The 56,906-nt window shown below is 64.8% G+C and carries 55 protein-coding genes and 1 tRNA gene (2 of these 56 only partly in view); 32 read left to right on the top strand and 24 right to left on the bottom strand.

What is annotated here, in order from left to right; genetic code table 11:
• The 4 genes from AC0QDI_RS07920 to AC0QDI_RS07935 all read right to left on the bottom strand — a co-directional run.
• Window positions 1-145: the 5' portion of a helix-turn-helix transcriptional regulator gene (locus AC0QDI_RS07920; protein ID WP_474666914.1), read on the bottom strand. 251 nt of this gene lie to the left of the window's left edge; the window shows 145 of its 396 coding nt (coding positions 1-145); the start codon lies at window positions 143-145; the stop codon falls past the left edge of the window.
• 471 nt (window positions 146-616) lie between these two features.
• Entirely contained in the window at window positions 617-1,405 is a 789-nt protein-coding gene (surE, locus tag AC0QDI_RS07925; protein WP_474666916.1) for a 5'/3'-nucleotidase SurE, read from the bottom strand.
• A 172-nt stretch (window positions 1,406-1,577) separates the two neighbouring features.
• Window positions 1,578-3,167, bottom strand: a complete 1,590-nt coding sequence (locus AC0QDI_RS07930) for a small ribosomal subunit Rsm22 family protein (RefSeq protein WP_474666918.1) — start codon at window positions 3,165-3,167, stop codon at window positions 1,578-1,580.
• Entirely contained in the window at window positions 3,164-3,967 is an 804-nt protein-coding gene (locus AC0QDI_RS07935) for a prephenate dehydrogenase/arogenate dehydrogenase family protein (protein WP_474666920.1), read from the bottom strand. The genes AC0QDI_RS07930 and AC0QDI_RS07935 overlap by 4 nt, the downstream gene beginning before the upstream one ends.
• A 203-nt stretch (window positions 3,968-4,170) precedes the next feature.
• Here AC0QDI_RS07935 and AC0QDI_RS07940 point away from each other — a divergent pair, with 203 nt between their 5' ends.
• Window positions 4,171-5,226, top strand: a complete 1,056-nt coding sequence (locus AC0QDI_RS07940; RefSeq protein ID WP_474666922.1) for an NAD(P)/FAD-dependent oxidoreductase — start codon at window positions 4,171-4,173, stop codon at window positions 5,224-5,226.
• A gap of 11 nt (window positions 5,227-5,237) precedes the next feature.
• On the opposite strand, the gene trkA is transcribed toward AC0QDI_RS07940, so the two are convergent.
• The 3 genes from trkA to AC0QDI_RS07955 form a co-directional block, all read right to left on the bottom strand.
• On the bottom strand, window positions 5,238-6,575 hold the full coding sequence (gene trkA, locus AC0QDI_RS07945) for a Trk system potassium transporter TrkA (RefSeq protein WP_474666924.1): 1,338 nt from the start codon (window positions 6,573-6,575) through the stop codon (window positions 5,238-5,240).
• 432 nt (window positions 6,576-7,007) lie between these two features.
• A complete protein-coding gene (locus tag AC0QDI_RS07950; protein ID WP_474666926.1) occupies window positions 7,008-7,529 on the bottom strand; it encodes an SRPBCC family protein in 522 nt (173 codons plus the stop codon).
• A 53-nt stretch (window positions 7,530-7,582) separates the two neighbouring features.
• The gene (locus tag AC0QDI_RS07955; RefSeq protein ID WP_474666928.1) at window positions 7,583-8,770 is read right to left on the bottom strand and encodes a M48 family metalloprotease; all 1,188 of its coding nucleotides are present in this window, start codon (window positions 8,768-8,770) and stop codon (window positions 7,583-7,585) included.
• Window positions 8,771-9,190: 420 nt separating this feature from the next.
• Here AC0QDI_RS07955 and AC0QDI_RS07960 point away from each other — a divergent pair, with 420 nt between their 5' ends.
• The 18 genes from AC0QDI_RS07960 (at window position 9,191) to AC0QDI_RS08045 (ending at window position 29,708) form a co-directional block, all read left to right on the top strand.
• Window positions 9,191-9,928 carry an NAD(P)/FAD-dependent oxidoreductase gene (locus AC0QDI_RS07960; protein WP_474666930.1) on the top strand — a complete coding sequence of 246 codons (738 nt, stop codon included), beginning with the start codon at window positions 9,191-9,193 and terminating at the stop codon, window positions 9,926-9,928.
• A gap of 413 nt (window positions 9,929-10,341) precedes the next feature.
• Window positions 10,342-11,076, top strand: a complete 735-nt coding sequence (locus tag AC0QDI_RS07965) for a competence/damage-inducible protein A (protein WP_474666932.1) — start codon at window positions 10,342-10,344, stop codon at window positions 11,074-11,076.
• Between the two features lie 82 nt (window positions 11,077-11,158).
• Window positions 11,159-12,331, top strand: a complete 1,173-nt coding sequence (gene coaBC, locus AC0QDI_RS07970; protein ID WP_474666934.1) for a bifunctional phosphopantothenoylcysteine decarboxylase/phosphopantothenate--cysteine ligase CoaBC — start codon at window positions 11,159-11,161, stop codon at window positions 12,329-12,331.
• 115 nt (window positions 12,332-12,446) lie between these two features.
• Window positions 12,447-13,091: a DUF7344 domain-containing protein gene (locus tag AC0QDI_RS07975; RefSeq protein WP_474666936.1), complete on the top strand. Its 645-nt coding sequence runs from the start codon at window positions 12,447-12,449 to the stop codon at window positions 13,089-13,091.
• Between the two features lie 115 nt (window positions 13,092-13,206).
• The gene (hpt, locus tag AC0QDI_RS07980) at window positions 13,207-13,776 is read left to right on the top strand and encodes a hypoxanthine/guanine phosphoribosyltransferase (protein WP_474666938.1); all 570 of its coding nucleotides are present in this window, start codon (window positions 13,207-13,209) and stop codon (window positions 13,774-13,776) included.
• Between the two features lie 409 nt (window positions 13,777-14,185).
• Window positions 14,186-15,958: an ABC transporter substrate-binding protein gene (locus AC0QDI_RS07985; RefSeq protein WP_474666940.1), complete on the top strand. Its 1,773-nt coding sequence runs from the start codon at window positions 14,186-14,188 to the stop codon at window positions 15,956-15,958.
• A gap of 139 nt (window positions 15,959-16,097) precedes the next feature.
• Window positions 16,098-17,126, top strand: coding sequence for an ABC transporter permease (locus tag AC0QDI_RS07990; protein WP_474666942.1), 1,029 nt, complete (start codon window positions 16,098-16,100; stop codon window positions 17,124-17,126).
• Window positions 17,123-18,856 (top strand): ABC transporter permease, encoded by a 1,734-nt coding sequence (locus tag AC0QDI_RS07995; protein ID WP_474666944.1) that lies wholly within the window; start codon window positions 17,123-17,125, stop codon window positions 18,854-18,856. The genes AC0QDI_RS07990 and AC0QDI_RS07995 overlap by 4 nt, the downstream gene beginning before the upstream one ends.
• The gene (locus AC0QDI_RS08000; RefSeq protein WP_474666946.1) at window positions 18,856-20,193 is read left to right on the top strand and encodes an ABC transporter ATP-binding protein; all 1,338 of its coding nucleotides are present in this window, start codon (window positions 18,856-18,858) and stop codon (window positions 20,191-20,193) included. Before AC0QDI_RS07995 ends, AC0QDI_RS08000 begins: the two co-directional genes overlap by 1 nt.
• Complete coding sequence (locus AC0QDI_RS08005) at window positions 20,190-21,542, top strand: ABC transporter ATP-binding protein (RefSeq protein WP_474666948.1); 1,353 nt, start codon at window positions 20,190-20,192, stop codon at window positions 21,540-21,542. Before AC0QDI_RS08000 ends, AC0QDI_RS08005 begins: the two co-directional genes overlap by 4 nt.
• Window positions 21,543-21,544: 2 nt before the next feature.
• Complete coding sequence (locus tag AC0QDI_RS08010; RefSeq protein ID WP_474666950.1) at window positions 21,545-21,988, top strand: DUF7555 family protein; 444 nt, start codon at window positions 21,545-21,547, stop codon at window positions 21,986-21,988.
• Window positions 21,989-22,041: 53 nt separating this feature from the next.
• The gene (locus tag AC0QDI_RS08015) at window positions 22,042-22,563 is read left to right on the top strand and encodes a DUF7529 family protein (RefSeq protein WP_474666952.1); all 522 of its coding nucleotides are present in this window, start codon (window positions 22,042-22,044) and stop codon (window positions 22,561-22,563) included.
• Window positions 22,564-22,993: 430 nt separating this feature from the next.
• The gene (locus AC0QDI_RS08020) at window positions 22,994-24,616 is read left to right on the top strand and encodes an ABC transporter substrate-binding protein (RefSeq protein ID WP_474666954.1); all 1,623 of its coding nucleotides are present in this window, start codon (window positions 22,994-22,996) and stop codon (window positions 24,614-24,616) included.
• Between the two features lie 22 nt (window positions 24,617-24,638).
• Window positions 24,639-25,586 carry an ABC transporter permease gene (locus tag AC0QDI_RS08025; RefSeq protein ID WP_474666956.1) on the top strand — a complete coding sequence of 316 codons (948 nt, stop codon included), beginning with the start codon at window positions 24,639-24,641 and terminating at the stop codon, window positions 25,584-25,586.
• A gap of 3 nt (window positions 25,587-25,589) precedes the next feature.
• Window positions 25,590-26,774 (top strand): ABC transporter permease, encoded by a 1,185-nt coding sequence (locus AC0QDI_RS08030; protein WP_474666958.1) that lies wholly within the window; start codon window positions 25,590-25,592, stop codon window positions 26,772-26,774.
• Window positions 26,774-27,853, top strand: coding sequence for an ABC transporter ATP-binding protein (locus AC0QDI_RS08035; RefSeq protein ID WP_474666960.1), 1,080 nt, complete (start codon window positions 26,774-26,776; stop codon window positions 27,851-27,853). Before AC0QDI_RS08030 ends, AC0QDI_RS08035 begins: the two co-directional genes overlap by 1 nt.
• The gene (locus tag AC0QDI_RS08040; RefSeq protein ID WP_474666962.1) at window positions 27,853-29,178 is read left to right on the top strand and encodes an ABC transporter ATP-binding protein; all 1,326 of its coding nucleotides are present in this window, start codon (window positions 27,853-27,855) and stop codon (window positions 29,176-29,178) included. The genes AC0QDI_RS08035 and AC0QDI_RS08040 overlap by 1 nt, the downstream gene beginning before the upstream one ends.
• Window positions 29,175-29,708: a DUF7974 family protein gene (locus AC0QDI_RS08045; RefSeq protein ID WP_474666964.1), complete on the top strand. Its 534-nt coding sequence runs from the start codon at window positions 29,175-29,177 to the stop codon at window positions 29,706-29,708. Before AC0QDI_RS08040 ends, AC0QDI_RS08045 begins: the two co-directional genes overlap by 4 nt.
• 292 nt (window positions 29,709-30,000) lie before the next feature.
• Here AC0QDI_RS08045 and AC0QDI_RS08050 read toward each other — a convergent pair.
• The 3 genes from AC0QDI_RS08050 to AC0QDI_RS08060 form a co-directional block, all read right to left on the bottom strand.
• Window positions 30,001-30,075, bottom strand: a tRNA-Met gene (locus tag AC0QDI_RS08050).
• A gap of 66 nt (window positions 30,076-30,141) precedes the next feature.
• The gene (locus AC0QDI_RS08055) at window positions 30,142-30,588 is read right to left on the bottom strand and encodes a GtrA family protein (RefSeq protein ID WP_474666966.1); all 447 of its coding nucleotides are present in this window, start codon (window positions 30,586-30,588) and stop codon (window positions 30,142-30,144) included.
• Between the two features lie 244 nt (window positions 30,589-30,832).
• Entirely contained in the window at window positions 30,833-31,117 is a 285-nt protein-coding gene (locus AC0QDI_RS08060) for an HAH_0734 family protein (RefSeq protein WP_474666968.1), read from the bottom strand.
• 127 nt (window positions 31,118-31,244) lie between these two features.
• On the opposite strand from AC0QDI_RS08060, the gene AC0QDI_RS08065 reads away from it, so the two are divergent.
• Genes AC0QDI_RS08065 through AC0QDI_RS08085 form a run of 5 tightly spaced genes read left to right on the top strand, consistent with a single transcriptional unit; the run spans window position 31,245 to window position 33,462 of the window.
• On the top strand, window positions 31,245-31,526 hold the full coding sequence (locus AC0QDI_RS08065; RefSeq protein WP_098724294.1) for a 50S ribosomal protein L44e: 282 nt from the start codon (window positions 31,245-31,247) through the stop codon (window positions 31,524-31,526).
• A 5-nt stretch (window positions 31,527-31,531) separates the two neighbouring features.
• Complete coding sequence (locus AC0QDI_RS08070; protein ID WP_097378458.1) at window positions 31,532-31,705, top strand: 30S ribosomal protein S27e; 174 nt, start codon at window positions 31,532-31,534, stop codon at window positions 31,703-31,705.
• A complete protein-coding gene (locus AC0QDI_RS08075; protein WP_474666971.1) occupies window positions 31,702-32,502 on the top strand; it encodes a translation initiation factor IF-2 subunit alpha in 801 nt (266 codons plus the stop codon). The genes AC0QDI_RS08070 and AC0QDI_RS08075 overlap by 4 nt, the downstream gene beginning before the upstream one ends.
• Before the next feature lie 6 nt (window positions 32,503-32,508).
• Window positions 32,509-32,688, top strand: a complete 180-nt coding sequence (locus tag AC0QDI_RS08080) for an RNA-protein complex protein Nop10 (RefSeq protein ID WP_474666973.1) — start codon at window positions 32,509-32,511, stop codon at window positions 32,686-32,688.
• Window positions 32,689-32,694: 6 nt separating this feature from the next.
• On the top strand, window positions 32,695-33,462 hold the full coding sequence (locus tag AC0QDI_RS08085) for a proteasome assembly chaperone family protein (protein ID WP_474666975.1): 768 nt from the start codon (window positions 32,695-32,697) through the stop codon (window positions 33,460-33,462).
• A gap of 29 nt (window positions 33,463-33,491) precedes the next feature.
• Here the strand turns inward: AC0QDI_RS08085 and AC0QDI_RS08090 are convergent, their stop codons facing one another.
• On the bottom strand, window positions 33,492-33,926 hold the full coding sequence (locus tag AC0QDI_RS08090) for a DUF7344 domain-containing protein (protein ID WP_474666977.1): 435 nt from the start codon (window positions 33,924-33,926) through the stop codon (window positions 33,492-33,494).
• Window positions 33,927-34,157: 231 nt separating this feature from the next.
• A complete protein-coding gene (locus tag AC0QDI_RS08095; RefSeq protein ID WP_474666979.1) occupies window positions 34,158-34,937 on the bottom strand; it encodes a DUF7839 domain-containing protein in 780 nt (259 codons plus the stop codon).
• A 112-nt stretch (window positions 34,938-35,049) separates the two neighbouring features.
• Between AC0QDI_RS08095 and artA the strand changes: the two genes are divergently transcribed.
• Window positions 35,050-36,117 (top strand): archaeosortase A, encoded by a 1,068-nt coding sequence (artA, locus tag AC0QDI_RS08100; RefSeq protein ID WP_474666981.1) that lies wholly within the window; start codon window positions 35,050-35,052, stop codon window positions 36,115-36,117.
• Window positions 36,110-36,823, top strand: a complete 714-nt coding sequence (locus tag AC0QDI_RS08105) for a metallophosphoesterase (protein WP_474666983.1) — start codon at window positions 36,110-36,112, stop codon at window positions 36,821-36,823. The genes artA and AC0QDI_RS08105 overlap by 8 nt, the downstream gene beginning before the upstream one ends.
• Before the next feature lie 315 nt (window positions 36,824-37,138).
• Here the strand turns inward: AC0QDI_RS08105 and AC0QDI_RS08110 are convergent, their stop codons facing one another.
• The 3 genes from AC0QDI_RS08110 to AC0QDI_RS08120 all read right to left on the bottom strand — a co-directional run bounded on the left by AC0QDI_RS08110 (window position 37,139) and on the right by AC0QDI_RS08120 (window position 39,961).
• Window positions 37,139-38,497 (bottom strand): NAD(P)/FAD-dependent oxidoreductase, encoded by a 1,359-nt coding sequence (locus AC0QDI_RS08110; protein ID WP_474666985.1) that lies wholly within the window; start codon window positions 38,495-38,497, stop codon window positions 37,139-37,141.
• Window positions 38,498-38,729: 232 nt separating this feature from the next.
• On the bottom strand, window positions 38,730-39,380 hold the full coding sequence (locus tag AC0QDI_RS08115) for a DUF2238 domain-containing protein (protein WP_474666987.1): 651 nt from the start codon (window positions 39,378-39,380) through the stop codon (window positions 38,730-38,732).
• Window positions 39,377-39,961, bottom strand: a complete 585-nt coding sequence (locus AC0QDI_RS08120) for a DUF2238 domain-containing protein (RefSeq protein WP_474666989.1) — start codon at window positions 39,959-39,961, stop codon at window positions 39,377-39,379. Before AC0QDI_RS08120 ends, AC0QDI_RS08115 begins: the two co-directional genes overlap by 4 nt.
• 190 nt (window positions 39,962-40,151) lie before the next feature.
• Here AC0QDI_RS08120 and AC0QDI_RS08125 point away from each other — a divergent pair, with 190 nt between their 5' ends.
• Window positions 40,152-40,628 carry an acyl-CoA thioesterase gene (locus AC0QDI_RS08125; protein ID WP_474666991.1) on the top strand — a complete coding sequence of 159 codons (477 nt, stop codon included), beginning with the start codon at window positions 40,152-40,154 and terminating at the stop codon, window positions 40,626-40,628.
• Between the two features lie 55 nt (window positions 40,629-40,683).
• On the opposite strand, the gene AC0QDI_RS08130 is transcribed toward AC0QDI_RS08125, so the two are convergent.
• From AC0QDI_RS08130 to gatB, 7 genes are all read right to left on the bottom strand, one after another.
• Window positions 40,684-41,403, bottom strand: a complete 720-nt coding sequence (locus tag AC0QDI_RS08130) for an ABC transporter ATP-binding protein (protein WP_474666993.1) — start codon at window positions 41,401-41,403, stop codon at window positions 40,684-40,686.
• Window positions 41,403-42,131, bottom strand: a complete 729-nt coding sequence (locus AC0QDI_RS08135) for an ABC transporter ATP-binding protein (RefSeq protein ID WP_474666995.1) — start codon at window positions 42,129-42,131, stop codon at window positions 41,403-41,405. The genes AC0QDI_RS08130 and AC0QDI_RS08135 overlap by 1 nt, the downstream gene beginning before the upstream one ends.
• On the bottom strand, window positions 42,128-43,255 hold the full coding sequence (locus AC0QDI_RS08140) for a branched-chain amino acid ABC transporter permease (protein ID WP_474666997.1): 1,128 nt from the start codon (window positions 43,253-43,255) through the stop codon (window positions 42,128-42,130). The genes AC0QDI_RS08135 and AC0QDI_RS08140 overlap by 4 nt, the downstream gene beginning before the upstream one ends.
• Window positions 43,248-44,138, bottom strand: a complete 891-nt coding sequence (locus AC0QDI_RS08145) for a branched-chain amino acid ABC transporter permease (protein WP_474666999.1) — start codon at window positions 44,136-44,138, stop codon at window positions 43,248-43,250. Before AC0QDI_RS08145 ends, AC0QDI_RS08140 begins: the two co-directional genes overlap by 8 nt.
• A 6-nt stretch (window positions 44,139-44,144) precedes the next feature.
• Window positions 44,145-45,302 (bottom strand): ABC transporter substrate-binding protein, encoded by a 1,158-nt coding sequence (locus AC0QDI_RS08150; protein WP_474667001.1) that lies wholly within the window; start codon window positions 45,300-45,302, stop codon window positions 44,145-44,147.
• A gap of 364 nt (window positions 45,303-45,666) precedes the next feature.
• Window positions 45,667-46,635 (bottom strand): MBL fold metallo-hydrolase, encoded by a 969-nt coding sequence (locus AC0QDI_RS08155; RefSeq protein WP_474667003.1) that lies wholly within the window; start codon window positions 46,633-46,635, stop codon window positions 45,667-45,669.
• Between the two features lie 403 nt (window positions 46,636-47,038).
• A complete protein-coding gene (gene gatB, locus AC0QDI_RS08160; RefSeq protein ID WP_474667005.1) occupies window positions 47,039-48,535 on the bottom strand; it encodes an Asp-tRNA(Asn)/Glu-tRNA(Gln) amidotransferase subunit GatB in 1,497 nt (498 codons plus the stop codon).
• A gap of 113 nt (window positions 48,536-48,648) precedes the next feature.
• Between gatB and AC0QDI_RS08165 the strand changes: the two genes are divergently transcribed.
• Together AC0QDI_RS08165 and AC0QDI_RS08170 are read left to right on the top strand one after the other, a co-directional pair.
• Window positions 48,649-48,894 carry an AbrB/MazE/SpoVT family DNA-binding domain-containing protein gene (locus tag AC0QDI_RS08165; protein WP_474667007.1) on the top strand — a complete coding sequence of 82 codons (246 nt, stop codon included), beginning with the start codon at window positions 48,649-48,651 and terminating at the stop codon, window positions 48,892-48,894.
• Window positions 48,895-49,329, top strand: a complete 435-nt coding sequence (locus AC0QDI_RS08170) for a type II toxin-antitoxin system VapC family toxin (protein ID WP_474667009.1) — start codon at window positions 48,895-48,897, stop codon at window positions 49,327-49,329.
• Here the strand turns inward: AC0QDI_RS08170 and AC0QDI_RS08175 are convergent, their stop codons facing one another.
• Complete coding sequence (locus tag AC0QDI_RS08175; RefSeq protein WP_474667011.1) at window positions 49,330-51,360, bottom strand: AMP-binding protein; 2,031 nt, start codon at window positions 51,358-51,360, stop codon at window positions 49,330-49,332.
• A gap of 2 nt (window positions 51,361-51,362) precedes the next feature.
• Entirely contained in the window at window positions 51,363-52,220 is an 858-nt protein-coding gene (locus AC0QDI_RS08180; protein WP_474667013.1) for an SDR family oxidoreductase, read from the bottom strand.
• 293 nt (window positions 52,221-52,513) lie between these two features.
• On the opposite strand from AC0QDI_RS08180, the gene AC0QDI_RS08185 reads away from it, so the two are divergent.
• From AC0QDI_RS08185 to smc, 3 genes are all read left to right on the top strand, one after another.
• Complete coding sequence (locus AC0QDI_RS08185; RefSeq protein ID WP_474667015.1) at window positions 52,514-55,555, top strand: PAS domain-containing sensor histidine kinase; 3,042 nt, start codon at window positions 52,514-52,516, stop codon at window positions 55,553-55,555.
• 184 nt (window positions 55,556-55,739) lie between these two features.
• Entirely contained in the window at window positions 55,740-56,051 is a 312-nt protein-coding gene (locus AC0QDI_RS08190) for a DUF7518 family protein (protein ID WP_474667017.1), read from the top strand.
• Window positions 56,052-56,142: 91 nt separating this feature from the next.
• Window positions 56,143-56,906, top strand: the 5' end (the start) of a protein-coding gene (gene smc / locus AC0QDI_RS08195; RefSeq protein WP_474667019.1) for a chromosome segregation protein SMC. Its footprint extends 2,827 nt past the window's final position; the window shows 764 of its 3,591 coding nt (coding positions 1-764); its start codon is at window positions 56,143-56,145; its stop codon lies off the right edge, out of view.

A 56,906-nucleotide genomic window follows, 5' to 3' on the forward strand; every position in this document is an offset into this window, starting at 1 on the left:
TTTCTTCGGCATAGCTTAACGTTTCGTCGTCGGATTCCTCGCTCGGTTCCTCGCTCGATGTCGATGCGGACTCGCTCGCTCGGGACTCGTCGGCCGAACCGCTCCAGAGAGAGGAGATGCGAGTCCAGAGTGTATTGAATACCATCTATTGATCACGCTCCATTGGAACTACCACGACTTGAACGCCCACCTACCTTGGTTTTATGTTTTGAGAGTGACATGGTTGCGACCCGGCGATTACGGCGTGACTATCGTGACGGTTCCGTCGTCGAATAGCGGCTGCCTTGCGAGGCGCAAGCCGGTTATCACGTTTAGCGACCGACAGGTTCGCTGACAACGCGATTCCGGGCGAGTCGCGTATCTACCACACGCTCGATACTGCGGTAGCCGCGGGTTTCCCCGTCTCGAGCCCCGTTACCGGCCGTAACACCTGAACGCTGTTACTACGTGCGACACGCAGTCCGCGCCGTCCGTTCGAGCGGGTGTCGACTCGACTCGCTCACACCGAGTGAGGCGCCGACAGCAGCCGGCGGAGTCGCCCCGTTCTCGGACGAGCCGAGACTGACCGGCGCCACATCCGATCACGCCGCGGCCTCGAGAAGCGGATTCCACCGTGTCAGAGTCTGCTGTAGGCGTCAGCGAGCGCGTCGAGCGCCTCGTGATGGTTCGTCGAGTGCGGTGCGGTCAGGGGCGAAACGCTGATACGACCTTCAACGACCGCACGGCGGTCGGTTCCCTCGGGGTCGGGAAGCCCGTTTGGGGTCATGTCCTCCCAGACGCGGTCGTGGAGGGTGACGCGTTCGCCGTCGCGTTCGGCGTCCATCTCGTAGCGTTTCGAGGGGCGCGTGATATCGATCGGAGCGGGTTCACCGTCCGGCAGCGGAACGTTGACGTTGAGATAGGCGGCGTGGTCGAAGACGCCGGCCTCGAGCGCGCGCTCGGCGAGATAGCTCGTAACGCGAGTCGCTTCGGCGTAGTCGTCGGCGGTCACTTCGGTCTCCGCGAACGGCGTGTCGTCGACGGGGACGTACAGCGAGGTCGCGATCGCGGGGACGTCGAAGAAGGCGGCCTCGACGGCCGCACTGATCGTTCCCGAGCGACCGAGGACGTACTCGCCGAGGTTCGCTCCCTTGTTACAGCCGGCGACGACGAGGTCCGGAAACGGGCCGAGTTCGGCGAGACCGGCGACGACGCAGTCCGCAGGGGTCCCGTAGACCGCATACCCCAGTTCGTGATCGTCGACCTCGACTTCGTGTGAGAGCGACCGGCCGCAGGCGCTTCGATCGTCGGCCGGGGCGACGACGGTCACGTTGGCGTGCTCGGAAAGGGCGTCATACAGCGCCCTGATACCGGTGCTGTCGATCCCGTCGTCGTTGGTCAACAGGATCTCGAGGTCGTCGCTCATGTCACGCCGGTCGGTCGGCGGTACGAAAAGCCCACCGCTTTTCCGTCTCGAGCGGTCCGATCGGCTTCCCCGGGCGGTTTGGCCGACCGTTTCGGACGGTCCGCCGTCACCGTGTCCCGGCGTCTTGCGGCCCGTGATGCGGGTGCGCCGGAGCTGACTGCCAGAGGCCGTCTCAGCCGATTCGATCGACGACCGTCTCATCGTCGACGACCAGATTGTAGGCTTCCTCGTCGTCGTTCCAGAGCGCGAGGACGCGTTCGAACGTGCAGACCTCGCCGTAGTCGGCCTCGAGGAGCGGCTCGTTGAGCGACGTTTCGTTCGTCACGACGGCGTAGTGATCGACGGTTTCGCTGCCGTCGCTGATCTTGAACAGCGGATTCGACCGGCCGCCGCGGCCGCCGTTCTCGTCGCTTCCCCCGCTTAACGACCGGCTAAGCTTCGCCGCCGCGATGTCGATCCGGTTCGTGACGTGGCGTTCCATCTCGGCCATCTTCGCCCACTCGTTCGTCTCGAGCGCCATCTCGATCCGCCGACGGCCGTCGAGGCGCAGGAGCGAGTAGGAAAACTGGACGTCGACGTTGACGAACTCGCCGGGCGCGTGACCGTCGTCGTCGGCCGGTGTGGCTTCGTCGAGTCGTCGCTGGAAGTCCGGAACGGCGAGATCCGGGCGGACGTCGAACGACCACCCGCGATCCGACGGGGTTTCGCCGGGCCAGAACCTGACGGTGGGACCGTAAACGGTCACCGCCCCGCGTCGATAGGTTGCCGGATCGGAATCGTCAGATTCGTCGACGTCTACGGCCGCTCGGTCCCAGAGACGCTCCCCCTCGAGGCCCCGTTCCACCTCGCGCAACCCCACGCTGGTGTTTTTGTCCGCGGGGGCCATCGCGAGCAGCGTGCCGTCCGGCGCGAGCGTCTCGAGGAACGATCGCGTGACGCCGGCGGGATCTTCGAGTTCGCTCAGGACGTTGCAGGCGAGGACGAGATCGAAGCCGTCGTCCGGTGCGGTGGGATCGAACCCATCGCCGCCGCTGCCACCGCTGCCACCGCTGTCACCAGTACCGCTTACGGCCTCGCTCGGATCGAACGCCTCCGCGGTGGTTCGGTGAATCGTCGCGTGGACGTTCCGCCCCGTCTCCGCGAGCAATTCCTCGAGCACGTCCGCGGCCGCGCTGGGCTCGATCGCGTGATACTCGAGCAAGGAGTCGTCGGGGAGGTAGTCACAGAGGCCGAGCGCGGGGCCGCCGACGCCCGCGCCGATATCGAGGACTCGAAGCTTCCGGCCCAGCAGCCCCCGTTCCGCGAGATCGTCGAGCGCGTACTGCACCGCCGCGTAGTACCCCGGGAGGTGGTAGATCGCGTACCCCGCGGCCACGTCGTCGTCGTACTCGACCGGTCGCCCGTCGAGGTAGCTCGCTTTGAACCGACGGATCGTCGAACGGAGCAGGTCCCCCGACGCGCCGCCCTCCCAGTTCGGGCCGTACCGATCGGCGAGCACGTCCTCGAGCCGGCGTTCGTAGTCGGCCGGGAGCCGGTCGATCGGTCCCCGAAGGGGCCGAACCGGCTCGTCGTCGACCGGAACGAACAGCCCGTCGTCGCGCTCGAGTAGTCCGAGGTCGGCGGCCTCCTCGCGGAGGAGCTGTCTGACCACCGCCGGATGGGGGTTCCCCTCGACGTACTCGCAGATCTCCTCGGGATCGATCGGCCGGACGTTGCGCAGATACTTCGCGTTCGATCGAACGGCGTCGCGATGGTCGCTCACGTGGTGTTCCCTCCGGTATCGCGTCGTTCGTCGCGTTCGACAGCGTCGTCGTGTTCGTCGCGTTCGTCGTGCCAGTTCGCGGCCGCCTCCCGGTATAGCGCCTCGAGCTCCTCGGGTCCGGCGGCGGCGATTTCGGCGGCGGCGTCGGCGACGGCATCCGCGCCGTCGAACGCGTCCTGAATGTCGGCGTACACCCGCGGCGTCCCCGCGGTCATCTGCTCGGCGAGTCGCCGCAACTCCTCGTAGATCGGCGTCTCGAACCCGTCGGGGACCGACTCCGCCGCGAGGGCGAAGGAGAGAACCGCGGCGTGGGTCGCCGCCTGAACGGTCTCCATGGCCTCGTCGTGCTCCGCGGCCGTCGTCTCGAGCAGGTCGTTCCCCCCTTTTTCGAGGGTCGCAAGTAGCTCGTCGGTTGCCGGCCCCGAGCGAGCCCGGACGACGGCGATCGAGCCGGGTGCCCGCTCGGGTGCGAACAGCGGGTGCAAGCTCACGCGTTCCAGATCCGGGGCGTGACGTTCCATCGCCGCGATCGCGGGCTCCATCACGCCCGACACGTCGACGACCGCCCGCTCGGCGCGGTCGGCCTGCGCGGCGATCGCGTCGGCCACGCGGGCCATCGGCACCGCGAGACAGACGACGTCGAACGTCGTCTCCCCCTCGAGGTCGGTGACATCCCCTCCGACCGCCTCGGCCGCGGTCGCCGCCGCGTCTCGGTCGAGATCGGCGAACGTGACCCGGGCGTCGATCCCGTCCCCGAACCACGTTCCCATCGACCCCGCGCCGACGATCAGTACGTCCATCGCCCGCTCCTACCTGCCGACGTTGCAAAAGCCGTTCGATCCGCCGGTTCGCGTGACCGTTCGATCGCTCGAGAGGAAGCGGTAACTCCCGCACGTCGGCCGACATCGATGACCGGCGAGCGGCGTGGTCGACGGGCAATCGAGCGTTCGGACCTCCGCAGTTTGGGCCGGATTACTTGCCCCCTCGGGTCCGAGCTACGAGCGTGATGCGAATCGGAATCGTCGGTGCCGGGGCGGCCGCCGCTGCCGCGGCCCGCGCCATCGACGCAACGCCGACCGAGACGGCGGTCACGGTCCTCGAGAAATCCCGCGGTCTCTGCGGACGGGCCGCGACGAGGCGTCGCGACGACGTCGTCTACGACTACGGCGCGAACTACGTCACGTCGGACGACGAGCGGGTGGTCGAACTGCTGACGGAGACGCTCGACACCGAAGGACTGACCGACGTGACGGACCCGATCTGGACGTTCGATAGCGCCGGGAGGGTTTCGCCGGGGGACGGCCGCGACGACCACAAGTGGACCTACCGACAGGGGCTGACCCAGATCGCGAAGCGACTCTTCGCCCGCACCGACGCGACCGTCCATCGAGAGACGCGAGTGGAAACGCTGATTCGCGAACCCGACGGCGGAGGCGAGAGCTGGCGACTCGAGGACGCGTCCGGAACCCGCTGGGGTCCCTTCGACGCCGTGCTCCTGAATCCGCCGGCACCCCAGACGGCCGATCTACTACGGTCGGCCGACTGGTCGGGAGACACCGACGTGTTGGAATCGCTCGCAGACGCCGTCGACGCGGTCCCCTTCCGAACGATTTGGACCGGGATCTTCCACTACCCGTTCGAACTCGAGCGCCCCTACTACGCGCTGGTCAACGCGGACAAAGCCCACGAGATCGGCTGGGTCGCCCGCGAGGAGTGCAAACCCGGTCACGTCCCCGACGGGGAATCGGTGCTGATCGTCCAGGCCAACCACGAGTGGTCCGTCGAGCGCTACGACGAACGACCAGCGGCAAACTGCGAGCGACTCGCGGCGATGACCGCCGACCTCGTCGGAGAGGACCGTCTGCGCGAGCCCGACTGGACCGACTCCCAGGGGTGGCGGCACGCGCTCCCGGAAGACGGCGTTCCCGGCGACGCCCTGAAGCGCGCCGAACGCGAGGGGCTGTACTGTCTCGGTGACTGGGTCGCCGGCGAGGCCCGACTCCACGCGGCGCTTCGCAACGGGCTCGAGGTCGGCGATCGAGTCACCGACGCCGGGTGAGACGACCGGGGTTACAGGGCCGAAGTCGCCTCCTCCAGCACCGCCGTATCCACGAAGACGACCACGTGATCGCCGGTTTCGACGACGGTCTCACCCCGCGGGGTGATCAGTTCCTCGTCGCGGGTGATCGCCCCGATGACGATCCCGTCGGGAAGGTCGGCCATCGCGTCGCGGATCCGCGCCCCGGCGAGTACGCTCTCGGAACCGACCTCGATCTCGAGGACCTCGGCGCGGTCGGACTCGAGCATGGCCACGTTCTCGGTCTGTCGCTTTCGGGTGAAGCGAGTGATCTCCTCGGCGGTCACGAGCCGCGGGTTGACTCCGACGTCGATCCCGACCGTCTCGAAGAGGTCGACGTACTCGCCGGCCTCGACGATGCCGATGGTGCGCTCGACGCCGAGTCGCTTCGCGAGCAGCGAGAGCAGCAGGTTCGTCTCGTCACCGTCGACCGCAGCCACGACGATATCTGATTCGTCGACGTGTTCGCGGACGAGAAAGTCGATATCCGTCGCGTCGCTCTGCAAAACCATCGTTCCCGGTAGTGTTTCGGCCAGTTCCCGCGCCCGTTCGGGATCCCGTTCGACGAGTCGCGGCTCGAGCCCTTCGGCCTCGAAGAGCCGGGCCGTCTGATAGCCGATCTCGGTGCCGCCGAGGATGACGATCTCGTCGGCGTCCTCGAGAGACGGTTCCGGCGTCAGGGTGCCCGCGAACTCGCGGACGTTCCCCACGGAACCGATGACGACGGCGGCGTCGCCGGCCTCGATGACCGTCTCACCGTGCGGGACGACGATGTCGTCGTCGCGCAACAGCGCCGCGAACGTCAACGACTCGAAACGGTCGGCTTCGGAGACGGTGTCGCCGGCGATCGGACTGGCGGGTTCGACTTTGAACTCCGCCATCTGGACCAGGCCGTCAGCGAACGTCTCCACGTCGTGAGCGCCGGGCAAGCCGGCGATCCGAACGATCGTCTCGGCGGTCTGGAGATCCGTACAGACCATGAAATCGACGCCGAATGCCCCCCTGGATTGCTCCCACGTCCGCAACAGGTTCGTCTTCGTGACGCGGGCGATCGTGAACGGCTCGGCGACGGCCTTCGCCGCACCGCAGACGACGACGTTCGTTTCGTCGATATCGGTGCTCGCGATGACCAGATCGGCCGCCTCGATGCCGGCTGCCTCGAGCGTCTCGATGGCGGTCCCGTCGCCGTGAATCGCCAGCACGTCGTGGGAGTAGGTGATCGACTCGACCCGGTCGGGATCCGTGTCGACGACGACGACGTTGTGCTCGTCGTCGAGGCTGGCAGCGATGTTCGACCCGACCTGGCCCGCGCCGACGACGATTACGCGCACCGGTGGCTCACCCCCGAGAATCGCGATCGTGGACGCGAACTGACGCTCGCGCGACTCATATCACTGGTATCGTCACCGAGCAGCAAGTGGGTTTGGCATGAGTAGGGCAGGGACGTCGTTGGCAGCTCCTCGAGTGCCCGATCCTGATACGATAGCAACCAGCACAGGTTCTCGCTGTCTCTTTCAGACTGATCAACCGACATGCGGTGGCGCGCGCTGTGCCGCGGTGAATGGTACTGAACCGCGCCACGACGTTGCGCGAGGTCATCACGAGTGTAGCGAGTGACTGCTTGGAAGACGCTTCGCGTCTTCCAGTGGATGAGCGAACGCCGTCAGGCGTGAGCGAGTCGGCTGGGGAGGGCGTGGCGATTCCGTGGCGGCGCGTTAGCAGGACGCTTCTTCTCACTAGCCCTTTCAAAATCTACAGTTCATTCACGGCATTTCGTGAACCGTCAACTCCACCTCGCGCGCTCGTCCCTCGATGTCCGCGACCAGCCGCTCGACGACGGTCTCGGCCTCGGCGAGCAGTTTGGGTTCGACCTTCCGGACGACCCAGTCTAACGAGACGAACCGCGGTAGCGAGATCGCGTTCTCGTCCGCCGAGTGGGGATCGTAGACGGCCTCGAAGTAGATCCGACTCGCCGTCTCCACGTCCGCCGGCGCGGATTCGGGCTCCGGTTCGACGCGCCACTCGCCGCGGGCGTCGAGGTCGCTGACCAGTTCCCACGTGAGCGACTCGGGTGCAGAAATATCGGTCACCCTCGAGCGGGCGGTGTAGCTGAGCTTCCACCACGCCAGCTCGAGGTCGTAAACGGAGCCGACGCCCCCGTCCCCGTTGACGCGAACCTCCTTCAGGTGGTCCGTGTACCGCGGGTAGTCGGCGAACGACTGGACGTACGGAAACACCTCCTCGGGCGACCGGTGGGCGAGCGTGCTGAGGAGAATTCTGTCCACACCCGCCGTACGACGGAACCGAAAGTAAGGATTTCCATCCCGTTGATTGCCGCTCAATCGCTCGGCGTCGCCCGCGCTCCCTCCACCTCGGTATCGTTCCGGAGCGAATCGATTCGGTCGGCGATCGGCGGGTGATGAGTCGCGAGGCCGTAGAGCAGGCCCGCCTCGCGGCGAGTATCGTTCGCGTCGGCCAGCGTCTCGAGGGCCCCGCTGATCGCTTCGCGACCGGCCTCCCGGGCCGCGTAGGCGTCCGCACGGAACTCCTGCCAGCGCGCGAGGCCGCCCAGCAGGACGACGTGATACAGCGCGTACAGCGCCATGAACGGGACGAAGAAGCCGACGAAGCCGAAGCGCTCCTCGAGCCCGCCGAGTCCGAACCGCTGGACTCCGAGGATCCAGCCGCCGAAGACGGCGACCGTGAGCAGGCCGCGCTGCCAGAGGTGGCGGCCGGCGACGTGACCGAACTCGTGAGCGAGGATCGCGCGCAGTTCGTCGTCGTCGCACTCCGCGAGCAGGTAGTCGGTCAGGAAGACGTATCGCAGTCCGGGGACCGTGCCCGCGACGAGCGCGTTCGCGGTCTTAGTGGACTCGCCCTCGAGCAGAAACAGCCCGCGAGGTCTGTAGCCCAACTCCGTACAGAGCCGTTCGACGCGCTCGCGGCGCTGCCCCTCGAGCGGGACGCGATCCCGAAAGATCACGATCAGGTACGGCGAGAGACCGAAGCTGGCGAAGACGATCGCGCTGAGGGTGGCGACGAGCACGGGGGTCGACGACCCGACGGCCGAAATGACCGCGAGGAAGCCCCCGACCCCGACCATCGCCGAGCCGACGGCGACCGCCATCACGGTGAGCACGCCTTTCGCGACCCGCCACATCGACGCCGACGTCTCCCGGAGCGAGCGCACCGCGGGGTAGGTGCCGAGCGCCATCGATACGATTGGGACGGTGACGATCCCGAAGGTGACCGCGATGAGAACTGCGAACTCGAGGACAGCGATGCCGAACAGTTCGACGGCGCCCGTTTCGACGGCAGCAGTCGCTCGGTCCATCAGTCCGAGAGTGTAGCCGATCAGAATAGCGACGACCGGCAGTCCGAATCCGCCGACCTGCTGGACTCGATTCAGTCGGTGCAGGCGATCCTCGATCGGTTCGTCCATCGCCTCGACGTGACGGGCGTACGCTCGAAACCCGAGGAACGGGCCGACCGCGAGGCCGAGGACGAACGCGACAGCGGCGAGCATAATCATCGATACGATATCATAGATCAAAATAGTGTCGGAAAAATCACACGAGTTGGAGCCGTAATCTCTGCTGTGGGTCTATAGCCAGAATCGATCGGCAATATCCGTTCAGGAGATATTATCTACGTATCGCCCCAAATTGGTCAACCGGCAGCGGTGGCGCGCGCTGTGTCGCGGTGAATGTCAGTGAACCGCGGCACGAAACTACGCGAGGGATGAGCGAGTGAGCGGAGCAAACGAGCGAATCGGCTGGGGAGGGCGTGGCGATTCCCTGGTGCCACGATAGCAGAACGCTTCGTCTCGCTCATCCACATCAAACCCGCTGCACCCTTCACAACCACAGAACCATTCACAACTATCCCTTGCGCGAATAGACGGGAGACGGCAACCTTCTATACCCGCGGCCGGCAACGAGCGAGCATGCGAGACGTCTGTATCGTCGGCGGGGGCGTCGCCGGCCTCGCCGCCTCGATCTTCACCGCCCGCGCGGGACTGGACACCCTCGTCATCGACGGGGGCGAATCGATCCTCGAGCGCAACGCCAGCCTCGAGAACTACCCCGGCTTTCCCGAGGGCGTCGACGCGCGCCGCTACCTGCGACTGAGCCGCGAACAGGCCCGCAACGCCGGCGCCGAGTTCGAACTCGGTCGGGTCACGAGTGCGGAACCGGTCGACGAGACGGATCTCGAGGCCGGCTTCGTCCTCGCAACCGAGGGCGGCGACCCCCTCGAGGCGCGGCGGGTGATCGCGGCCTCGTGGTCTGACAGCGAGTATCTCGTCCCGCTCGACGTGGGTCGCATCCAGCGCGGAAGCAAGCACTTCGTCGACACCGACGAGGCCGGGCGGACGGCCGTCGACGGCGTCTACGCCGCCGGCCGACTCGCGGAGGAGCCCCACCAGACGATCGTCGCCGCGGGGCACGGTGCGAAGGTCGCCCTCGCTGCAATCCACGATTCGGACGCGAACTTCTATCACGACTGGGTCGCGCCGGAGGGCTACTTCACCGGGCGCGGGCGCGAGGTGCCGCCGGGCTGTGAAGAGATCGACGACGCGGAACGACGCGAGCGCGACGAAACGGCGAGAGCCCGCATGCTCGAGGCCTTCGAGGAACCGCTCGAGGAGGAGCCGACGATGCACCCGAGCGTCGCGGAAGACTAGGCGGAGTGAGGTATCTCACTACATCGGGAGACCAACAACTCGAACGGAAAGTGCCAGGTTCGTTCAAGAGTTCCGTGAATGGAACGGTGTGTTCTAATGGAATCGTGTGAGACGAAGCGTCCTGCTAGCGTGGCACCAGGGAATCGCCACGCCCTCCCCAACCGATTCGCTCGTTCACTCCGTTCTCTCGCTCATCCCTCGCACGAGATCGTCGACCGGCCTCGTGTTACTCGGCCGATCCACAGCGCGCGCCACCGCACGCCGGCTGGCCGGTTGGGAGCGAGACGTTGCTTCCCCGTCTCGAGCGGTCGTCACGCGGTCAGTCTGCACAAAAACGCGCTACCAGTACGGCTGTGTCAGGGGAGACGCGTCGGACCGGATCCTTTTGCCGCCTGCCCGCGTCGAGTCGGTCGATGAAGGTCGCCATCCTCACCGTCGGCGACGAAGTGCTCGCCGGCGACATCGCGAACGCGAACGCGCAGTGGCTCGCGACTCGGCTGACCGACAGCGGTGCGACCGTCGATCGGATCCTGACGATCCCGGACGACCGCGAGCGCATCGCGGCGACGCTCGGCGAGTGGACGACCGCCGTCGACGCCGCGATCGTGACCGGCGGGCTCGGCGGCACCCACGACGACGTCACCGCCGACGCGCTCGCGGACGCGTTCGACCGCGACCTGACCGTCGACGAGTCAGTCCGTCGGGACGTCCTCGAGACCGTCGCGGACTACCGGGACCTCGACCCGGAGACGATCACGGCCGAGGAGTTAGAGTTCGACGTCGACGCCTGGGCGGCGCTGCCCGAGGGCGGTCGGCCGGTGCTCAACCCCGAGGGGCTCTGTCCCGGCTGCGTGCTCGAGAACGTCTACGCGTTCCCGGGCGTCCCCGCGGAGATGCGAGCCCTGTTCGAGCGCGTCGCCGCGGAGTTCAGCGGCGACGCGGTCTCGCGGGTGGCGTACACGCCACAACCGGAGGGGTCGATGGTCGGTGCCATCGACGGCGTTCGCGAGCGGTTCGACGTGACGATCGGCAGCTACCCCGATACGGAGCGGCGAAACCGGCTGAAAGTGACCGGCACCGATCCCGAGACCGTCGATCGGGCGCTCGAGTGGCTCGCCGGGCGGGTCGACCTCGCGGCCGAAGAGTAGGGTCGTCGCGGCGAGCCGCGAGGCGCGCGTTTCGGCGACGCCTCGCTACGCTTAACATACCCCGAGAGAGACTAGCAGACGAATGCTCGAGGGAGTCAACGTCGCGCTCGGGATCACGGGGTCGATCGCGGCCGTGAAGACGGTCGAACTGGCCCACGAGCTGCGACGCGAGGGAGCGGCGGTTCGCGGCGTGATGACCGACAGCGCGCAGGGGATCGTCCACCCCTGGGCGGTCGAGTTCGCCACCGAGAACGAGGTCGTCACGGAGATCACGGGCGGCGTCGAACACGTCGACCTCTGCGGCTACGACGGCTGGGCCGACGTGTTCCTGATCGCACCCGCGACGGCCAACACCGTCGGCAAGATCGCGGGTGCCGTCGACGACACCCCCGTCACGACGTGCGCCACGACCGCGCTCGGTGCCGACACGCCGGTCGTGATCGCGCCCGCGATGCACGAACCGATGTACGACCACCCCGGCGTGCTCGAGGCCATCGACACCGTCTCCGAGTGGGGCGTCGACTTCGTCGATCCGCGCATCGAAGAGGGGAAGGCCAAGATCGCGAGCGAGGAGGCGATCGTCTGCGACGTGGCCCGCGCGGCCGGCGACCGGCCGCTCGAGGGCGAGCACGTCGTCGTCACGAGCGGCGCGACGAGCGAGTCGATCGACCCCGTCCGGGTCATCACGAACCGGTCGTCGGGCAAGATGGGACGAGCGGTCGCGAAAGCCTGCTACGTTCGGGGCGCGGACGTAACCCTCGTACAGGACGGTCCGGCCGTTCCCTACGCCGACGTTCGCGAGGTCGAGAGCGCGAGCGAGATGCTCGCGGCCGCGCGAGACGCCTGCGCGGACGCCGACGCCCTCGTCTCGGCGGCCGCGATCGGCGACTACACCGTCGAGGGGAGCGACGAGAAGATCCGCTCGGGCCGGGAACTCTCGCTCGAGCTCGAGCCCACCCCGAAGCTCATCGACGAAATTCGCGCCGACTACCCCGACCTCCCGATCGTCGGCTTCAAGACCGAGACCTCCGGCGACGACGGGGCGATGATCGAGCAGGCCAGAACGACCCTCGAGCGGGCCGATCTGGCGTTCGTCGTCGCTAACGACGCGAGCGTGATGGGGGCGGAGACGACGAGCGCACTGCTCGTCCACGCGAGCGACGTCGCGCGCTACGAGGGGACGAAAGCCGGGCTGGGCGGCGAGATCGCCGATTCGATCGCGACGGTGCTCGGAGCGAGGCCGGCGACGGACTGAGCGTTCAGCGCGCCCGTCAGGAGAATTATATGGGTGGGGTTCATCCGACCGAACTAATGGGTATTCGACTTGGTTTGAACGCGATTGAACTACCGGAGCCGTCCGGGATCCCGAGGTGACCGACGTGGCGCAACGACACCGAACCGACGACGCCGACACCTCCAACACCGACGGCGATGACGCGCCCGACGACGATCACGACGCGCCCGACGAACCGCTCTCCAAAGGCGAGATCTTCGAAGTGTTGCGGAACCAGCGGCGTCGCTACGTTCTGCAGTACCTCAAACAGGACGATCGGCCGGTCGAACTCGGCGATCTCGCCCAGCAGATCGCCGCCTGGGAGTACGATACGACCCTCGAGGGCGTCACCCCCGAGCAGCGAAAGCGGGTCTACACGACGCTTCAACAGACTCACCTTCCGAAGATGGACGCGGCCGGCATTCTCTGCTTCGACGCCGATCGAGGCGTCATCGAGGGGACCGAGCGAACCCGGGATATCAGCGTCTACCTCGAGATCGTCCCCGGCCGGGAGTTCGCGTGGCGCGAACTGTACCTCTCGCTGGGCGCGATCAGCTGTGCGCTCGTCGCCGCGCTGTGGCTGGAGATCTATCCGCTGACGCATCTCTCGGAGTTGACCTGGACGGCGGCCATCGCGGGGACGTTCACGCTCACTGCGGCCATCCACATCTACCACGAGCGAAACATGCGTCTCGGCCACGGCGACCAACCGCCGGAACTGAGCTACAGCGCAGAGGACTGACCGGCCCCCGAACGGTTCGGCAGCCCGAAACGGACGGCGATCTTCCGGTCGAAAAATATCGGGGCTCACTCGTTCGGATCGTCAACTTTTACTCCGCGACGGTTCGACCCACAGCATGGATCAGCTCAAGCAGTCCCTCCTCGAGGCCCCGATCATCGAGAAGAACGGCTATCACTACTTCGTGCACCCGATCAGCGACGGGCTCCCGAAACTCGATCCGGGGCTACTCCGCGAGATCGTCATCCGAATCATCCGGAAAGCCGAGCTCGAGGAGGTCGATCGGATCGTCACCCCCGCGGCGATGGGCATTCACATTTCCACCGCCGTCTCCCTGATGACCGATATCCCGCTGACCGTCATCCGAAAGCGCAAGTACGGCCTCGAGGACGAGGTCGCGATCTCCCAGAAGACCGGCTACTCGGAAAACGAGATGTACATCAACGACGTCCGCGAGGGCGAGCGCGTCCTCGTCCTCGACGACGTCCTCTCGACGGGCGGCACGCTCGCGTCGGTGCTCACCGCGCTCGACGAGATCGGCGCGGAGGTCGTCGATACGGTCGCCGTGATCAAGAAGGTCGGCGGCGAAAACAAGGTCGACGACGCCGGGTACGACGTCAAGACGCTCATCAACGTCGACGTCGTCGACGGCGAGGTCGTCATCGTCGACGAGGACGGCGACAACTGACGGATTACGCTCCGGTCTGATCGATCTCGAGACCCGGCGCGACCGACCGAAAGTGCAGTTTCGCGAGCGCCGACATCTCCAGTTATTCATGCATCGAGGTCACTCGTGAATTCGAACGCGTCCCGGGGACGTGCGTGCGCGGCGTTCCGTCTCGTTTCTCTGTTGGCTCGATACTCGTGACCGCGAGCGGTCGGTCGTGTTTCGCTTGCCACGATAGCAAGATCCATTAATACAAAATCACAACCGGCAGAAACCATAGATAGTTTTTGTCCACAGTCGTTAGAAATTATGCAATAAACGCCAATTGTGGACAAAATAGTTGGCGATAAGTTTATAACATGTGTCTTGTTACTGGTTGTCTATGTCCGATATATCGGATGGACAGAACGTAGAAGCGTCTCGACGGCGAATGCTCACTCTCCTCGGCGGAAGCGCATCGGTCGGACTCGCCGGCTGTTCGGCCCTCCTCAGCGGAGACGACGAGGAAGAGGAAACCGATTTCGAGGTGAGCGAACACGCGGATAAAGCACAGGCCGCTTGGGAGCGAATCGTCAACAATCCCGGCCCCGATGCCAAGGAAACCCGCACTGAGGCCTATATCGAGATCGAGGAAGCCGTTCGGGACGACATGGTCTTGCTCCCGTTATTTCACAACAAGCGCGAGTTCTTCTGGTACGACAACGTCGACATTCCGAAAGTCGGTTCGCTCGGCCGTTCGTACCTGCAGCACAACCGAACGACGGTAGACGGGGACACCGAACTGAATCTGATCAATGCCAGCTTCGACGAGTTGGACCCGATCATGTCGACCGATTCCGCCTCCAGTGAGGTCATTACCCAGCTCTACGAGACCCTGACAGCCTACCCGGCCGGCGTCGCGGAGGTCGAGAACAAGCTGATCGAGTCCGTCGAGACATCCGAGGACGGCCTCACGTGGACGTTCACGCTCAAAGACGGCGTCCGGTTCCACGACGGGCGGGAACTGACGGCGGACGACGTCAAGTACTCGTTCCGGCGACTCGCCGAGTCCGAGTACAGCGAACGAACGAACTTCGTCACGGAGTCGACAGGCGGACTCGGTATCGAACACGAAACAAACGACGATGGTAATGTCGTTCCCGACTCGCTAGGCATCGAGATCGTCGACGACCTCACGTTCGAGATCACGCTCCACTCGCCGAACCCGACCGTACTGGAAGTTCTCAGCTATACCGGCTTCGCCATCGTTCCCGAGGGGATTGTCGGCGATATCGAGGGGTACGACGGCGAGGTTTCCCACGACGAATTCCGGACCGATATGGCAAACGGGACCGGGCCCTTCGAGTTCGACGAGTTCAATCCCGGCGAGGATATGCAAATCGTCCGCAACGGCGACTACCACGGGACCGTCGCGAGCGTCGAATCCGTCCACTGGTCGATCAACGAGGATCCCGAGTCGAAATTCACCTATGCGATGGAGAAGAACGCGGACTTCTTCGAAATTCCGACCTCGCAGTACGATCCGGACCTCATCGACGCCGAGACCGACGACCGCGGCCGGGAATCGGGTACGTACGGGGAGTTCGAGAACGGCGAGACGACGAATTACCTCGCGATTCCCGAACTCTCGACGTTTTACTTCGCGTTCAACGTCACCAACGTTCCGCGACCCGTCCGTCAGGCGGTCGCGTACGTCACGAACCACGAGGAGGTGATCAACGACATCCTCCTGAATCGCGGCTTCGAGGCGTTCAGTTTCACGCCGCCGTCGATGTGGCCCACGGGACAAGACGGCTACGAGGATTGGGTCGATGAGTGGCCATACGGTGCCAACGAGACCGATCGGGAGAGCGCAGCAGACGTCCTCGAGGAGGCGGGCTTCACCGAGGACGATCCGTTCGAGATGAAGGCTGAGACCTACGAGTCCTCCCCCGCATTCGGGGACGCGGCCGAACAGATCCGCAAGAAGCTCTCCGGTATCGGCGTCGAAGTGGACACGCAGGTGACGAATTTCTCGACGCTCCAGCAGAACGGGGAGGACGGCAGCCTCGAGATGTACTCACTCGGCTGGGGGTGGAGCTGGCCGGACGTCGCCTACGGCCACTTCGGCTTCGAGCCGAAGAACACCGACACCTCGAAGATGCCGAACGAAGCGAACGGCTACTACCTCGACTGGCAAGCGAACCTGGAAGACGAGGCCTGAGAGGCACACTGCCGTTACGGCCAGTCCCGCCCTCTAACGAGTGAAATCGGAATATTCAGCGACATATGAAAACGCCAGATTGTTAGACGACTATGGTGGATTGTTTACAAAACGCTCTCCGAAGGATACGTGACGTATCATGAGTCGGTGGAGATACTTCTTCAAACGACTCCTGCTTTCGGTTCCGGTCCTCTTCTCCGTAATGACGTTTATCTTCGTTCTGTTACGGATGGGACCGGTCGATCCCGTCGCCGCGAGGCTCGGTCCCGAAGCGTCGGGAGCCGAAGCCGAGCGAATGCGCGAGCGACTCGGACTCAACGACCCGCTCTGGGAGCAGTACCTGGACTTCGTCTGGGACTTCCTGACCTTTGACCTGGGGCAGTCCTGGGTCGTCTTCGGCGACATGGACGTCGTCGAGATCATCTCCTTTGCGGGTCCGCCGACGCTCTGGCTCGGCTTCTGGGCGATCCTGCTTCCATTGTTTGTCGGAATCCCGCTCGGGTTCTACGCCGGCCTGCATCCCAACAGCGGGGGCGACTACATCGCCTCCGTGAGCGGCATCCTCTGGCAAGCGATGCCGAACTTCTGGCTGAGTATCATCCTCCTCGCCATCCTCCGCAAGACCAAAGACGGCGGCTGGTTCGGGTTCGACTGGTATACGTTTGGCCCGGATATCAGGAGCATTACGGGGACGCCCGATCTGGCGTTCGTCACGGCCAACGGTATCGATTGGGGCGCGCTCGCCGGCGACATCAAGCTCATCCTCCCGCCGGCGCTAGTCCTCGGATCGGCCTCGATGGCCGCGGAGCTCCGTATCGGGCGGACGGCCGTCCTCGAGACGATCAACTCGAACTACGTCGAAACGGCCAAAGCGAAGGGACTGCCCAACCGCATCATCGTCTGGAAACACGTCTTCAGAAACGCGCTGATCCCGCTGGTTCCGGTCATCACGAACGAGGCGTTCCTGCTGATCGGCGGCTCGGTCATCGTCGAGTATATCTTCAACATCAACGGGCTCGGTCGGATCTTCTTCCAGGCGACGGTACAGGGAGATCTACCGCTCGCAGGCGCGTTGCTGTTCATCTTCACACTGATAATCATCTTGCTGAACATTCTACAGGACCTCCTGTACACGATAATCGATCCGCGAGTGGGGTACGAACGATGAGTTTGAACGAGTCATTCGAGACGAACGATCCGGCAGACGAAGAGACATCGCTCCGCGAACGTGTCGCCGCGAACCCCCGTCCGGCACGGGGCTGGTTGATCGGCGCCGCCCTGCTGATCGCACTCGAGTTCGGCCGGTATATGGGCTGGGTCAGCGGTCTCGTTGGAGCGGTCAAGTACGTCATCGACATGGTGGCGCTGGTTCCGAGCTGGATCGGGGGGTCGGTCGGCGACGCGACCGTTCCACTGATCGGCTATCTCGTGACCGACGCCGTCTCACTGACCATCCTGTTCGGCGTCTCCGTGCTCCTCACGAGGGCCGCTCCGTGGACCGCCGCGGACCGGTTCGATTTCGGCGTGAGTCGCCGTCTCGTGCGCTTCCTCGAGCGAGTCGCTCTGGCGGTCGTCCTCGCCGGACTCGCGGTTTTGCTGGCGTTCACGCCGGTCGGCGGACTCGTCAACGGTGCGATCGACGGCGTCTTCAACACGCTCTCGTCGATCCCGACGCTCACCAGTCACGAGGTTATTTCGAACCAGGGACACAGGACTCCCGGCGGCGGCTGGGACGGGACGTTCCTCGGCCTCTCGCCGGCGGTGGCGTGGGGCGTTCGGGTGGCGCTCGTTTACGGGTACGCCCTCGCCGTGATCGCCTGGGCCTGGAAGGGATACAACGTCTTCCGGGATCACTACCGGCAGGCCGACTGGACGCCGCGTGACGACACGCTCCGTCGGTTTCGAAACCACTACTGGGGACTGTTCGGGTTGATCGTCGTGCTCATGTTCTTCGTCACGGCTCTCTGGGCACCGGCCGTCAGTCCGGTGACGGCCGAGCAGAACATCAAATCGCCCTACGAGTACGAACTCGAGTATCTCGACGATAACGGTGAGGTGACGACGGTCACGCCGGGTCGAGCGAATCTCCACACCCAGTCGAACGGACAGAACACCATCGGACCGGGGAGTTACGACGGGTACGACCGCTGGGCACCGCTCGGGACGACGTCGTCCGGGGAGGACCTGCTCACGCACATCGCCTACGGAGCGCAGACGTCGCTGGTCATCGGACTGCTCGCCATCGGTCTCGGCGGGCTTATCGCGGTCACGATGTCGCTGGTGACGGCGTACTACAAGGGGCTCGTGGACATCCTGACGGTGATCACGAGCGACACGATCATCTCGATTCCGGCGTTCCTGCTCGTCATGATGATATCGGTCATCTTCCAAGACGGGAACCACCCACTCGCGGAACCGCTCAACGGCGGGGTCCTTCTGGGACTGATCTTCGCGTTCGTCTACTGGCCGGGGATGTGGCGGACGATCCGCGGCCCGTCGTTACAGGTCGCAGAGGAGGAGTGGGTCGACGCCGCGCGGAGCTACGGACAGACGCCCGCGAACACGATGCGCAAGCACATGGCTCCCTACATCGCGGGATACATAATGATCTACGGCTCGCTGCTGCTCGGCGGGATCATCATCTCGACGGCCGCGCTGTCGTTCCTCGGGCTGGGTATCAACTCGCCGACGCCCGAGTGGGGACGGCTCGTCAGTGACGGCAGAGCGTTCGTCTCGACGTCGTCGTGGCACGTCGCCACCATCCCCGGACTGATGATCGTCCTCGTGGTTACCGCGTTCAACGCGCTGGGTGACGGACTCCGCGATGCGATCGATCCGGAGGCCGATACCGGCGGGACCGACGACACCGGTACTGCGGCCGCCGGAGGTGGTGGGTAATGTCGACCGATCCCACCGCCGAACCGATTCTCGACGTTCGGAATCTCCAGACCACGTTCTTCACCGAAAAGGAGACGATCAGGGCCGTCGACGGCGTCTCGTTCGACATCCGTCCGGGCGAGACCGTCGGGGTCGTCGGCGAGAGCGGCTCCGGAAAGAGCGTCACCGCCCGATCGATCATGGGGCTCGTCGATTCGCCCGGACGGACCCTTCAGGGCAGTAGTGTCCGCTTTGCACACCTCGAGACGGTGCGTGACTACGCCTCGAAGTTCCCCGATAGGACCGTCGATATCGACGCGCTCAGAGCCGACTACGATCCGGTCGCTCTGTTCGGTCGGGACGCGATCGAGATCACGCCGACGGCGTTCGGGTACGAACGCGCCAAGTCCGTGCGACTCGAGGACGTCCTCGCGGCCGGCTACGGCGAAGAACTCGGCCTCGTTGACGACGACCCCGCCGTGCTCGTCACGGAGGGGAGTACCGACTCCCCGGCGGACATCACCGACGGGTTCGTCGAACTCACTCACCTCGGTGGGAAAGCGCAGCGACTCATGCGAGGCGGCCGGATCGCGATGGTGTTCCAGGATCCACTCACGAGCCTCAACCCCGTCTACACGGTCGGCAACCAGATCAAGGAATCGCTCAGGTTGCACCAGGGACTGCGAGGCGAGGCGGCGACTCGGGAAGCGGCCGAGTTGCTCGAGGCCGTCGGAATCCCCGACGCGCGCCGTCGCGTCAACGAGTATCCCCACCAGTTCTCCGGCGGGATGCAACAGCGGGCCGTCATCGCGATGGCGCTGGCCTGTGAACCGGAGGTGCTGATCTGTGACGAACCGACGACGGCACTCGACGTGACGATCCAGGCCCAGATCCTCGACCTCCTCGCGGAGCTTCAGGAAGAACGGGATCTCGCGATGCTGTTCATCACGCACGACATGGGCGTCATCGCGGAGGTCGCGGATCGAGTGAACGTCATGTACGCCGGCGAGGTCGTCGAAACGGCCGACGTGAACGCACTGTTCGCGGATCCGAGACACCCCTACACCCGCGGATTGTTACAATCGATCCCGGGACGACAGCCCGGAGACCGACTCCAGACGATCGAAGGGAACGTGCCGACGCCGAACGAGCCGGCGACTTCCTGTCGGTTCGCGCCGCGGTGTCCGAAGGCGTTCGACGAGTGTGACGCGGTTCATCCCGTCTCGGTTCCGGTCGACGACGACGGAGACGATCACACCGCGGCCTGTCTGCTCTCCCCCGAACACCTGTCGACCGAGGAGGCGGTCGCCCGGCATCGGCGACGAAACGCGAAACGGAACGGAGGCGATACCGAATGAGCCAAGAAGTGAGCCAGAAGCAGACGCCGACCGAGACCGACGTATCGACCGAGACCGACGGGGACGTGATGATCGACGTTCGAGACCTGCGAACCTACTACGACGACGGTGGTCTGTTCGGCGGAACGCCGGTCAAGGCCGTCGACGGCGTCACGTTCGATATCCGTCGCGGCGAGACGCTCGGCCTCGTCGGCGAGTCCGGCTGTGGCAAGACGACGCTCGGGCGAACGCTCCTCCAACTCGAGGATGCGACCGGCGGCGAGGTCAGGTTCGACGGCGAGGACATCACGTCCCTCGCCGGCGACGAACTCCACGAGTGGCGACGGAACGCGCAGATCGTCTTCCAGGATCCCGAATCGAGCCTCAACGACCGAATGACGATCGGTGAAATCGTCCGCGAACCGCTGGACGTCCACGACTGGGAGACGTCCCGGGATCGACAAAAACGAGTCAAGGAACTGCTCGGCACCGTCGGTCTCCAGCGCGAACACTACTATCGCTACCCTCACCAGTTCTCCGGCGGCCAGCGTCAGCGGATCAGTATCGCCCGCACCCTGGCGCTCGAGCCGGATTTCGTCGTTCTCGACGAACCGGTCTCGGCGCTCGACGTCTCCGTACAGGCCGAGATCATCAACCTGCTCGAGGATCTGCAAGACGAGTTCGAGCTGACGTACCTGTTCATCGCTCACGACCTCTCCGTCGTCAGGCACATCTGCGACCGAGTCGCGGTGATGTATCTCGGGAACGTCATGGAAATCGGACCGACGGAGGAGCTGTTCACCGATCCGGCGAACCCGTATACGCACTCGCTCCTGTCCGCGATTCCGGAGCCCGACCCGACCGTCGACCGGGATCGAATCACGCTCCACGGGACGCCGCCCAATCCCCGATATCCACCCTCCGGGTGCCCGTTCAGTACGCGCTGTCCGGCACGCATTCGTCCGGAAGCGTATCGGGACCTCGACGACGAGCTCTGGACCCGACTCAACACGCTCCGAGACCTCCTCAACGAGCGTAAACGCGCGGACAGATCGGTCCGCGATCGACTCCGCGCGATAGTCGGGAGCGACACGCGCTTCGGGACCGTCGAGGAGACGTACGACGAACTGTTCGACGATTTATCCGTTCCATCACACGTTCAGTCGGTGCTGGACGAGATCGCGACTCACGTACGCGCTCACGACGAGAGCGAGGCGCTCACCGTGTTCGACGAGGAGTTCGGCAGCGTCTGTGACGGCGAACCGCCGACGTATCACGCGATGGACGACGGGAGCCATCAGAGCTACTGCCATCGGCATTCCGACGACTACCGGTCGGTAGACGCCGTCCTCGAGAACCGCCACGGGTGACGATGGCACCAACCGACTCGCCGGATGATCGTCTGTGGGTGCTCGTTCGCGTGTGGGTAGACGCGTTCACGTACGCCCTCGCCGTGGCGGGGCTCACCGGTTTCGGTGCCCTGGTACTCGGGATCGCAACCGGTGGCGGACTCGTCCGTTCGAAGGTGCTGTTGTTCGCCATCGGCTGGCTGCTCATTGTCTACGCCGTTGTGCGGCTGTGGCCGACCTCCCCCGATGACGTGGGCACCCCATCGAAGGGTCGGTACGGGGAATCGCTGCCGGAGTTTCACGATACGACGCGGTTTCAGGCGTTCGTCCGGACGCTTCCCCCCGTCCGATGGGTTCGGGCACCGCCGCCAGAAAAACGGGTGACGATCCCGGGAAAACTACTGTTCGGGGGCCTCCTGATACTGTTGCTGTCGTTTCTCACGGAAGCGGTCTTCGGAGTCGGCTGAATTAGGGCGTTTCTCCGGAAAGAGTTAACAAACTCCTCCGATGACAGGGAGATATGCACGACGATATCGACGCTCCGGATCCCAGCTCCATCCGACGACGGGATTCACAGGGCGTCCAGACGGAAGCCTGGGAACGGACGCTCGAGGAGACGGACACGATCGCCGAGCAGCGCCGCGACGACGGCTGGGAGGTCGTCACCGTTATGACCGCACACACCGACACCGTGAGCCGCGATATGGGCGACGATGAGACGTTCGGACTCGTCCACGTCCTCCCGGATAATTACGTCGACGAGTTTACTGCCGCCTTCGACAGTGACGAGTTTACCGAGTATCTGGCGTACGGGACCGCTGTCGACGGGTTCATGTTCGTCGTGACGGAGTTCATCGATCCGGAGACCGAGCGATCGATCTTGCTCCCCAGTCGGTACGACATGGCACTCGCCGACGGAATGGTCTCGTCCGCGACGGATGAGGGCGTGCTGTACACCCACGTAAAGACTATTGATGGAACGATCCTCGGGACGTTCGAACACGAGGAATTCGCCCCGCTCGTCTCCAGACCGAACGCGTAACAGCCGTTACAGCGGTTCTCCTCGCTCTTTCGGCAGGGAATCGCACCGATTACGGAATCCCGGCGTTCCGAATGCGCCCGTTCGACGTCTGCAACTCGCGTGGCGTGATCGCGCCAGTACGTGTGACCCCTAGCGAGTTCAGCGCTGTACTCGCTAATTCAGTCGCAGTCGTTAAGCCGGTCGCCACCGCTGGTACGACGTGAAGACGCTCGACGCGATCAACGAGACCGTCAGGTGAAACGCGTCGGAACGCCAACTATGATCGGAAAGAGAGAACAGCGCCTTTATCGGGTCGGAAAACGGCGGCCGATCGACCGTCGGAAGCGGTATCGAGAGCGAGCGCATACACGCAGCACAAGGAATATGTCACCCCGATTTGAACGCTTTGGACATGGTAGGAAATAGTGTCGGGCCGGGTGAACGCGGTCGTTTGCGACGGCGTTCACTCCTAAAAGGTGCGGGGGCGGCCGGGATCGCGGGACTCGCGGGCTGTATCAGACCCAACAGCGTCACGGCCGACGGTCCGGCCGAGGAGCTGATACAGGAGGGGTTCGAGGCGGCGGACATCGAGCCGCCGTTCGAGACCACGATCGCGATCACCGAAGACGAGGAACGGAACAAGTTCGCACAGCTTCTCCGGAGCGAACTCAACGAAACCGGCTTTTTCGACGTCTCGATCACCGCCCAGGATTTCGGATCCCACGTCGATATGATGTTCGCCGCGGCCGAACGGAACGAAAACGCCATGTTCATCTCGAGTTGGACCGGCGGCTGGGATCCGAGCAACTACGTCGACATGCTCTTTCACTCGGACGATCACACGCCGGACGGATCCAACGTCGGCCACTACTCCAACGAGACCGTCGACGAGTACATCGACGCCGGTCTCACCGAAACAGATCACGGAGACCGCGTCGAGATTTACCGGAGGCTACAGGAGGAACTGGTCGCCGACTCGCCGGCGTCGTTCGTTCGCTTCCGCGAAGCGACTCACGTCTGGGACGACGACGTCGTCGGTGGCTGGCAGACGTATCCGCTTCGCCCGGGAACGTACTACGCGATATACGCACCCTGGGCCGGCGTCTACACCGAACTCGAGGAGGGATCCGAGTTCATCGGCGACCTCGGGAGCGACGTCACGAACTACGATCCCGTCACCATAACCGGGACCGTCTCCAGTCAGGCGACGGCGCTGCTCTACGAGCAACTCGTCGGCGTCGACTTCGACGGCGAGATTCGACCGATGCTCGCCACCGACTGGGAGCGAATCGATGACGGGCAAACCGACGGGATGCGCTATCGGTTCTCCCTCCGCGAGGGCGTTCGCTTTCACAACGGCGAGCGACTCACCGCGGCTCACGTGAAAGGCTCGCTCGAGCGCTACGAGGGAACGACGCGAGAGAACGACGTCTACAACTGGTACGAGGCCAGCGAGGTCGTCGACGACGAGACGATCGAGATCAGTTGCTCGCGGGAGTACGGCCCCTTCGAGAGCGCGCTGTTCAACGTATCGATCGTCCCGATGGCGGTAATCGACGGCGAACGCGACCTCGAGTCGGAACCGATCGGAACCGGCCCCTACCGGTTCGTCGAACACGAGAGCGGCGACCACTGGCGAATGGAGCGCTTCGACGAGTACTGGTACGGAGGCAACAAAGCGGTCCCCGAGACGGCACCGATCGAAACCGTCACGCTCGAGATCATCACCGAGACGTCCTCCCGACAGGGCGCACTCGAGGCCGGGAACATCCACTTCAGTTACGGCGTGCCGTCTGCGAGCGTCGCCGACTTCGAGAGCGACGCGGCCTACGGCGTCGGTCGCCACGTCGCCGGCGGCTTCGATATGGTGATCTACCCGACCTACCGCGCGCCGTTTTCCGAGCCGTCGGTCCGTCGCGGCTGTAACATGTTGATTCCGCGCGAACGAATCCTCGAGAACGTCTACCGCGGGATCGGCCAACTGGCGTACACGCCGATCTCGCCGCTGCTCGAGGAGTACGCGAGCGAGTCGTTTCAGGAGACGATCGCGGACGAGTACGTCCGTCCGAACTAAGGTTTCCACACTACTCCCACCAATGACGCTCGGCCGATACGTCTGGACGCGGTTGTTGGTCACCGCGCCGGTCCTCTTCGGCGTCACCGCACTGACCTTCTCGTTCGTCCACCTGTTACCGGGCGACGCGGTCGACGCGGTTATCGGCTTTCAGGACGTCAGCCCGGCGGTCGAGGCGTCGATCCGGGCGGAGTACCACCTCGACCAGCCGGTCTGGAAACAGTACTTGCTCTGGCTGAGTGACGCGGCGACTCTCGAGTTCGGCGAGTCGCCGATCACCGGTCGCGACGTCTCGGCGACGATCGGTCGGCGACTCCCGGCGACGCTGGCGCTCGGCGGGGCCGCGTGGCTGCTCGCGCTCGCGGTCGGGATTCCCGCGGGAATCGTCGCCGCCGTCAGGGAGGGAGAACCTGCCGACGAACTCGGGCGGATCGCGGCGCTGGCCGGGATCGCGACGCCGAACTTCTGGCTCGGCCTCATCCTGTTGTTCGTCTTCAGCGTCCGGCTGGGATGGTTTCGAGTCATCCCACCGGACGCGCCGCTCGTCAGCCTGTCGATGGCGAAGTTCATGCTCCTGCCGACGATCACGCTGGGAACCGCTTCGGCCGCGCTGATCACGCGCCTGCTGCGGTCGTCGATGCGCCGAGAACTCGAGGCGGCCTACGTCCGGACCGCACGCGCGAAGGGGCTCTCCGAACGAACGGTGATCCTGAAACACGTCCTGCGAAACGCCTTGCTTCCGGTCGTCACCGTCGCCGGCCTCCAGCTCGCCTTTCTCGTGGACGGTGCCGTCGTCGTCGAACAGATATTCTCCTGGCCGGGCATGGGGCGGCTGCTGGTCCGGTCGATCCTCCGGCGCGACTACGCCGTCATTCAGGCGACCGTCCTCGTCATCGGCGTCGCGATCGTGTTCGCGAACCTGCTCGTCGATCTCGCCTACGCGATCCTCGATCCGCGAATTCGATACTGACCAATGAGCGACCGACACCCCACCACCCGGCGCGGCCGGATTCGCATCGTCGGCTTCGACGACGCCGTCGCGGACCGGCGGGACGCTACCGGGGAAGACCAACAGGACGGGGCCGAGGAGCACCCGCGGGATGATACCGAAGCGCACCAGCGGGACAGAACCGAAGACGACGACATCCCAGCGACGGAATCCGTTGACAGTCCGACGACGGCCGCGGGGACCGCGACGAAGCCGAAGTCGGAACTCGGTCGGCCGAGACGCCGTCTCGAGGACGCGTGGCGTCGGTTCCGCCGGAATCGAACGGCGATGGTCGGACTGGGTGTGATCGTCGTCATGGCGGTACTGGCCGTCTTCGCCAGACCGATCGAGGTGTCGACGGCGGATGTGACGATCACGCTCCAGCCGTTCTCGCTGGCACCGTACGATCCGTCCGCGATGTTCGTCGGCCCGGCGAACGCGCCGCCTTCTCGAGCGCACCCCTTCGGCACCGACTGGGCGGGCCGCGATCAGCTCTCGCGGATCCTCGTCGGCGGCCGGTACACGCTGGGGATCGGGGTCGTCGCCGTCGCGCTGGCGCTTTGCGTCGGCGTCCCCCTCGGGGCGATCGCAGGCTATTTCGGCGGCTGGGTCGACGAGGCGATCATGCGGCTGGTCGACGTGCTGTACGCCTTCCCGTTTCTGGTGCTGGCGATCGCGATCGTCCCGATCCTCGAGCCGGTGCCGATCCTCGGCGGCGGCTTCTGGACGGTGGTGCTGGCGCTGGCCGTCACGGGCTGGATCGGCTACGCGCGGCTGTTGCGCGGGGAAGTCCTCTCGGTCAGAGAACGCGAGTACGTCACGGCCGCGAGAGCGCTCGGCGTCCCCGATCGGACGGTCATCCGCAGACACGTCGTCCCGAACGCCGTCGCCCCCGTCGTCGTCCAGGCGACGCTCAACGTCGGCACGGTCGTCCTCACCGCGGCCGCCCTCGGCTTCCTCGGCCTCGGCCTCGAGCCCGGGAGCGCCGAGTGGGGCGCGATGCTCTCGCAGGGTCGGAGTTCGCTCGTGCAGGGCCGCTGGCACGTTACCGTCTTCCCCGGGCTCGCGATCTTCCTGTTTGTGCTGGCGATCAACCTCGTCGGTGACGGGATCAACGACGCGCTCGACCCCCACCGGGACGCGAGCGACGAACGGAGGCGACTGCGCTGATGGCGCTGCTCGAGGTCGAGGATCTCGTCGTCCAGTTCTACACCGAAAACGGCGTCGTCCGGGCGGTCGACGGCATCAGTTACGAGATCCGCGCGGGCGAGACGCTCGGGCTGGTCGGCGAGAGCGGGGCCGGCAAGAGCGTCGCCAGCCTCGCCTTGCTCCGGCTGATCGAGTCCCCCGGCGAGATCGTCGGCGGCGAGATCCGCTTTCGCGGACGGAACGTCCTCGAGCTGTCGGCCGACGAGATGCGAGGGCTCAGGGGCGACGAGATCGCGATGGTCTTTCAGGACGCGGGCGCGGCGCTCAATCCCGTCTACACCGTCGGCGAACAGATCGCCGAAGCGATCCGCGCACACGAGGCCGTCACCGACGAGACGGCTCGCGACCGCGCGATAGCCCTCCTCGAGCGGGTCGGCATCCCGGACCCGGCCGCCCGGTATTCGGACTATCCCCACGAGTTCTCCGGCGGAATGCAACAGCGAGCCGTCATCGCGATGGCGCTGTCGTGCGATCCCGCACTGCTCGTCTGCGACGAGCCGACGACCGGCCTCGACGTGACGGTCCAGGCCGGCATCCTCGAGTTGCTCGCGGACCTCGCCCGGGAGTCCGAGACGGCGATCCAGTTAGTTACGCACGATCTCGGCGTCGTCGCCGAGATCTGCGATCGGGTGCTGGTGCAGTACGCCGGCGAGATCGTCGAGCGCGCGCCGGTCGAGGAGCTGTACTACGACCCAAAACACCCCTACACCGTCGGGTTGCTGGCCTCGATTCCCCGGCTGGGCGACGACCGCGAGCGCCTGGCGACGATTCCCGGGACGACTCCCGATCTCGTCGACCCGCCGACCGGCTGCCGGTTCCACCCGCGCTGTCCGTACGCGGAGGACGTTTGCGCCGGGCGCCACCCCGAACTCATCGAGACCGCGTCGGGGACCCCGGACGACGGCGATCCCGACACCCACGTCGCCGCCTGCCTCGAGTACACCGGCGACCTCGAGGACGGACTGGACTACGAGGTGCAGGTGCGGAACGAAGCGAACGGCGACCGCCACGAGCGACCGACGTCGGGTGAGTCTCGGTAATGGGAGCCGACGACGAGCCGCTGATTCGGGCCGAGGGCCTCGAGCGGGAGTACACGACGGCCGACGGCGTTCTCGACCGACTGCTCGGCCGCGGCGAGACGGTCCGGGCGGTCGACGGCGTCGACCTCGAGATTCGCGCGGGCGAGACGCTCGGGCTGGTCGGCGAGAGCGGCTGCGGCAAGACGACGCTCGGCCGGGCGCTCGTCCGCCTGCTCGAGCCCACCGCGGGCTCGATCACCTACCGCGACACCGAACTGACCGAGCGCTCCCGATCCGAACTCCGGGCGCTGCGATCCGAGATTCAGTACGTCTTTCAGGATCCCCTCGCCAGCCTGAATCCGCAGCTGACCGTGGCCGACATCGTCGGCGAGGCCCTCGCGGTTCACGACGTCGTTCCGCCGGCGCACCGCGACGAGCGCGTTCGAGAGCTGCTCGAGACGGTCGGACTGCAGGCCGGCCACGCGAGCCGGTACCCCCACGAGTTCTCGGGCGGCCAGCGCCAGCGGATCGGCATCGCCCGGGCGCTCGCGGTCGAACCGGAGTTCGTCGTCTGCGACGAGCCTGTTTCCGCGCTCGACGTCTCCGTGCAGGCCGGGATTCTCAACCTGCTCTCCGACCTTCAAGAGGAGTTCGGGCTCTCGTACCTCATCATCACCCACGACCTCTCGGTGGTCGAGCACGTCGCCGACCGCGTGGCCGTGATGTATCTCGGGGAACTCGTCGAAACCGGGACGACCGCCGAGGTCTTCGACGCTCCCTCTCATCCCTACACCGAAGCGCTGCTCTCGGCGATCCCCGAACCCGACCCCTGCTGGGCGGGCGACCGGATCGTTCTCGAGGGATCGGTTCCCTCCCCCACCGATCCCCCGTCGGGCTGTCGGTTCCACACGCGCTGTCCGCGGGTCATCCCGCCCGCGGCGTCCGACCTCGAGACGGACTCGTTCCGCGCGATCATGGCGCTTCGAACCCGGCTCGCCGAGGCGGACGCCGACGCGGGGCTCGAAGGGCTCCTCCGCCGAACCGACGCCAACAGGGATGTCACGACCGCGATCCGGGAGGCCTGCGGAATCCCCCACCGGCTCTCCGATCCGGACGCGGAGGCCGTCCTCGCGGACGCGCTCGAGGTCGCAGCGGCCGGCGATCTCGAGACCGCACGGCATCGGCTCGCGTCGGCCTTCGAGACGCCCTGCGAGACGACCGAGCCGGCGCTCGAACCGGGAACGGCCGACCATCCGATCGCCTGCCACCGGTTCGACGATCGGTTCGAGGGCGATCCCGAGCCGACCGTCGGATCGAACCGCTACCCGCGAGGAACTGACCGATGACACGGATCGACGACTCCGACGCGCTCGATCGGTCGGACGACGATCCGTTCGTCCCCGGGCGGGAGAGCGACGACGGGAGCGGGGGCGGGCGAACGATCGACTGGGCGGCGTTCAGCCACGCGTTCACGCCGCGGGCGTTGCGCCACCGCGCGATCGACGTCAGCGTCTCGACGGATGCGCGCCGGTACGAGCCCGGCGAGCCGGTCGAGATCGCCGTCGAGTTCCGCAACCGGCTCCCGTTCCCGATTCGGATCAGGACCGAGTCGCCAAAGCGCTGGGTCTGGGCCGTCGACGGGGACAGGGAGGCCTCGCAGGTGGCGCGAACGGTACCGGACCGGCCCGCCGCGTTCTCTTTCGCCCGGCGCGAGCGCAAACGCTTCCGGCGGCGGTGGTCCCAGCGAATTCGAGTTTCCGAGGACGAGTGGGAGCCGGTCGACGCGGGCACGCACGCGATCGAAGTGCGGATCAACCGCGCGGACGCCGCGACCCGCGGCCTCGTCGATCGAACCGAAATCACAATCAGCGGGTAACAGCCGTCCGACGGTAGCCCGGATCTGACTTCCCGACTTCGCTCGAGGATTTTCACGGCTCACGTGAGCGGTATCTGGATGTGAGCGCACTCGAGACGGAGAATCGTGTGCCTAGGATGGCGCTCACGGATCGGTTCTCGAACGATCTCGCACCTCGTTATCGTTCGCGTGAAAACAACGCGGGAGGTAGATTTGAACCACGCCGTCACCCTCGCTACGCTCGGGTGCCGTCTGGTTCAAATCTACCACCGTGCTACACTCGCTGCTCGCGTAGTTGCTCGCAGCAAAAGTATAGCGGGAGGTAGATTTGAACTACCGGTCTGCGGGTTATGAGCCCGCCGGAATCTCCTGGCTATCCCATCCCGCTATCACATCATATCCGAGTGCGCTAGTTAAGGGTTGTGATTCGGTTGCCGTATGCGGGTTTCTACCGCTACTCCTGATGGACCTGCCACGTGTAGAGACTCTCACAGGTGTAGTTGACGAAGAAGCCGATGGCGATTCCGACCACGTTCGCCGCCACGTACCAGACGTCGAATCGGATAACCAGCACTGCCAGCACTGCAAGCGTCACCAGAAATCCGCCGAGCCGAACCAGATTCGAGCGCAAAAATCGTCGACCCAACGGTCGGAGACCGACCTTTCCGTACTCCGAAAACGTCCACCGTTCGTTGATCGCGAAGATCACGACGATTCCGAGCTCCCAGGAGAGCACCTTCGCGACGACCGGGCCGAGAATCGTCGCCTCGACCAGCATTACGAGGACCACGTTATCGACGGCCGCACCGACGGTACCGACGCCGACGAACTGGCCGAACCGCGTCGTCGACCAGAGCGCGCGAATCCGCATTCGGACGGCCTCCGACAGGGAATCACTCATTCTATTCGGCCTCGAGCGTACCGTTCACTGACGACGGCTGTAATTTCCATCTTCCGGTCCCCGTGTGAAAATGGCAACGTGGAAACAAATCGTGTAGATAGTCGGCTCGTCTGATCGGCTCGATCGTTCGGACGGCACTACCGGGACGCAAAGTCGTTCGGACGGGAGCAGTCCGGTTCGAGCACGAGTCACGGGGTCCGAACGCGAAGCGCCGGTTTCGCGGGCGCGAAACCGAATCTGCCGATTAGATCGCGAGATCGCTCTTCGCCCGGATGACCTCGACGTCGTCGGCGTCGACCCGATCGACGTCGAGGAAGTGCGGCGTGAAGTTGCGTTTCTCGTAGTCCTCGTACTCGTCTTCGGCACCGACGGTACACCAGAGCTGGACCCGGTCGGGACCGTGGTACTCGCCGTTTCTGTTGATCCCGAAACAGACCACCTCCGATTCCGCCTCCCCCTCCGCGGCCTCGTATCGGACGATGGCCCCGTTTCGAATGCCGGGATCCCCGTGGATGATAAGTTGCTTCATGGGCCCAGTTTCACAGGAGAGCGGATTAAACGCTTCGGAGGTCCCTGAGATGACCGGCGAACCGAACGACGGCGAACCAAACGGGTTATAAACGGCGCTATCTTAGGCCACGGCAAGTGAGATAACTATGCAGATGCCACGCCGATTCAATACGTACTGTCCGCACTGCAACGAACACCACGAACACGAAGTCGAAAAGTCCCGAACGGGCCGCTCGAGCGGCATGAAGTGGGACGCTCGCCGTACCCGACGGAACAGTTCCTCGATCGGGAACTCCGGCCGTTTCTCGAAGGTGCCCGGTGGCGAGAAGCCGACCAAGAAGACCGACCTCAAATACCGATGCAGCGAGTGCGGCAAGGCCCACCTCCGCGAGGGATGGCGCGCCGGCCGACTCGAGTTCCAGGAGTGATACCAATGGCAGGAAATTTCTACAGCGTTCGATGCAGTGACTGCGAGAACGAACAGACCGTCTTCGGCAAGGCCTCCTCGGAGGTCGCCTGTGCCGTCTGTGGCACGACGCTCGTGCGACCGACCGGCGGCAAAGCCGAGATCGAACACGAGATCCTCGAAACAGTCGAGTCACGATGAAGTACAGCGGCTGGCCCGACCCCGGCGAACTCGTCGTCGGCAAGATCGACGAGATCGAGGACTTCGGCGTCTTCGTCGATCTCGAGGAGTACGAGGACAAGCGCGGACTCATCCACATCTCCGAGGTCGCGAGCGGCTGGATCAAGAACGTCCGCGACCACGTCCGCGAGGGTCAGATCGCCGTCTGCAAGGTCCTCGACGTCGACGAGAGCTCCCAGCAGATCGATCTCTCGCTCAAGGACGTCAACGACCACCAGCGCTCCGACAAGATTCAGGAGTGGAAAAACGAGCAGAAGGCCGACAACTGGATGGAACTGGCCTTCGGCGAGGAGATCGAGGACGAGGACTACACCGCGATCGCCAACGAACTGATCGCCATCCACGGCGGGCTCTACGAGGGCTTCAAGCAGGCCGCGATCCACGGCGAAGAGGCGCTCGAGGACACCGATCTCGAGGACGACGAGATCGAATCGATCGTCCAGACGGCCCGCGAGAACGTCTCGGTGCCGTACGTCAACGTCACCGGCTACGTCGACCTCGAGAACCCGACCGACACCGGCGTCGACGGGATTCGCGAGGCGCTCGAAGCGGCCGAAGGCAACGGCGAGATCCCCGAGGAAGTCGATCTCGAGGTGAGCTACGTCGGCGCACCCGAGTACCGGATCAAGGTGAAGGCACCGAACTACAAGACCGCCGAATCCCACCTCGAGGAGAGCGCACAGCGAGCGGTCACCGCGATCGAGGGCCACGGTGGAATCGGTCAGTACCACCGCGAACGCCGAACCGACGACGAGTAAGGACCGATGAAATCCGATATCCGGGTGTGTTCGGCGTGGCGCGAGGTCCACGACCGCCCGGTGTACACCCTTTCTGACAGCTGTCCCGACTGCGGTGCCGAGACGGCAAACACCGCGCCGGCACCGTTCGATCCGACGGATCCACACGGCGAGTACCGACGCGCTCTTAAACGTCGCAACCGCTGATACGGTATGGACGAACTCGAGATCGACGTCGTCGCCGAGGTCGAACTGGACGACCCCGTTCTCGTCGAGGGGTTGCCGGGAGTGGGACACGTCGGCACCCTCGCCGTCGAGCACCTGCTCGAGGAACTCGAGGGCGAAAGCACGCTCGTGCGACGCATCTACTCCCGGGAGTTCCCCCCGCAGGTGAGCGTCGAGGACGGCGTCTCGGCGCTGACCTGTGCGGAGCTCTACGCCGTCGACGTTCCCGAGGGTCGCGATCTGTTACTGTTGACGGGCGACCATCAGGCCCAGAGCAACGACGGCCACTACACGCTCACCGACGCCTTCCTCGACGTCGCCGAAGAGTTCGGCGCCACCGAGGTGTACGCGCTCGGCGGCGTACCGACCGGCGAACTCATCGACGAGTACGCCGTCGTCGGTGCCGTCAGCGACGACTCGCTGCTCGAGGCGCTCGAGGACGCGGGCGTCGAGTTCCGCGAGGACGAACCCGCCGGCGGCATCGTCGGCGTCTCCGGTCTCCTGCTCGGGTTAGGTGAACGCCGCGGCTTCGAGGCGACCTGCCTGATGGGCGAGACCAGCGGCTATCTGGTCGACCCCAAGAGCGCGCGAGCAGTGCTCGAGGTGCTCGAGGACGTGCTCGGCTTCGACCTCGAGTACGAGTCCCTGGACGAGCGAGCCGACGAGATGGAGGAAGTCATCGGCAAGATCCAGGAGATGGAACAGCAACAACAGATGGACGTACCGACGGACGACGATCTGCGATACATCGGGTAACGGCCCGCTTTCTGTCGAAGTTTACTCGGTTACGATCGGATTCCGTCGGCGTTCGCTCTCCTCCGTCGACGGTCGCTCGACTGTGCTTCGTGGCGCTCTCCAGTTACTGGGGTTGCCGATCGACCGAGAGACCGACTTCTCCGTGATGACGAGAGATGCGACAGCCGGGGCTCCGGCGGCCAATCGTCGAGTTCCTCGGCGGCGTTGAAGAGCACCTCGACGCACGGTTCGTCGGTGAGCGCGCCCGTCCCGTCGCTCCAGTCGACGTCGACGATGCTCCTCCCGAGCAAGTAGGGAAGGTGAAGGTGAACCGTTCGGACGCGGGCACGGTCGATTTCGACAATTGAGATGTTCTCGCTCGGCGTCCGATGTCTCCGGACGGCGATCCGTCGTGAGAGGTCCGCTACGGTACTCTCACCGTTCCGTTCCCGGAGCTCGTGGAGAAGGTACCGACGGTCGGCCACTGGCGAGCACGCTGAAAGCCTCCGTCGACTCCATATCTGCCACTACTCGAACGGAGTACACTCACCGACAAAGGAACGCTGCCGACAGTCGTCGGGCGCTGTTTCGTCGCCGGATCGATGGGACGGTCAGACGGACTCCTATCAGTCAGTTCCGACGCACCCGGCGCCTCCGTGGACGCCGACTCCGATGATATTTGCTGTGTCTCCACTGGACGCTGATGGCAGACCGTCTCAGCCCTCGAGAACTTCGTAGGAGACGTCGGCGTCCCGGAGCGCGTCCGTGACCCGGCCGACCTCGTTCGTCGTGGCGACTGCAGTCACTTCGAGGCCGCGCTCGGCCCCGTCGGCGGCGACTGCTCCGGTCGCGAACGTGACCGCCGGGTCGGTGCCGATCTGTCGACAGGCGACGATCGCTTCGACCCCGGCTGCGACGACGAGATCGGCGTCCTCGCAGTGTTCGGCGACGGTCTCCGAATCGACCGCTCGGCTGCCGCCGGTCCGAACTGCGGGCACCTGTAGGACCGTCACCGAACCGGGCTCGAGTTCCATGACGCCCTCGAAACTCGTGACGCCGACGTCGGTGCCGGCCTCGGCGTCGGTGGTCGCGACGCCGGTCGCCGGCCCCTCGTCACCGGGGGTCGCGTGGAGTAATCCGTCCTCGACCGAAAGCGAGACGGTCTCCCCGTCGGCGATGTCGTCGGTCGCGATGTACGCGGCCTCGCTCATCGCGCCGAGGACGTCGCCGGTGACGTGGTCGGCAAAGCGGCGAACGTCGTCCGCGGTCCGAAAGAGCCAGTCGACGCCTTCGTTGGTGACGCGATATCTGGATCTCCCCTCCTTCTCGACGAACCCCTCGTCGACGAGATCGCGGATGTACTCGCTGACGGCCTGGCTCGTTACGCCGACTTCCTCGGCGATCTCCCCCTGGCTGACCGCGGGCTGGCGCTCGGCGATCTGCACGAGGATCCGAAACCGCGTCGCGGCCCGTTTGTTGTCGAGGACGTCGACCATACGGCTACTGTTTCGCGAGAACGGCAAAAAGGTACGCGGTCGCGCGATCGCGGCCGGCGGCGGACCGAGGCGTCAAGTTGATAGCGGGAGAGTCCGTCGGGTTCACGTGAGTATGTCGGCCCTACCCGCGACGATTCTCGCTTCGATTGCCGGATCCGTTCCGCTCGCGGACTCGCTCGCGTGGATCGCGATCGGCGCGTTCGTCGTGGCGATGGTCCTCGAGTGGTTCGGTGCCGTCCGCCCGGCGAGATACCTCGCCGCGGGCGCCTGGGTCGTCTTCGGCGTCTTCTGGCTGACGATGGTTCCCCACTACTACCTCGAGGTGAAAAGCCCCATCCAGACGCTGCTGACAATCGCCGCGTTGCCGCTGTGTGCCTACGCCGGCTACCTGCTCGTCCAGGGCCGCGAGTCGCTGCTCTTGCTCTCGAAAGCGGTCGCGTTCATGGGACTCATCTATCTGCCGGCCGAGACGATCCCGTTCGTTCGCACCTGGCTGATCGAGACGACCGCGTCCCAGACCCACTTCGGGATGGAACTGCTGGGGCACAGCCCCGGCATCGAGGAGGGCTCGAACGGCTACCAGAGCCGCTTCGCGTTCGACCCCGACGAGACGGTCACCGGCCGGACGACCTACATCATCATGTCCTGTACCGGGATCGGCAGCATGGCCATCTTCGGCGGGCTGATCGCGGCGGTCAAGGCGCCGCTCAAACGGAAGATCGTCCCGTTCGCGGCCGCCATCGGGATCATCTGGTTTCTCAATCTCGTCCGGAACGTCTTCATCGGCCTGGCCTCGCCGTGGGGCTGGTTCCAGCAAGATTTTCTCGTCTACGTCGCCACCGAGTTCATGGGCGCGCCCGCCGATCGGACCTCCTATATCGTCGCCCACAACTTCATCGCCCAGTCGCTGTCGATCGTCGCACTCCTGGGGATCACCTACCTCGTCGTCCGCCTCCTCCCCGAAGTCTTCGAGCCCCTCGAGGAGGTCCTCTACATCCTGACGGGAACGGAGTACGACCTCGCTGACGCGCTCGGCCAAGAGGCGCGTCCCGTCGGCGGCTCGGACGCGACCGCTGCGTCCGGATCGGCTGCCGACACCGGTGGCGCGCCCGAACCTGGCGTCACCGACCCCGACATCGATCCCGAGTCCGCACCGGGATCGGAATCGAACGATGATTGACGTCGAGATCGACGTCCCGTTTACCGTCCGCGATCGGGCCGTCTACGTTCCGGCCGCGGAGACGCTCGTGCTCGCGGACGTTCACCTCGGTAAAGCGGCCGCCTCGAGCGTCGACGCCCCGATCGACGACGGGAGCGACGTCCTCGAGCGACTGCAGCGATTGCTCGAGGCGACCGAGCCGGCGACGGTCGTGGTCGCCGGCGACCTCTTGCACTCGTTTTCGCGACTCCCGCGCGGCGTCGAGCGCGATCTCGACCGACTGCTCGCGGCGGTCGACGCCGCCGATGCCGAGCTGATCGTCACGCCGGGCAACCACGATACGATGCTCGCGGAGGCCTTCGACGGCGAGACGGCCGCCGAATACGAACTGGCCGACGGCGAGACGGTGGTCTGTCACGGCCACGAGCGGCCCGACGCGACGGCCGAGCGATACGTCGTCGGCCACGACCACCCCGCGCTGGCGATCGAGGGGCGCAAACGACCGTGTTTCCTCTACGGTCCCGACGCCTTCGAGGGAGCGGACGTGCTCGTGCTCCCGGCCTTTACCCGACTGGCCGCCGGTTCGACCGTCAACGGAATGGACGGCCGCGACTTCCAGACGCCGCTCGTCCGGGACGCCGACGGGTTCTACCCCGCGGTCAGGGACGGCTCGAGCGGCGAGACACTCTGGTTCCCGCCGCTGGGCGAGTTACGGCGGTTGCTGTGATCGCCGTCTAAATGTTCGATGGCGGGGGACCACGTCTCACTTCGGACCGACCATCCGGTATGCGGTGGCGCGCGCTGTTGATCGGCCGAGTAACACGAGGCCGGTCGACGATCTCGTGCGAGGGATGAGCGAACGAACGGGGAGGGACGACCCGTGAGAGAGCGAATCGGCTGGGGAGGGCGTGGCGATTCCCTGTTGCCACGATAGTAGGACAATTCCTCTTACTCGTTCCCAGTGGAACCCGCTTCTCCATTCACACATCTACTGAACGCACGAACGACTCGAGAGACCGGCTCACAATTCAGGAAAACGACCTTATCCCGACAGATCGTCGATGACCGCCTTCGAGGCCTGCCGACCGCTCTCCATCGCACCCTGAATGGACGACCACCGCGTGTAGTCGCCCGCGAGATAGACCGGGCCCGCGGGATCGCGGACGTCCGGCAACCCCTCGAGAAACCCTGGCGGCTGTGCGAACTGCGCGAACGGTACTCGTTCGGTATGCACCGCCTCGAGCCCGTCGAACCCCCGCGGATACCACGACTCGAGCGTCGATCGCGTTACATCGGCCAGTTCGGCGTCGCTCTCCGCGCGTTCACCGAGATAGGTGGCGCTGATGAGGGTCACATCATCGGGCGAGTACTCCGGTGCGACCGCGCTGTGGGGGACGACGTGGTTCGGCCCTCGCTCGGTCGCGTTCAGCAACAGCCGCCGGCCCGTCTCGAGGTCGATATCGGCCGGCAGCGCGTAGTACTGCGTGACACAGCTACGCGCGTCGGTGGGGATCGCGTCGACGACGGTCAACTCGCGAGCGGACGGCGGATCGGTCGCGACGACCACCGCGTCGGCCTCGACGGTTCCGGCGTCGGTCTCGACCGTGACGCTGGCATCCGATCCGCGTCCGCCGATTCCCACGTCCGATCCGTTTCCGACGGCTCTCTCGTCCGATTCGCGCTCGCCGCTCGAGTCTCCAGCGGCCCCCGAGACCGACTCGACCGTGACACCCGTCTCGATCCGACCGCCGACCTCGCGAACGCGGTCGGCGAGTTGTGCCGGGATCGCTTCCATCCCCGCTGCGGGAACGGCGATATCGCCCGCCGCGAGGGTCTTGAAGGTGTACTCGAAGACGCGACTCGAGGTCGACAGCGAGCGATCGAGGGTGATCCCGCCGTAAAATGGGGCGACAAAGTTCTCGACGAACCGCCTCGAGAAGCCGCGTTCGCGGAGGAACGCGTCGATGGTCGCGTCGTGGCCGGCGAACGACGCCGCCGGATCCGCTCGCCGAAGCTCTAACCAGAGCCGGGCGATCCGCGCCGCGTCACCGACGGAGACGAAGGGATTGGACAGCGTCGCCGGGATCGTTCCGGGTTCGCGAAGCGGGTCCGCGAGCGTCGACCAGCCGTCGGGGCCGGCGACGGTGGCACCCGGCGCGAACCGACGCAACTCGAGCGCCTCGCGGTCGAGTTCCCGCTCTACTGCGGGATAGGCGGTGAACAGCACCTGGAAGCCGCGATCGAATCGGTAGCCGTCCCGCTCGAGCGTGCGGACGCGGCCGCCGACCGTGTCGCGACGCTCGAGCAGCGCGACGTCGACGCCGCCGCCGGCGAGGTGCCGCGCGGCGACGAGACCGGCGAGACCACCGCCGACGACGAGGACGTGAGGGGGCGAAGACATAGTGGATGCTCGAGGGGGAGCGACTAAAGGGGCGGACCTACCCACGTTACCCGACGAGCGGCTTGTGCGGGTTGACCGTGGATCGGGTCCGGTGAGTCGACTGTCGAGTACCCCTCCCGGGTGGACTCGCAGTCGTCGAGTGCTCGAGCGGGGCGTCGGGCGACGGGAGCAGGGATGTCGCTTGCGACGGGAGCAGTGGCGGCAGCCGGGGTGCCGGTACCGACGGGGGTGCTCACGACGTCCCGTCGCTTCGGTCGACCCGACGGCCGACGAGCCTCGAGACGCCGTCGAAGTAGCCGGTCCCCCACAGCGCGACGAGCAACGCACCGAACGCGTTGTAGATGAGGTCGAAGACGATGTCGCTCGTCCCGTACTGGGCCAACACCGGTTCGCCGCCCACGACGCTCGCCAGCCCGGCGGAGGCGAACTCGCTGATCTCCCAGAGGACGCCGAACGCGAGGACGAATACGAGGATGAACACGAAGCGGAATTCGCCGGGAACGTCGACCGACTCGGCGGAGCGATCGAGCGCGTCGACGACGGCGTAGCCGACGCCGGCGACGAGCGTCGCCGAGACGGTGTGCGTCACCGAATCGTACCAGCCGAACAGTTCGTAGGGGCCGAGCGCGCCGACCGCGTGGAGGAACGCCGCCGCCGCGATCCAGAGGGCGAGTCCGCCCCCCATCTCGTGGCCGAACTCGCGACGAACGAGGCGGGGGAGGACGGTGAGAGCCAGCGGAATGCCGGCGTTTACGACCAGACCGAAATCGACCGTGACGAGCGCGTAGCCGACGACGAGCGCCAGCAGCCCCTGAATCACTCGAACGGCGTGCCAGCACCGGCGCTCGGAGAGCCCCAGAACGGTGTCGCTGTCTTCCGTCACGACGGATCACCCGAGCGTTCGCGGCGACCGACGCTCGCGGTATCGTGGCGATAGAAGTAGACCACGAAGAGCGCGGCGGCGAGCCCGCCGAACGCGGTCGCGTAGATCAGGTCCCACATCAGTTCTCCCTTCGTCGTGAGAAACGACGTCGCGAGGAGCGTATCGGAGAGCCACTGGGCGATCACCCAGAGCCCGGCGACGGCCATCGTCGCGAGCACGACGAACGAGACGGCGAAGCGCGGCGACATCTCGATCGGCGTGAATGCGTCGAGTTCGACGGTGATCAGTAGCGCGATCGTCGCGACCGTGAGAAAGCCGGCGATGGGAAGCGTTCCGAACAACCGCGCCCAGATCGGGACGGCGGCGAGCGCCAGCACTTCCCACGGGAGCATGACCAGCGCGTCCCACCGAACGGCCGTCGGCACGAACGCGAGGACGACGATCGTCGTCGCGAGGGCCGCCCAGAGAAACGATCCCCGTCCGGCAGTCACGACGGCCGCGGCGGCGATCGAGAACACGATCGGCCAGGCGAGCGCCGCGTTCACCCGTTCGTTATCGATGAGCGATTGGAGGACCGGCATTCGTTCACCCGTGCCGTGAGTCACGGCAGCCGAACGGAAACCGTCGCGGCTTTCACACCCATCCCGCGATCGACGGCTCGAGGCATACCGCGTCGCCGGGCAGTCACAGCGTGTGACCGGGGTCCGTGGTCGAAGGGCGACCGCTTGCCGTGGCCGGTACGATTTTGCTCGTCGCGGTGACGATGTCGGTATGGGAGACCACGCGACGAACGATTCCGAACGCGAGTCCGACGGCCCCGCCTTCCAGCCCGTCTTCGAGAATCGCGTCCGCTTTGCCGAGACCGACCAGCAAGGGATCGTCTTCTACGGCGAGTACTTCACGTTTCAGGACGAGGCCGTCTCTGCGTTCTTCCGGGAACTGGACTACGGCTACGACGACATGCTCGAGAACGGCTGGCAGATCCACGTCGTCAACACGGAACTGAACTACCGCGCCGGCGCGGAGTTCGAAGACGTGATCGTCAACGAACTGCGGGTCGCCGATATCGGGACGGCGAGTCTCGAGTACGAGTATCGGGCCAAACGGAAGCGCGACAACGTGGTTCTGGCCGACGGAACCGTCACCCAGGTCGCCGTCGATCTCGAGACCGAGGAACCCACTCAAATTCCCGACGAATTCCGCGACGCCGTCGCGACGTTTCAGGGGGGCCTCGAGTCCGGCGAGTAGCGCCTCGGCTCCGTCGGGCAGTTTGGCACCGAAAAATGCGAACCGTGATCGTCGCTTAGTGGACGCCGACGTACGCCTCGCGGACGTACTCGTTGTCGTGGAACTCGTCGTGCGTCCCCGACAGCTCGATCTCGCCGGTTTCGATCAGCGAGAGCCGTTCCGCGTGAGTCAGGGCGAACGTCGAGTTCTGCTCGGCGAGCAGGATCGTCAACCCCGTCTCCGCCTGGAGTTTTTCGAGCGCGTCCCCGATATCCTGGATGATGACCGGTGCGAGCCCGAGCGTCGGTTCGTCGAGCATCAACACCTCGGGGTCGCTCATCAGCGCGCGACCGACGGCGAGCATCTGCTGTTCGCCGCCGCTCATGGTCTCGGCCTCCTGCTCGCGGCGTTCGTCCAGCCGCGGGAACAGGTCGTAGACCATGTCGAGGTCGTCCTGCACTGTATCGCGGTCGTCGCGGAACTGCGCACCCATCAGAAGGTTCTCGTGGACCGAAAAGTACGGGAACAGGTCCCGATCCTCGGTACAGTAGATCAGGCCGTCCCTGACGATCTGCTGTGGTTTCACGGTGGCGAGATCCGTTCCGTCGTAGCGGATCGTCCCGTCGTACTCGACGAAGCCGGCGATGGCGTTCAGCATGGTCGTCTTCCCGGCCCCGTTGGGCCCGATCACGCCGTAGATTTCGCCCTCATCGATCGACAGCGAGACGCCTTTCAGTGCGTGTGACTTGCCGTAGTAGACGTTGAGGTCCTCGACTTCGAGTATCGGATCAGTCATTATAGTCCCTCCCCGGCGAGATACGCCTCCTGGACCGCGTCGTCCGCGGCGATCTCCTCGGGCGTTCCCGACGCGAGGAAGTCGCCGTTATTGAGGACCACGACGCGGTCGACGAGCTCCATCAGCCCGCCCATGTTGTGGTCGACGACGACCATCGTCATCCCTTCCTCGCGGAAGCGTTCGATCTGGGTGGCGAGCTCCCCGATCTCCGCCTGGTTCATCCCGGCGAAGGGCTCGTCGAGCAACAGGAGCTCGGGCTCGGTCGCCAGCGCCTTGGCGATCTCGAGGCGGCGAACGTCCGCGTGGGGCAACTCGTCCGGCATCTCCTGGAGATCGTCTTCGATGTCGATACGGGAAGCGTAGTCGTATATCTCCGCCTCGCTGGCACCGCCGCGCAGCGAGACGATGCTGTTCGGCAGCGTGAACAGCTTGATGTTGCCGGCGACCGACATCGAGTCGATCGGGTTCGATTCCTGCGAGACTCGCGAGAGTCCCTTGTTGACGACCTGGTGGGTCGAATCGTCGGTGATGTCGTCACCGTTGAACCGGATCGATCCCTCGGTGACGCCGTAGATACCCATGATGCAGTTGAACACCGTGGACTTGCCCGAGCCGTTCGGGCCGATCAGACCGACGATTTCGCCCTCGTCGACCTCGAACGAGAAGTCGTCGACGGCGACGAGGCCGCCGAACTTCTTCGTGAGATTCTCGACTTCCAGCACGCTCATCGGCGATCACCTCCGAGCCGCTCGAGCCCGTACCACAGTTTGCGGAACAGGCCCTGACGGGCGAACACGAGGATTAGCAGGACGATTACCCAGAGGATCGCCCACCTGAGCTGGGCGTCGAGTCCGAACGCGTGCAACACGATGTCCTCCATCAAGATGATGAAGAATGCGCCGCCGAGCGGGCCGAGTATCGACCCCATCCCGCCAACGACGGCCATCGCGATCATCTCGATGCTGTTATCCACGACGATGAACGAGCCGGGATCGACGCCGCCGAATCGATGGGCGAGGAGAACGCCGCCGATACCCATCGGGATCGAACTGAGCACGAACGACCAGATCTTGAACTTGGTCGCGTTGATGCCGGCGGCTTCCACCGCTGACTCGTTCTCTCTGATCGCCAACAGGATGAGTCCGATGTTCGATCGTGCGACGATCAAAAGGGCGACTGCGACCACGAGCATCGGGAGCAAGAAGAGGTAGTAACTCTGGACCGGTGCAGTGATGTCGAAGATCTTCTCGACCCCGGCGAGACCGGTCTCACCACCCGTGTATTCGCTGAGCGGGTTCATCATCCGATAGAAGATCAACACGGCGACGAACGTGATCAGCGAGAAGTACGGACCGCTCAATCGGAGCGACGGCAGGGCGATGAGCAGCCCGATTCCTAACGCCGCGAGCACCGAGACGGGTATCGTCACCAGCATCGGCAGCTCCGGGTTGACGTTGTGTATCAGCATCGCCGTCGTATACCCAGCACCGCCGGAGAGAACGGAGTGGCCGAAGCTGATGTAGCCGGTGTAACCGCTCTGGATGTCCCATCCCATCGAGAGGATAGCCCAGATGCTGGCCGCGATCATCGCCTGAATGAGGGCGTAGTTCCCCCAGAACGGCGCGGTCAGCAGCCCGACGAGCGTACCGACGACCAACACGAACTGCAGACCGTTCATCTCGCCGAAGTAGCCGCCGATAAGGCGATTGTAGACGTTTGCGAGCGGCTGCAACGCGCTGTTTATCGGTCCGGTAACGGTCGTGAGTCGATCGAGAGCAGCGCCGCCGGCGCGGCCGGCTGCACCGCTGATTCGGGAGCCGATCCCGCTCGAGCGGCCGGTTTCGCTACTCATGGGCGAACTCCCTCCCGTAGAGACCCTCCGGCAAGAGGAGCAAGACCGCCACGAGGACGATCAGTGACGGAATACCGACGTATCCCTGTCCGATGAACTCGGTCGTAAACTGCTGGAGATAGCCGATCAGGTAGGCGGCGACGACGGAGCCCTTGATGCTGCCGATGCCGCCGATCACGACGATAATGAACGCGTTCGCGAGCGGATTGAGCCACATCTGCGGCGTCGTCGGTTCGACTGTCCCTAGGATGACGCCGGCGATACCGGCGAACGCGCCGGCGATCAGCCACGTCCGAGACTTGACGGACTGCAGGTTGACGCCGGTCAACTGTGCACCGCGTTCGCTCATCGACGTCGCGAGGATCGATCGACCCTCGTCGGTTTGCGTGACGTAGTACCATAGTAATCCGATCGTAATCCACGAGAGAACGAACCCGAGGATGTACATGTAGCCGATTCGCGTTCCGAACCCTTCCAGATGAAGACTACCGCTCAGAACGCTCGGAGTCCCCTGCGGATTCGCCCCGAATCGATAGTGAATGAGATTCGTCAACAGGAGCGCGACCATCACGGTCGAGAGGAACGTGATGACGACGTTGTCTTCGATGTATCTGACGAGACCCGCGTACAGCGCGTACGAGGCCAGTGCAGTAGCGACGACCGCGATGGCGAACCCGGCGGCTGGCGGAACCGAAATCGCGCCGACGACCGACGACGAGGTGAGGACCACGTAGGCGTACGCACCGAACATGATCAGCCCGCCGTGGGCGAGGTTAAGGACTCCGCCGACGCCGAATATCATCGTAAATCCGATCGCGACCAGCGCATAGATCGCACTTACCACTGCCCCCAGGAGCAAGACCGATAGAATTTGATCGAGCATGTCTTGCTACATCCAGGGGGGCGCCATGTGGTCGCCAGATGAATTGGCCGCGGGGTAGACGAGTTCCTGATGTCCACCCTCGTCGTCTTCGTTTGGCTGCCACTGAGTAACCGGATAGTTCGAAATCTTACCGTTGGTTCGCGTCTCCTTGGCGTCGTTCGGATAATCCGAGTCCTCACCGTAGAGCGACATCTCTGCGGCAGCGCCGGTGTACTCGACACTGTGCATCGCTTCGACGATGTCGTCGAGGTCGTCGTTGTAATTGATGGAACCGGCCTCTTCGGCGACCTTACTATAGAAGTGGATCGCGTCGTAGGTGTTGAATCCCATGTACATGGGCTTGGTCGGCGGACCATCATCACCGTACTCTTCCTGATAGGCTTCGACGAAGTCTATCGTCTTGTCAGTGATATCCGTGACACCGCCGCCGCCGGACTGGGCCGTCGTCTCGTATTGACAGATCCCCTCAGTTTGGGTCCAGAACTCGGGATTCATCGACGCGACGTGCGTGCCTTCCACTGCGAAGGGGTACCGGTTCGTGATCCACGGCTTGAGTAGCTTCCCTTGTCCACCGGACGCGAAGAAACGGAGGACTGCGTCCACTCCTGCACTCTCTAGATCGTCCAGTATCGACGTGTAATTGTCCGTGCTGAGGCTCACGGTATCGTCGTAGGGGACATCTAACCCGCGACTTCTGAGTTCATCCGGAAGCAGTTCCTGAAACGACTTGGTCCAGGCAGCTTCCTCGGACAGATGCCCGAACGTGTTCCAGCCGTGTTCGTCGGAGAGGAACTCCGCGTAATCGGCCATCGCTTCGGCCTGCAGTTCGGAGTTGATCGGTCCCGTTCGGAAGATATTCTTATTGTGTTCGTAGTCCTCACCGGTCGTGTTCGCCATCGTACTCTGATCCGCTGACCCCGTGATGATGAACGGAACGTCCTCGTCGGCGATGGTCCCGGTGATCCGCTGGGTGACCTCGCTCGAGAACGTACCGACGATGAGGTCGACATTGTCCTCTACGATCATCCGTTCGACGATTTCGGACGTTCCGCCCGGATCCGTTTCGGTGTTCTCCGAAATCAGCTCGATCTCCTGGTCGCGGACCTCTCCGACTTCATCGACGGCGAGCTCGGCACTTCGTTCCGAGCCGACCCCCATCGCCATACCGGTCGGTGCGAGGTGACCGATTTTGAATATTCCGTCATCGTCATCACCGCCGACACCGCCGAGGCAGCCGGCCAACGTCGTCGTTACGGCACCGGCACCGGCCGCTCCGAGAAACGTTCGGCGCCCGAGTGAGCCCTTACCATTCCTATCCCAGTTGCGATTATTATTATCTTCGTTAGCCATTGTGTATCAGTGAGTTACCGATTCTCACTCTCCAGTTTTGAGTCACCCGTAATAAAGATGAGGGAAGTTAGCAAGGATCTTGTGAACTATACACCAGTGTTGTGTTTTCGATTTCCGCTCGAGGTATACGGCGGAACAGGAGACTGGAAGTATGCGCTGTTCGAACCCGAGCGGCCGTTCAACGGACTTCGCCCTCGAGCCCGGTCGGTTCCTCGAGGAGCCGATACTCGCCGCGTTCGAACGCGACGACCCCGTCGTGGCGGAGGTGATCGAGATGGGCGAAGGCCTCACCCGGTCCGTGGACGATGTGGATTCCCTCGAGGTCGCCGAACAGGTGGGCGCTGACCGTCCAGGCGTCGGCCGGGCCGTGGTCGTCCAAAAACGCGAGGATCGCGTCCGTTCGCTCGCGGTGGTGCTCGAGGATCGCGTCGGCGCGGGCGGTCGGCGCCGCGATCGGATCGCGGTGACCGGGCCAGACCCGCTCGTAGTCGCGGTCGATGAGCCGGTCTAAGGTCGCGACGTAGCGCTCGAGCGGGCGCTCGATCCGGACGTCGGCGCCGCCGACGTTCGGCGTATAGCCCGGCAGGAGGGCGTCGCCGACGAACGCCTCGTCGCCGCTCTCGGTTTCGAAACAGCACAGCCCCGCCGCGTGTCCCGGTGCGTGAACCGTCTCGAGCGTTCGGCCGCCGACTGCGAGCGTCTCCCCGTCCTCGATCGGGGTCGGGTCGGCCGGCCGCCCCTCGATCTCCGCGGACTCGAAGAAGCCGAGGAGTTCGGTTCGAGCGTCGTCGGGGACGCCCCACTCCTCGAGGAGATCCCGACGCCGCTCCTCGACGGCGGCGACGGCGTCGGGGTCCTGTGCGACCAGCGGGGCGTCGGCCTCGTGGACGTAAACGGTCGCGTCGCTTTCGGCCTGAATCTCGCCGGCCAGTCCGGCGTGATCGACGTGGAAGTGAGTGAGGACGATGTCGTCGACGTCGGCGAACTCGTAGCCGCGCTCGGCGAGCCCCTCGCGGAGGTCTCGACGGATATCGTCGGTAGCGATGCCGGTATCGACGAGTGCGAGTTCGTCGGCGTCGTCGGCGGCGAGGACGTAGGCGTTGTTTCGACCCTCGAACTCCTCGTTTCCGAGTACGATGCGGTCCATGTCGGCTACCAACATGTCGTCCGGTAATAATACGCGCGATAGCGGAAGCGGGACGTGACGAAGGGACGGTCTCACTCGGCCCAATAAAACGGCAGTCCCGTCTCAGTCCGGTGACCGCACGCCGGTTGGTCACTCTGCGTGAGAGAGCAAAAGCGGAACGTATCCACGAAACCGCCGATTAGCTCTCGAGTTCGGCCCGCAGCAACTGATTCACGTCACCGGGATCCGCGCTGCCGCCGGGCAGTTCTCCCACCTTTTTCTCGTCGGGTTGCTCGCTTCGCTCGCAACCGCTCTCTGTTCACGGGCGCTACGCGCCCGTTCACATGGTCAGCGGGAACGGAGGTCCCGCTCAAGAAAAATCTGGACCAAAAAGCCGAACGCTCACTCCGTTCGCGTTCGGTCGTTACCCTTCCAACTCCGCCCGCAGCAACTGATTCACGTCACCGGGATCCGCGCTGCCGCCGGTCTTCTGCATGACCTGTCCGACGAGGAAGTTGATCGCGCCGTCGTCGCCCGACTCGTAGTCGTCGACGGCGTCGGGGTTCTCGTCGATCGCGTCGACGACGGCCCGCTGGACCTCGTCCTCGCCGGTCTTGCCCAGCCCCTCCTCGGCGACGACCTCGTCGGGCGTTCGGCCGTCGTCCAGCATCGATCGCAGGACCGTCTCGCGGGCGTTCTTCGCCGTGATATCGTCCTCGGCGACGAGTTCGACGAGCCGTTTGATCTCCTCGAGGCGGCCCTCGATCCCGGTGATCTCGATGTCGCGGTAGTTGAGTTCGCCCAGCAGGTTGTCCGCGACCCAGGTGGCCGCGAGATCGGGAGCGAACTCGCCGGCGACGTCCTCGTAGAAGTCCGCGACCTGCTTGGTCGAGGTGAGCTTCGAGGCGGCCTCCTCGCTCAGCCCGTACTCGTCCTGGAATCGCTCGCGGCGGGCCGAGGGGAGTTCGGGAATCTCGATTTCGTCTTTCCAGTCCGAGACCCGCAGCGGCGGCAGGTCCGCCTCCTCGAAGTAGCGGTAGTCCTTCTCCTCTTCCTTCGAGCGCATCGAGACGGTGATTCCCCGCGACTCGTCCCAGTGGCGCGTCTCCTGTTCGACCGCACGGCCGCGCTGAATGGCGTTCTTCTGGCGCGTCTCCTCGTAGGCCAGGGCCTTCTGGGCACCCTTGTGACTCGAGATGTTCTTGACCTCGGTCCGGTTGGCCGCCTCGAGCGCCTCGATCCCGATCTCGTCGGTGTCGTCGCCGTCGATCGCCTCCTCGGGGATGATCGAGAGATTGGCGTCGATCCGCAGGCTGCCGTCGCGTTCGGCGTCGAAGACGCCCAGGTACTCGAGGACCTCCTCGAGTTCGGCCAGAAACGCGCGCACCTCGCCGGGACTGCGGAAGTCCGGCGCGGTGACGATCTCCATCAGCGGCGTCCCGGCGCGGTTATAGTCGACGAGCGTGTACTCCGCCGAATCGATGCCGCCACCGCCGCCGACGTGCTGGAGGCTGCCCGGGTCCTCCTCTAAGTGCGCGCGCTCGATCTCGACGCTGCGTCGTTGGCCCTCGACGGAAATCTCGAGTTCGCCCTCCTGACAGATCGGCTCGTCGTACTGGGTGATCTGGAAGTTCTTGGGCAGGTCGGGGTAGTAGTAGTTTTTCCGGTGGAACCGGGTCTCCTCGGGGATCTCGGCGTCGATCGCCTTGCCGATCTTGACGGCGGCCTCGACGGCTCCCTCGTTGAGCACCGGCAGCGCCCCCGGCAGGCCGAGACAGACCGGGCAGACGTTGTCGTTGGGCTCGTCGCTCGGCTCGGTCGAACAACCACAGAAGATCTTCGTGTCGGTCTCCAGCTGGACGTGGACCTCGAGCCCGATGACGGTCACGAGGTCGCCCTGCTGGACGGTCTGGGCAGTCATTGGAGGCGATTCGGCCCCGCAGGGGTAAAACGTAACGGGACGCGCTCGTTTCGTCGCCGCTCGAGTAGTGTGTCACCACACTATATTTGTGCCTTCAGCGACTAGCCTCGAGTATGAGTACCGATCGGGTCGACGCCGAAAGCAAGGTCTCCGGGAATCAGGCTAATATTCCCGCACGAATCCGTCGACAGCTCGATATCGATGACGGTGATCGACTTCGATGGCACATCGGAGACGACGGAACGGTCCGAGTGGAGGTCGTTCACCGCCGCGGTGGCTCGTTCGCTGATTTCACCGGATACGACGGTGACGTAGAGACCGACGCAACGACGGATCACGACGCCTGGGGAGTCGAATAGATGCCGCGTGCGGTCGTCGATACGTCGGTGCTGTTTGCCGCGAGTTACCGCCGAGACGGGGCACACGAAGCCGCACTTCCGATCCTTCGCGAGATCGACGATCAAACCCTGCCCGAGGCGATCGTCCTCGATTACGTTCTCGCGGAGACGCTCAACGGACTGACGACGCACGCTGGTCACGATCCGGCCATAGATTTTCTCGACCGTATAGAAGAAAACGCCAGGTTTCACCTCGTTTCGCTATCGGCGGATGCGCTGGCGACAGCGAAGTCGCTGTTTCGCCGGCATAGCGGTCTTTCGTTCGTCGACGTTTGCATCGTCGCGTATATGCAAGCCAACGATGTCGAATATCTGTACGCGTTCGACGGCGATTTCGATCGCATCGACGACATCACTCGGCTCGAAACGGCGGCCAACCCGTACGATCCGCACTGACTACCGCGCGTCCTCGAGTTTCTCGAGCGCCGCCGGGTTCTCGATGCTGCTCATGTCGCCGAGGTCTTCCCCGGTGTAAGCCGCCTGAATGGCCCGTCGGATGATCTTGCCCGACTGGGTCTTGGGGAACTCGTCGACGAACAGCACCTCGCGCGGGCGGAACGGTTTACCCAGCTCCTCGCCGACCTGCGCGCGTAGTTCCTCCCGAAGGTCGTCCGTCTCATCGACGCCAGCCTCGAGCACGACGTAGGCGACGACGGCGGTGCCGGTGGTGTCGTCGGGCGCGCCGATCGCGGCGGCCTGATTGACCGCCTCGTGGTCGATGAGCGCCCCCTCGACCTCCGCCGGGCCGACCTTGCGGCCGGCCACGTTGAGGGCGTCGTCGGCGCGGCCGTGGAGGAACCAGAAGCCGTCCGCGTCCTTCTGAGCCCAGTCGCCGTGGTCCCACATGGGCGGGTCCCGGAACGTCGACCAGTACTCCTCGAGGTAGCGCTCGTCGCCCGACCACAGCGACTTGGTCATCGACGGACAGGAGTCGCGGGCGACGAGGTAGCCCCGCTCGTTGTCCTCCCGCACGGAGTTCCCCTCGCGGTCGACGATATCGATGTCCATGCCGAGGCCGGGGCCGCCGAGCGTGCAGGGTTTCAGCGGTTCGGTCGGCAGCGGCATCAGGAAACAGCCACAGATCTCGGTGCCGCCGGAGATGTTGATGATCGGCGACTCGCCGCCGCCCACGTTCTCGTAGAACCAGTGCCAGGACTCGGGGTCCCAGGGCTCGCCCGTCGAGCCGAGGATCCGGAGGCTGGAGAGATCGTGGCCGGAGAGCCAGTCGTCCCCGTGCTTGCGAAGTGCCCGAATGGCCGTCGGTGAGATGCCGAACTGGGTGAGCTCGTGGCGGTCGATCATCCTCCAGAATCGGTCGGGATCGGGGTAGTCGGGCGCGCCCTCGTACATGAAGACGGTGCCGCCGAAGGTGTGGGTCCCGATGAGGCTCCAGGGCCCCATCATCCAGCCGATATCGGACACCCAGAAGAACCGGTCGGCGGGTTTGAGGTCCATCCCGAAGTAGACTTCTTTGGGACACTGGACCTGTGCCCCCGCGTGCGTATGTACAATACCCTTCGGCTTGCCCGTCGTGCCCGACGAGTAGAGGAGCATCGACTCCTGACTCGAGTCCAGTGACTTCGTCTCGTACTCGTCGTCCTGGCTCTCGACGGCGTCGGCCCACCACTCGTCGCGGTCGCCGCTCCAGGGAATTTCGTGTTCGCTGGTCGCGGAACCGGCCCCCAATCTGTCGAAGACGATCGTGCGTTCGACGTGGCCTGCCGCTTCGATCGCCTCGTCGGCCGCGGATTTGAGGAAGACCGGGTCGCCGCGCCGATAGAAGCCGTCGCCCGTAAAGAGCACGGAACACTCGGAATCCGCGATCCGGGTGGCGGCCGCGTCGACGCCGAATCCGGAGAAGATCGGCACGGCGATCGCGCCGACCTTGAAACAGCCATAGAGGATCGAGACGACTTCGGGGACCATCGGCATGTAGAGCCCCACGGTGTCGCCCGTTCCGATCCCGCGTTCCTCGAGCGCGTTCGCGACTTGATTCGCCCCTCGGTGAAGTTCGTGGTAGGTCACCTCCCGGACCTCGCCGTGCTCGCCCTCCCAGATGGTGGCGACTTTGTTCCGGCGCTCCTCGTCGACCGCGGCGTGGCGATCCACGACGTTGTGGGCGACGTTGAGTTCGCCGCCGGGATACCAGTCGGTGAACTGCGGTCCGTCACTATTTCCCCGGACCTCGTCGTAGTCCACGTCAAACTCGATTCCGAGGTAATCGACCAGTTCGTCCCAGAACCAGTCGACGCCGCTTTCGGGTTCGCCCTCGAGCTCGGTCGTCGTCCGCTCGATGAGTTCCTCGTAATCGTCGATCCCGTACGTCTGCATGAAGTCGTAGACGTTCGTCGATTCGACGAACTCCCGGCTCGGTTCGTGAGCGATCTCGTCGATGTCCTCGAGGCTCGGGCTGGTGTTTCCGGCCATCGTTACTCGTAGGTTAGAGTCATGCCACCATCAAACAACAGGTCGCCGCCGTCGAGGTGTCGCCCGAGGTCGGAAAAGCCAAGCAAATAGAGGTTGGCGACGTCGATCGGTTCCATCATCTCTTTCACCCGAGACTGGCCGAGCATGACGTCCTCGATGACTTCGTCGACCGAGATACCGCGCTGTTCGGCGGTGTCCTCGAGTTGTGCCGTCACGAGCGGCGTCTTCACGTAACCGGTGCTGATCGAGAACGCGCGAATCTTCCCCTCGCCCTCCGCAGCGATCGACTGCGTGAGCCCGCGCAGGCCGAACTTCGAGACGTTGTAGGCGACCTTGTCGCTCGTGACGTAGTGACCGTGGACCGACGCCATGTTCCCGACGCAGCCCGCGCCGTCCTCGGTCTCCCGAAAGTGGGGAATGCACAGCTTCGAGAGATAGAGCGGTGCCCGGAGCATGATCCGGTGCATCGTATCGTACGTCTCCATCGGGAACTCGTCGATAGGGTCGATGTGTTGCATCCCGGCGACGTTCGCGAGGTACTTCAGATCGCCCAACTGCGCGGCCTCGTCGACGATTCGCTCGAGGTGTGCGTCGTCCGTGAGATCGCCGGGAACCGACTCGATCGTCCCCTCGAGCCCGAGCTCCTCGCCGCGATCGATCGTTCCCGCGAGGCCGTCCTCGTCGACGTCCGTGGCCGCGACGGTGAGTCCGTTGCCGGCGGCCGCCAGCGCGGTCGCCCGGCCGATACCCGAGGCCGCGCCCGTCACGAGACAGACGTTTCGATCCGCGAACGACTCGTCGGGGAACCGGTAGATCTCCTCGCGGGAGACCGTCGGCGCCGTGACCTGATTCTGGGACATGGTTCTCACGGTAGCCGTCTCCCCGGACAACGATAAAAGTGGCCAGCGGTCGGGGGCGTCCGGCGACCGACGCCGACCAGCGACGGCGGCGGTCGCACGAGGATCGCGATCGAGACGTCTCGAGGTCCGTGCTCGAACGACGACGCTCGAGAGCGGATTCTCCGCTCTGAACTCCTCGAGCGCGTTCCCTTCGCTCGCCGCGTCGCCGACGGGCTCGCCGAACGGGACGGTACCCGAGAGAAACCTGCAACGCGCCGGGGGTTTTTTCCCCGGTCAACGGCTATCAGGAGTCCATGAGTACTCGAGCGGGCGCGGACGACGGGGCATTCTGGGGAGATGCCGACGACGACGTCGCGCTCCACCGATATCGGACGCTCGTCAACACGATCGACGACGGCATTTACCAGCTCGATACCGACGGACGCTTCGTCGCGGTCAACGACGTCATCGTCGAGACGACCGGCTACGCGCGCGAGGAACTCCTCGGCGAGCACGTCTCGCTCGTGCTCGCCGATGGCGATATCGAACGCATCGAACGCGAGATTTCGAGCCAGGTCGGCGCAGCCGACGGGGACGACATCGCAAGGTTCGATATCGTCGTCCGAACAGCCGGCGGCGACGCGATCCCCTACGAATTACGGATCAACCTCCTGGTGGAGGACGGCGAGTTTCAGGGGTCCATCGGTGTCGCCCGCGACCGGTCCGAGGAACAGCGCCGACAGGAGTCGCTCACATCGGCGGAGAAATCGTACGATTCGATCACGAGCATCATCGACAAAGCGGATATCGGCGTCTGCATCCTCGACGAGAACTGCGAGATCACGTGGGCCGACGAGACCATCGGGCAGTACTTCGCTATCGATCACGAGCGTCTCGTCGGGCGGAACAACCGGACGGTCATCGACGAGACCCTCAAACACAGGTTCGTCGATTCCGATTCGTTCGCCGAGACCGTCCGCTCGTCGTACGACGACGATCGCTTCGTCGATCGCCTCGAGTGTCGGGTCGCGGGCGACGGGACCGACCTCGAGGACCGGTGGCTCCGATACCAGAGTAAACCGATCAAATCGGGAAAATTCGCCGGCGGCAGGGTCGAGTTTTACTACGATATCACCGATCAGAAGCGCTCTGAAGAAGATCTAGAGGAGAACAGAGAAGCGTTTCAGTCCCTGGTCGACGCCGTCGAGGAGTACGCGATCTTCCGGCTAGACTCGGACGGTCACGTCCTCACCTGGAACAAAGGCGCGCGGAATCTCAAGGGCTACGACAGCGAGGAGATCGTCGGCGAGCACTTCTCGACGTTTTATACCGACGGGGATCGAGCGGCGAACGTTCCCGAACGGAACCTCGAGCGAGCGCTCGAGACCGGCTCCGCCGAGGACGAAGGCTGGCGCGTCCGAGCGGACGGAACGCGGTTCTGGGCGAACGTGACGATCACGCCGGTTCGAGACGACGACGGCACCCATCGGGGCTATCTGAAGGTGACTCGCGATATGACGGATCGCTGGGAGCGCGAGCAGGAACTCGAGAGCGAACTCCAGCGCATTCTCGGGCGGATTTCGGACGCGTTCTACGCGGTCGACGACGAGTTCCGATTCACGCACGTCAACGAGCGCGCCGCGGAACTCCTGCAGCGCTCCGAGGAGGAGCTACTCGGCGAGCAACTCTGGGACGTGTTCCCTGACCTCCGCAATCTCGACGCGGTCTGGGACGCCTTCCACACGGCGCTGGAGACCCAAGAGCCGACCAGCTACGAGCTCTACTACGACACGCTCGATTTCCGGGTCGAGGCGAACCTCTACCCCTCCGAAACGGGAATCTCGGTATACTTCCGGGACGTGACCGAGCGCAGAGCGCGCGAGCGGGAACTCGAGCAGACGGAGCGACGCTTCGAGGCGATCTTCGAGGATCCGAACATCCTCGTCGGACTGCTCGAGCCCGACGGGACGGTGCTGGATATCAACGGGACGGCGATGGAGTACATCGACGCAGACCTCGCGGACGTGACCGGCGAGCCGTTCTGGGAGACGCCGTGGTGGGGTGAGGGCGAGGACGTTCGGTCTTCGGTCAGGGAGTGGACCGAGCGCGCGGCGGCCGGCGAGTACGTCAACTTCGAAACCGACCTCACGCGACCGAACGGCGAGCAGTACACGCTCAACGGCGTCTTCAGGCCCGTCACGAACGACGATGGCGACGTCGTGTCGATCGTCGTCTCGGACCGCGACGTCACGGAACGAAAGAAGCGCGAACGCGAACTCGAGGAGTCCGAGCAGCGCTACCGAACCCTCGCGGAGCACTTCCCGAACGGCGTCGTCACCCTGTTCGACCACGATCTCGAGTACACGCTGGTCGCGGGGCAGGGATTCGACAAGATACCCGTGGACCCGGCGGAGGCCGAGGGGGAACAGTTCGACGACGTCTGGCCCACCGAAACGAGCGATGCGCTCAGACCGGCGCTTCAGGCCGCACTCGAGGGCGAAGAGCGGACGATCGAACTGGAGTACGCCGACCGGGAGTGGGTACTCTATACGGTCCCGATCACCGACAATCGCGGCGACGTCTTCGCCGGCGTGTCGATGGCCCACGACATCACCGAACGCAAGGAGTACCAGCGCAGACTCGAGGAAACGATCGACCGACTCGAGGAGTCCAACCGTCGATTGGAACAGTTCGCATACGCGGCCTCCCACGACCTGCAAGAGCCCCTGCGGATGGTCTCGAGTTACCTCCAGCTCATCGAGAACCGCTACGCCGACGAACTCGACGACGACGGCGAGGAGTTCCTCGCGTTCGCGGTCGACGGCGCCGACCGAATGCGCAACATGATCGACGGACTGCTGGCGTACTCTCGAGTCGAGACGCAAGGGGACCCGCTCGAACCCGTCGACCTCGATTCGGTCCTCGAGAGCGTGCTCGCGGACTTACGGCTCCAGATCGAGGAGACGGACGCCGAGATCGAGACCGACACGCTCCCCCGTGCCGAGGGCGACGCGGCCCAGTTGCGCCAAGTGTTCCAGAACCTCCTGAGCAACGCGCTCGAGTACAGCGGTGACGAGCCGCCGCAAGTTTCCGTCGACGCCGAACGCCGGGGACGAGAGTGGGTCATCTCGGTGCACGACGAGGGCATCGGGATCGATCCCGACGATCAAGAGCGCGTGTTCGAGGTCTTCCAGCGCCTCCACAGCCGCGAGGAGTATTCCGGGACGGGGATCGGCCTCGCGCTCTGTCAGCGAATCATCGAACGCCACGGCGGCGAGATCTGGGTCGACTCCGAACCGGGTGAGGGTGCGACGTTCTCCTTCACGCTCCCCGCGGCGGACGATTTCGCGCCGTAAGTCCGGAATCGTCTCGTTTCCACTCGCGGTTCGTCGCGTCCCTTCCCGCCGCCACGGTCTCCCCATTCAGCGGGCGACCGGCCCCGAATCCGCAGCCAGTGCAAACGCGGCACGGCCGATTAGCATCAAATAGTTTATACACGTCTGACGTACGTTTATGTGGCCGGACCGACCCCTAGACACTATGTCGAACAACCGCGTCGAGACGCTCGAATCGACGGTTGCGGAACTCGAGTCGACGGTAGAGGGGCTGACGGACGAACTCATCGAGGCGAAAGAGCGGATCCGCGTCCTCGAGGCCGAACTGGACGCCGACACGCCGACGCGCGTCCCCGACCGTCGCAGCGAGGAGTCCGAAGCGACGGCGGACGAAACGCCCGAAGCCGAACCCGACGAGGTCGCCGAGGCGGCGGCGGACGCCGAGGGGACGGTCGAGGGGGAAGCGACCGGTGACGAAGCGGAAGACTCAGGTAGCGACGACATTATCGTCGCATAACTGCGGCTGACGCGACGGAAGGGGCTGTCGCGGAGGGATCGATACCCCTCGTTTCGGCAGCCACTGACGATACGGAGGTCGCGCAAAGAGAATGTATATCAAAGCGATCGTCCTCGACAATTTCAAGAGTTTCGGTAGAAAGACGAAGATCCCGTTCTACGAGGATTTCACCGTCGTTACGGGCCCGAACGGCTCCGGGAAGTCGAACATCATCGACGCCGTCCTCTTCGCGCTCGGCCTGGCCCGCACCCGCGGGATTCGCGCCGAGAAGCTGACGGATCTCATCTACAACCCCGGTCACGAGGGCGAGGAGACCACGAGCGGCCCACGAGAAGCCACCGTCGAGGTCATCCTCGACAACTCCGAAGGTGCCCTCGATCGATCGCAGGTCGTCAACGCCGCGGGTAGCGAGGACGTCGGCGACGTCGACGAGATTCGCATCCGCCGGCGAGTGAAAGAGACCGAGGACAACTACTACTCCTACTACTACCTCAACGACCGCTCGGTCAACCTCTCGGACATTCAGGATCTGCTCGCGCAGGCCGGGATCACGCCGGAGGGGTACAACGTCGTCATGCAGGGCGACGTCACCGAGATCATCAACATGACGCCCCACGCCCGCCGGGAGATCATCGACGAGATCGCGGGCGTCGCGGAGTTCGACGCCAAGAAGGAAGACGCCTTCGGCGAACTCGAGACGGTCCAGGAACGGATCGACGAGGCCGAACTCCGCATCGAGGAGAAACGCGACCGGCTCGACCAGCTCGCGGACGAACGTCGGGCGGCCATGCGCTACCGCCGGCTCCGCCGCGAAAAGGAGGAGTACGAGGGCTACAAGAAGGCCAGCGAACTCGA

The sequence above is a fragment of the Natrinema sp. LJW11 genome (assembly GCF_056135975.1).

Bases quoted from the DNA above. Each gene is read 5' to 3' on its own strand.
- surE (WP_474666916.1), bottom strand. From the start codon at position 1,405: ATGAGCGACGACCTCGAGATCCTGTTGACCAACGACGACGGGATCGAC.
- AC0QDI_RS07935 (WP_474666920.1), bottom strand. From the start codon at position 3,967: ATGGACGTACTGATCGTCGGCGCGGGGTCGATGGGAACGTGGTTCGGG.
- AC0QDI_RS07955 (WP_474666928.1), bottom strand. From the start codon at position 8,770: ATGCTCGCCGCTGTCGCGTTCGTCCTCGGCCTCGCGGTCGGCCCGTTC.
- AC0QDI_RS07960 (WP_474666930.1), top strand. From the start codon at position 9,191: ATGCGAGACGTCTGTATCGTCGGCGGGGGCGTCGCCGGCCTCGCCGCC.
- AC0QDI_RS07965 (WP_474666932.1), top strand. From the start codon at position 10,342: ATGAAGGTCGCCATCCTCACCGTCGGCGACGAAGTGCTCGCCGGCGAC.
- coaBC (WP_474666934.1), top strand. From the start codon at position 11,159: ATGCTCGAGGGAGTCAACGTCGCGCTCGGGATCACGGGGTCGATCGCG.
- hpt (WP_474666938.1), top strand. From the start codon at position 13,207: ATGGATCAGCTCAAGCAGTCCCTCCTCGAGGCCCCGATCATCGAGAAG.
- AC0QDI_RS07985 (WP_474666940.1), top strand. From the start codon at position 14,186: ATGCTCACTCTCCTCGGCGGAAGCGCATCGGTCGGACTCGCCGGCTGT.
- AC0QDI_RS07990 (WP_474666942.1), top strand. From the start codon at position 16,098: ATGAGTCGGTGGAGATACTTCTTCAAACGACTCCTGCTTTCGGTTCCG.
- AC0QDI_RS07995 (WP_474666944.1), top strand. From the start codon at position 17,123: ATGAGTTTGAACGAGTCATTCGAGACGAACGATCCGGCAGACGAAGAG.
- AC0QDI_RS08000 (WP_474666946.1), top strand. From the start codon at position 18,856: ATGTCGACCGATCCCACCGCCGAACCGATTCTCGACGTTCGGAATCTC.
- AC0QDI_RS08005 (WP_474666948.1), top strand. From the start codon at position 20,190: ATGAGCCAAGAAGTGAGCCAGAAGCAGACGCCGACCGAGACCGACGTA.
- AC0QDI_RS08010 (WP_474666950.1), top strand. From the start codon at position 21,545: ATGGCACCAACCGACTCGCCGGATGATCGTCTGTGGGTGCTCGTTCGC.
- AC0QDI_RS08015 (WP_474666952.1), top strand. From the start codon at position 22,042: ATGCACGACGATATCGACGCTCCGGATCCCAGCTCCATCCGACGACGG.
- AC0QDI_RS08025 (WP_474666956.1), top strand. From the start codon at position 24,639: ATGACGCTCGGCCGATACGTCTGGACGCGGTTGTTGGTCACCGCGCCG.
- AC0QDI_RS08030 (WP_474666958.1), top strand. From the start codon at position 25,590: ATGAGCGACCGACACCCCACCACCCGGCGCGGCCGGATTCGCATCGTC.
- AC0QDI_RS08035 (WP_474666960.1), top strand. From the start codon at position 26,774: ATGGCGCTGCTCGAGGTCGAGGATCTCGTCGTCCAGTTCTACACCGAA.
- AC0QDI_RS08040 (WP_474666962.1), top strand. From the start codon at position 27,853: ATGGGAGCCGACGACGAGCCGCTGATTCGGGCCGAGGGCCTCGAGCGG.
- AC0QDI_RS08045 (WP_474666964.1), top strand. From the start codon at position 29,175: ATGACACGGATCGACGACTCCGACGCGCTCGATCGGTCGGACGACGAT.
- AC0QDI_RS08055 (WP_474666966.1), bottom strand. From the start codon at position 30,588: ATGAGTGATTCCCTGTCGGAGGCCGTCCGAATGCGGATTCGCGCGCTC.
- AC0QDI_RS08060 (WP_474666968.1), bottom strand. From the start codon at position 31,117: ATGAAGCAACTTATCATCCACGGGGATCCCGGCATTCGAAACGGGGCC.
- AC0QDI_RS08065 (WP_098724294.1), top strand. From the start codon at position 31,245: ATGCAGATGCCACGCCGATTCAATACGTACTGTCCGCACTGCAACGAA.
- AC0QDI_RS08070 (WP_097378458.1), top strand. From the start codon at position 31,532: ATGGCAGGAAATTTCTACAGCGTTCGATGCAGTGACTGCGAGAACGAA.
- AC0QDI_RS08075 (WP_474666971.1), top strand. From the start codon at position 31,702: ATGAAGTACAGCGGCTGGCCCGACCCCGGCGAACTCGTCGTCGGCAAG.
- AC0QDI_RS08080 (WP_474666973.1), top strand. From the start codon at position 32,509: ATGAAATCCGATATCCGGGTGTGTTCGGCGTGGCGCGAGGTCCACGAC.
- AC0QDI_RS08085 (WP_474666975.1), top strand. From the start codon at position 32,695: ATGGACGAACTCGAGATCGACGTCGTCGCCGAGGTCGAACTGGACGAC.
- AC0QDI_RS08095 (WP_474666979.1), bottom strand. From the start codon at position 34,937: ATGGTCGACGTCCTCGACAACAAACGGGCCGCGACGCGGTTTCGGATC.
- artA (WP_474666981.1), top strand. From the start codon at position 35,050: ATGTCGGCCCTACCCGCGACGATTCTCGCTTCGATTGCCGGATCCGTT.
- AC0QDI_RS08105 (WP_474666983.1), top strand. From the start codon at position 36,110: ATGATTGACGTCGAGATCGACGTCCCGTTTACCGTCCGCGATCGGGCC.
- AC0QDI_RS08110 (WP_474666985.1), bottom strand. From the start codon at position 38,497: ATGTCTTCGCCCCCTCACGTCCTCGTCGTCGGCGGTGGTCTCGCCGGT.
- AC0QDI_RS08120 (WP_474666989.1), bottom strand. From the start codon at position 39,961: ATGCCGGTCCTCCAATCGCTCATCGATAACGAACGGGTGAACGCGGCG.
- AC0QDI_RS08125 (WP_474666991.1), top strand. From the start codon at position 40,152: ATGGGAGACCACGCGACGAACGATTCCGAACGCGAGTCCGACGGCCCC.
- AC0QDI_RS08130 (WP_474666993.1), bottom strand. From the start codon at position 41,403: ATGACTGATCCGATACTCGAAGTCGAGGACCTCAACGTCTACTACGGC.
- AC0QDI_RS08135 (WP_474666995.1), bottom strand. From the start codon at position 42,131: ATGAGCGTGCTGGAAGTCGAGAATCTCACGAAGAAGTTCGGCGGCCTC.
- AC0QDI_RS08140 (WP_474666997.1), bottom strand. From the start codon at position 43,255: ATGAGTAGCGAAACCGGCCGCTCGAGCGGGATCGGCTCCCGAATCAGC.
- AC0QDI_RS08145 (WP_474666999.1), bottom strand. From the start codon at position 44,138: ATGCTCGATCAAATTCTATCGGTCTTGCTCCTGGGGGCAGTGGTAAGT.
- AC0QDI_RS08150 (WP_474667001.1), bottom strand. From the start codon at position 45,302: ATGGCGATGGGGGTCGGCTCGGAACGAAGTGCCGAGCTCGCCGTCGAT.
- AC0QDI_RS08155 (WP_474667003.1), bottom strand. From the start codon at position 46,635: ATGGACCGCATCGTACTCGGAAACGAGGAGTTCGAGGGTCGAAACAAC.
- gatB (WP_474667005.1), bottom strand. From the start codon at position 48,535: ATGACTGCCCAGACCGTCCAGCAGGGCGACCTCGTGACCGTCATCGGG.
- AC0QDI_RS08165 (WP_474667007.1), top strand. From the start codon at position 48,649: ATGAGTACCGATCGGGTCGACGCCGAAAGCAAGGTCTCCGGGAATCAG.
- AC0QDI_RS08170 (WP_474667009.1), top strand. From the start codon at position 48,895: ATGCCGCGTGCGGTCGTCGATACGTCGGTGCTGTTTGCCGCGAGTTAC.
- AC0QDI_RS08175 (WP_474667011.1), bottom strand. From the start codon at position 51,360: ATGGCCGGAAACACCAGCCCGAGCCTCGAGGACATCGACGAGATCGCT.
- AC0QDI_RS08180 (WP_474667013.1), bottom strand. From the start codon at position 52,220: ATGTCCCAGAATCAGGTCACGGCGCCGACGGTCTCCCGCGAGGAGATC.
- AC0QDI_RS08185 (WP_474667015.1), top strand. From the start codon at position 52,514: ATGAGTACTCGAGCGGGCGCGGACGACGGGGCATTCTGGGGAGATGCC.
- AC0QDI_RS08190 (WP_474667017.1), top strand. From the start codon at position 55,740: ATGTCGAACAACCGCGTCGAGACGCTCGAATCGACGGTTGCGGAACTC.